Raw genomic sequence first — 57671 nt, 5'->3', positions numbered from 1 at the left:
CAGCGCATCGTGGCCGACACGCGCCGGGCCATGGAGAACGACGCCGACATCGCGCTGGTGGACACGGGCGCGCTGAAGATGTGGATGGCCCGCCTGTACCCCACGTACCGGTCGAACACCTGCGTGATCGACAATTCGCTCTCCACGATGGCGTGGACGCTGCCCGGCGCGGTGGCGGCCTCGCTGGAGAACCCGGGTCGCCCGGTGCTCGCGGTGATGGGCGACGGCTCGTTCATGATGAACGTGCAGGAGATCGAGACGGCGGTGCGCGTGGGCGCGCGCATCGTGATCCTCGTGTGGGTGGACGAGGCCTACGGTCTGATCAAATGGAAGATGGACATCCACGACGGCAGTCACGAGTACGTGGACTTCAACAACCCGGATGTGGTGGAGCTCGGCCGCAGCTTCGGCGCGAAGGGCCACGAGATCACCTCGGCGGACGAACTGTATCCGACGCTGCGCGCGGCCCTGCGCTCCGGCTCCGGCATCGACATCATCGCCTGCCCGGTCGACTATTCGGAGAACATGAAGCTCATCGAAAAGCTCGGCGAGGTCGACTTCACGGCCTGACCGACACGGCCGGGGTCCGGCCGTGGGTCTCCCCTACGACCGGACTCCGCGGTATTCACGCATCAATCGCTCGAGGAAGCCCGGCCCCCTCTTGCCGAGGTATCCGGCGATGCCCGTCACCGGGGTCTGCCGCAGGAAGATCATCATGGCCGAGTGCTCATCGGTGGGGACGAGGGACCGTCCCGTCTCGGCCATGGCCTCGCCCAACACCCGGTCGAGCACCGGCCCGCCGACCGGATCGTCCCGCCATTCACCGTATGTCGACCATTCGTCGAGTGCGGCGGCGACGCCGTCGTCCTCGATCTCGACCGGGATCCGTGCGACGATGTCACGCGAGGAGACGCCCACTTCGATCCCATAGACGCCACCCTCCACCTTCCAGCCGCCGGCCGGAACCGACCAGTAGGCGAAGGCCCGGGAATCCAGATCGATGCCGATCTCCCGCGATTCGCCGGCCGCCAGCCTCACCTTGGCGAATCCCCTGAGCTCGTGCACCGGACGACGCACCGAGGAGGGGCCCGGCGTCACGTAGATCTGCACGGTTTCGGCGCCGTCACGATCGGAGACGTTGGTCACCGTCATGCTCACCCTCACCGATCGCGGGCCGGTCCGTTCGACACGGACCCGGTCGATGCCGAACGAGGCGTAGGACAGGCCGAATCCGAACGGGTAGGCCACCGGACGGTCGAAGGTGTCGTAGTAGCGGTAGCCGACGAAGATGTCCTCGCCGTAATCCGACTGGCGGTTCTCCCCCGGCCAGATGGTCATGCTCGGATCGTCCTCGATACGCAACGGAATCGTCTGGCTGAGCCGGCCGCCGGGGTTCACGTCGCCGTAGAGCACGTCGGCGGTCGCCGCACCGCCGGCCTGACCGAGCAGCCAGCCTTCGAGGATCGCGGCGGCCTTGTCGCGCCACGGGTCCATGGCCACCGCGGAGCCGTTGGACAGCACCACGACGATGTTCGGGTTGACTGCGGCGACGGCCTCGAGCACGGCGATCTGCTTGGCGGGCAGGGCGAAGTCGGTGCGGTCCCGGCCTTCGATCTCCGCCTGTTCGGGCAGTCCCATGCATAGGACGACGGTTTGCGCATCCCGTGCCGCGGCCACCGCCTGCTCGGCGAGCGCGGGATCCTGCGCATCGTCGTCGAGGGTGAATCCGGGAGCGAACGTCATGGCCGAGCCGCGGGAGCGCATGGCGTCGAGCAGACTGGTGACCCGGTTCGGCGTCAGATGGCTGGATCCGCCGCCCTGATATCGCGGTGTGCGGGCGAATTCGCCGATCACGGCGATGTCGGCGTCGGGGGCGAGCGGCAGGATGCCGTGATCGTTCTTCAGCAGCACGATGGATTCGGCGGCCGCCTCCCGCGCCAGCGCGTCATGGGCGTCCACGTCGTACCGGTATCCGTCGATCGCCATGGCCGGCCCCGTCCGGTCCACCAGATCGATGATGCCCTGGGCCATACGGTCGAGCTGCGCCGGGTCGAGCCGGCCGGCGTTCACGGCCTCGACGATCTCGCCGTCGGTGCCGGTGGGCGGCATTTCGAGGTTCTGCCCGGCGGCCAGCGCCGCTACGCGGTCATGGCAGGCGCCCCAGTCGCTCATGACGATGCCGTCGTAGCCCCATTCCCCGCGCAGCAGGTCGGTGAGCAGCCACCGGTTCTGCGAGGAGAACACGCCGTTGATCCGGTTGTATGAGCACATCACCGTCCACGGCCGGCCCTTGGTGACGATGTGTTCGAAGGCCGGCAGGTAGATCTCCCGCAGTGCGCGCTCGGAGACGTTGGCGCTGACCCTGAGACGATCGGTCTCCTGATTGTTCACGGCGAAGTGCTTGAGCGAGGTGCCCACGCCCTTCGACTGCACGCCCTCGACGATGCCGATGGCCTCATGGCCGGCGAGGTACGGGTCCTCGCTCCAGTATTCGAAGCAGCGTCCGCCCAGCGGGTTGCGCTTGATGTTGACGCCGGGGCCGAGCAGCACGGCCACCTTCTCCTGGATGCATTCCTCGCCGAGCGCCTCGCCCACCCGGCGCACCAGATCGGGGTCCCATGCGCTGGACAGTCCCGCGGCGGGCGGAAAGCAGGTCGCCGGCACGGATTCGCTGATGTCGCCCGACCGTGAGGCCACGGCCTTGCGCAGTCCGTGCGGTCCGTCGGTGATCATGCATTCGGGGATGTTCCGCTCCTCGATCCCCTGCATGTGCCAGGGATCGGCGCCGGAGGTGAGTGAGGCCCGCTCCTCGAGCGTCAGATCCCGTACGGCAGGCATATCGCTTCCGTCGATGTTCGTCATCATATACTCCTTGTCGTTTCGTCGTCCGTCATCCGTCATGGATTGAGGCCGCGCCGTCTCATGCCTCGGGCCTGCCGGCTCATGCCGCCGTATGCCAGACCCATTCGCCGTGGCCCACGACGATCGGTTCCGCCGCCTCGTCGCCGCCCGGCAGCCATACCTGCGCGGTGACGCCTACCGGAATGCCGACCCGCAGTTCGATGCCCTCGTCGCTGCGTCGCCATTCCACGGCGATCCTGCCGTACGGGCAGTCGTGGCGGGCCGAGGCGTAGTCCAGCCCTTCGAAGCAGTGCGGCGCCACCCGGATCCGTTGGTATCCGGGCGCCGCGGGGGCCAGTCCGGCGATGTCCCGGTGCATCCAGTCGGCGACCGCGCCAAGCGAATAGTGGTTGAAGGAGGTCATCTCCCCCGGGTTGATCGAACCGTCCGGCAGCATGGAGTCCCAGCGCTCCCAGATCGTGGTGGCTCCCATGGTCACCGGATACAGCCACGAGGGGCATTCGGTCTGGTTGAGCAGTCGCCAGGCCAGCTGCGGATATCCGGCGTCGGTCAGCGCATCGCAGATCAGCGGGGTACCGATGAATCCGGTGGCCACGTGGAATCCGCTGTCCTCCACGAGTTCCGCCAGCCGGCGTCCGGCTCCCTCGCGCTGTCGGGGATCGACGAGGATGCCCCACTGCAAGGCGAGCGCGTACACTGTCTGCGCGTCGGAGAGGATATGCCCGTCGTCGTCCACATAGGCGTCGACGAACGCCTGCCGCACCTGTTCGGCGAGCGTGCCGTAGCGTTCGGCGGTGGCAATGTCGCCGGTGACCTGGGCTGCGTCGGCCACGATCCGGGCGCATCGGGCGAAGCAGCCGGTGGCCACCACGTCGGGGTTCGCCTTGGCCTTGCCCGGCTCGTCCGGCGGGGCGGTCGGGTCGAGCCAGTCGCCGAACTGGAATCCGCCCTGCCACAGATGGTTGCTTCCGGCGAGCGCGTCCATGCGGTCCACCCACGCGGCCATGCTGGGCAGCTGCCGCTTCAGGATGCCGTCGTCGCCGGTGCGCAGGTAGAGGTTCCACGGCACCACCGTCGCGGCGTCTCCCCATGCGCAGGCCGCCGGGTCATGCTCATGGAAGGTGGGGTTGGGGATGACGTGGGGTACGCCGCCGTCCTCGTACTGTTCGGCGGCGAGGTCGGCGAGCCAGCCGGTCAGCAGTCCCGAAACATCGAACAGGTAGAGCGCGGTGGGACCGAACACCTGGATGTCGCCGGTCCATCCCAGTCGCTCGTCACGCTGCGGGCAGTCGGTGGGGATGTCGATGAAGTTGGATCGGGTGCCCCACACCACGTTCTCGTGCAGCCTGCTGAGCCTCTCGTCCGAGCAGTCGAACCATCCGGTGCGTTCCAGGGCGGTGCCGACCGTCACGAATTCGAGGTCGCTGACCGTCAGATCGTCGACGCCGGTCACCTCCGCGTACCGGAACCCATGCAGGGTGAACATCGGTTCGAGCGTGCGCTCGTCGGGCCCGTCGAGCACGTAGGTGTCGGTGGCCTTGGCGGCGCGAAGCGGGCGGGTGCCCAGTTCGCCGTGTTCCAGCACCTCGGCGTGGCGCACGGTCACCGTGTGGCCGGGGGCGTGTCCGCGGACGCGGAGTCGTACCCAGCCGACGGCGTTCTGACCGAAGTCGATCAGGATCTTGCCCGAGGGGGATCGCCAGATGCGTCGGGCCGGCAGGGTGCCGACCGGACGGATGGCCGGGCCGTCGGGGGCAACCAGCCGCTCGGTGCCGGACTCCACGACGGTCACGGGCACCGTAGGCGCTGTTTCGGGATCGGTCGGACGGTAGTCGATGGTCGTGCCGTTGTACAGGTCGTCGGCGAGGATTCCGCTGTTGCGCGCACGCCACCGGTCGTCGGTCGCTACCACGGTCCGCGTGCCGTCGGCCGCGGTGATCTCCAGCTGCGCGCACAGGGCCAGCCGATCGCCGTAATGGGCCCGCTGGTAGCCCCATTTGAGGTATCCGCGGTACCAGCCGTTGCCGAGCAGGGAGGTGACCGTGTTTTCGCCGGGGACGATCAGGTCGGTGACGTCGAAGGTGCGGTATCGCAGACGATGCGGATAGGAGGTCCAGTCCGGATCCAGCACGCTGTCGCCCACCGGCCGGCCGTTGATGGCCGCATGGAACACGCCGTGGGCGGTGACGTAGAGTCTGGCGGAGACGATCGGCCCGTCGACGTGGAAGTCATGCAGCAGTTCGGGGACGGGACTGTCGAGGCCGCCGATGCCGTCAGGACTGACGAATGCGGCCGACCAGTCCTCCGGTTCGAGCAGTCCGGCCTCCACCGTGGCGGGTTCGCTCCAGCGGCTCCATTCGCCGCGGTCGTCCCGGACCCGCACCCGCACCGAAACCCATTCGCGCGAGGTCAGAGGCCCGTCGGGCCAGGGGGCCAGCACCTGCCGGTCCCCCTCGACGGTGAAGGATCGTGTCTGCGGGTCGGACGAGGGACGGACGATCTCCACCTGATACATGCCCTGACGGAAGGGGGCGTCCGACTGAATCCTCCACGACAGACGGGGCGAGGGGACGCCGATACCGAGGACGTCGCCAGGGGCGTGATGCTCGAAGGCGAGATCGTAGACGATGGTGGGGCTATTCATGGTCGTGTTCCTTCACCGGAGTCGGTTCGTCCGGCTCGGTCTGCTGAACCGTCTGGGGCGTCTGGGGCTGATCGGTCTGGGACTGCTCCTCCTGGACCATCTCCGCCTCGACGGCCTTGCGGCGGGTCTCGTTGTCGGCACGGATCACGGCGATCTCACGGTCGAGCTTGTAGAAGCACAGGATCACGGCGACCAGCGCGAACATCACCAGCGGCACGAGCGTGTACAGCAGGCGGATCATGTCAAGGCCGGACTGGGGCACGGTCTGCGTGTCGTTCGCGGTGTCGTAGTGGGCCAGACCCAGCAGCACGCCGAGCAGGCCGGCACCGAGGCCGGAGCCGATCTTGGCGGCGAAGCTGTTGATGGCGCTCAGCGTGCCCTCCATGCGGGGCATGCCCTTCCACTCGTTGTAGTCGGCGCAGTCGATGATCAGCAGCGCCACCACCATGGCGATCGGCGAGGAGCCGATGGAGGCGAGCACGCCGCCGGCGATCAGCATCGGCACGTTGTCGTAGGCGAACCAGTTGATGCCGTAGCCGATGCAGCTGATGAACAGGAAGCCGATCATGAGCTTCGTGGTGGAGGTGCGGCGGATGATGGCCGGGTAGAGGAAGGCCAGCGGGATGCCGACGATCATGGCGGCCATCAGCGCGCTCATGGCGGACAGGTCGCCGACGACGTGCTTGAAGTAGTACACCTGCACGCCCATGTTGGTGATCACGTTGAACACGAAGGTCGAGAAGGCGACGATGTAGATGTAGCCGTTGTGGCGCAGGACGCGCAGCACGTCATGGAAGCTGGTCTTCTCGCCGTGGGTCTGCACGTCGGCGTCGGTGACCTCCTTGATGAAGACGAAGCGCAGGATGCCGATCACGGCCAGCGGCAGGGCGAACATGCCCACCAGCGAGCTCCAGCCCTGCGGGGACGTGGCGAACTTCGCCATCAGCGTCGGGAACGCGATGTTGAACGCCACCGCCGGGATCATGAGCAGCGTGCCGCCCCAGGTGTTGATGGCCGTGTAGTCCTCCTTGCGCGGGAACGCGCGCACCATGTACACCAGATTGCCACAGTTGAGGAAGGTGTTGAACAGGGAGTTGACCATCGTGTACATCACGAAGATCCAGCCCACCTTCACCGGCAGGGCGAAGCTTTCCGGCGTGGAGTACATCAGCCAGGTGAACAGCCACACGCCGATGATGCACCACTCATACGGGCGGCCGCGACCCCACCGGGTGTTGGTCCGGTCGACCACGTAGCCGCCGATGAGGTCGATCGCCCCGTCGAACAGCTTGCTCACCATGAGGATCGTGCCGACGATGGCCGCCGGCATGTGCAGGGTGTCGGTGCAATAGATGGTCAGGAAGCCAAGAATCAGCGTGGCGACGGTGTACGACACGCCTCTCGACTGCCAGACCAGCATCTTGCCGAAGCTGATGGTGCGCTTGCCCTCCTGAGGGGGCTTGGATCCCTTGCCTCCCTTGCCGGCGCGGACGTCGGAAGCGTCCTTCTTCGTTGCAGAGCCGGCATCGTTGCCGACCACGGACTCCGTCGTTGCAGTTGCCATGGTTGTTCTCCTGTTTCTCCTAGATTATCGGGTCGTTTGTCGTTTGCCATCGGCGTCGTTCGTTGTTGCCGCCGTACGGGCCGGCCGATCACGCGTCGACGGTGACTCGCGCGCGGCACAGGTTGAGGATCTGACCGAATCGATCGTCGGGGTCGCCGCGGCGGTTCGCCGCCACGCGGACGACCGGGAAGTACGTGCCGGGACGGTCATAGACATGCTCGGTCTCGGCGACGCCGCGCTCGCCGTCGTCCCCGATCTCAGCGAAGGCGCCGCGCTCGCCGTAGCCTTCGCCTTCGCCGAAGTTCCATGCCACGGTGACGACCTTGCCAGTGCCGTGAGGCACCCGCGCCTCGGCGACGAGCCTCACCGGCTCCCCGACCCGCGCATGCACGGCCTCGAGCCCGTCGGCCAGCAGGGTCACCGTCGGCTGCAGACCCTTGCGTTCGTTGGGATCGGCCGGAGTGAGCATCTGCCCGCCGTCGATGACGTATCGGGTCGAAGAGTTGGGTTCCACGCCGCGTTCCACCCAAGCGGCGAGGTCCAGCAGGGCCTGGTACAGCGTGCCGAGATAGGTGACCAGCCGGGTGTCGTCGAGCACTTCTTCGCCATCGTCGTGGATGGCGTGGTCGGTTACGTAGACGCGGAACCGGTCGTCGAACTCGTCGCCCGCCCATTCGCGCACCTTGTTCACGTACCAGTCGGCCTGTGCGGGGAAGGCGCTTTCGTCCATCTGCGACAGGCAGACGATCATCCTGCCGTTGAACCGGCCGTTCTGCAGGGAACCGCATCCGGATTGCGCGAATCCCGGACCGTAGTTCTTGCGGCGGCGCGGATACAGCGGTTCGCCGTGCTCGTCGCGGAAGACGTCCCACTGCTTCGGCGCGTCCTGTCCCGGCCTCGGCACCTGATGGCGGTGGTAGGTCTGGATGGCGATGTAGTCGGAGTTGTCGATGCGCACCGTATCGCCGGGGCGGATCGCGGCGAGCCGTTCGGCCATGTCGGTAATGCCAAATCCTGGGCCGAGCGTGACGACGTTGCCGTCGTGGCTTTCCAGCGGCACTTCGAAGCCTTCCGAGGCGCCGGAGGTCACCTTCAGCGTGGCGAAGTACACATAGGGGTCGCCGCCGGGTAACGATTCGAGTTCGATCCACGGCTTGGAGTCCATGCCGTTGGTGCCGTTCATGCGCTCGAACGAGGAGTTCGCGCCGGTGTCATGCGTGTCGATGCCCTCCGTGTCCCGGCCGGGCACGTGCACGCGGACCACGCGGGTGTCGTATCGGATGCGGTCGCGGGCGGCCGAACCGTTCGGATCGTAGCCGAGGTACCCGGGCTTGGTCCAGAAGTCGTTGAAGTATGAGGCGTCGTCGGAGTCGACCAGCGGACGGACCACGGGCAGCGAGCCGTCGTCGAGCAGGTCGTTGAGCGACCATGCCCGCAGTGGGAAGCCGAAATCGGTGATCTCGTGCAGGAAGCCGGCCTCCTCGTCGTTCAGCCCACGGTACGGGTCCCCGCTGCCGCCCGGCTCCAGGGCGTCGTTGATCGAGTCCAGGCAATGCCGCAGCACGCGCTTGCCGTGGGATCGGATGGTCTGGGTGTTGGGGATCGAGGTGGGAGTGCCGATGATGTAGGGCACGGCGCCGTCCCATGTGGCGGTGTTCTGCACGCAGGCGATCGCCTTGTATCCGCCGCCGGATCCGCCGTACACGTAGCCGTACGGCCGGTGCGGGCCGTACATCTCGGCGGCCACCTTCCGCGAGAACTCCGCGGCACAGGCGCTTTCCCGGTACATCATGGTCGGGTCGGGGAACGAGGCGAACGGCGTGGTGAAGCCCATGTTCGTCTCCACGAAGTAGGCGCCGTGGGTAAGTGCGAAGGTGATGCGGTCCATGAGGCCCCGCAGGGGGTCGGAGGCATCCTCGTGGTTCTGCATCGGCGCCACAAAGTGGAAGAACCGGCCTTCGTAATGTTCCGGCTCCGGCATGAAGAACGAGAACCGGGCGTCGGTGCCGCGGAATCCTCCGTGGACGTACCGGCAGCGGATGCCCTCGCGATCGCGCCATTCGTCGATGTCGATGTAGGGGTCGGTGTACTGCGTGTCCGAGGCCGGGTCGTACGAGGCCTTGAATATGGCGTTCATGGTTGGTGATTCTCCTTTGAATCCTGTTGAATCCTATGAAACGGGATGTGGAAGCGTGGATGTGCGGGGACCGGAGCGGCTAGCGCGCGGTCGCGATGATTGCCTGCCCCTCCTTTCCAAGCATGGGGATGGTGACCTTGCCGCGGACTCCTTCGAGCACGGTGGTGCGGGTCATGTCCCAGGCGTCGATCACTTCGACGTCGTACGAGCGGGTGTCGGGTAGGTCGATTTCGGTATGGGCGCAGCACTGGCGGGAGAGGTACCACACCAGCACGTCGTCGCCGCTGCGACCCTGAATCGGCCGCAGGTCGTGCACGAGGTCGAGGAACCGCTTCTCGTCGAGACGCATGATCACCTCAGCCATGGTGCCCTTGGCGTTTTCGGGGATCTCGCCGCTTTGGTGCATGGCGAGCAGTTCGTCCACCGGCATGCCGAACGCGCCGCCGATCGCGGGCTCCAGATCGTTCGGCAGCGATTCCATGATCTTGCGCAGGAAGGCGATGCGCGCAGGGCTTTCGCCGTGCAGCTCGCCGCCTCGGGCCCACCACAGCACGTCGTCGGGATCCTCGAACGTCTCGCCGTGGGTGCAGTAGCCGCCGAGCGTGAACGCGATCCAGAACCGGTCGACCAGTTCGAAGGAGGAAAGATTGCCCCAGTCGTACATGATGTTGCCCTCGTAGCCCACCTCGTCGAAGATCACGGGCTTGCCGTGCCGTTCGATGAGGTCGCGGACCAGTCTGGTGTGCCCGTTCTGCACCGAGCAGTGCGTGGTGTCCGGCTCGTCGAAGTCCCAGTAGTTGACGAAGTTGTGGTTGCTCAGCGGATGATGGTACGGGTCGTGTTCGCCGATGAACTCGGCGAAGTCGTACCACCAGCGGCCGTCGAACTTGGTCATGAGGTCGTATTCGTTGGCCAGGGACCACCAGACGTTGGGCAGGGCGGCGAGCCGTCGCGTCGCGTAGTCGAGGTAGGTCAGGCACTCCTCGTGGGTCATTTCGGCGAAGCCCCATCGGTCGTACGGATGGAACAGGATGATGTCGGCCTCGATGCCCATCCGCCGCAGCTGACCGATGCGGCGTTCCAGCTCGTCCCAGTAGCGGTAGCAGGGACGGTGGGGGTCGAACCGGCCGTCGGTCTTCTCGAAGGGGAACCATTCGGGGTCGGCGGTGTTGGCGAAGTAGTGCTTGGGGAACACGCACAGACGCACCTTGTTGAACGGGGACGACGACAGGGTCTTGATCGTGCGGTCGATGAGCTCCTCGCTCTGGTGGACCAGCGCGTAGACGGTGGTGCCGAACGGACGGTACGGCGTGCCGTCGTCGTAGCGGAACCGCGTGCCGGCCGGAACCACCATGCCGTGCAGGAAGCTGAGATCGGCATGCCAGCGTGTTTCGGTTCCGGTCTCGACGTCGACGGTGCCGTTTGCGGCGTCGGCGACCGGGGCGGGCAGGCATTCCTCCCGGCCCTCGGCGTCGAACAGGCCGCTCACCCGCCAGCGGTACGTTCCCGGACGGCGAGGCAGGAACCTGACCTTGTACACGCCGTCGCCGGCGTGGAATCCTTCGACTCGGATCGTTTCGCCGGCGACGGTGAACGTGGCCGAAAGGTCCACGGCGACCTCGTCGCCGACGGGCCGCTCGCCTTGGAAGGTCAGTTCGAACGTGGTGTAGCACTGCATGGGATTCTCCTCGGCATGGGAACGTGGGGCGGACGGCATCAGCACTCATCGTCGATCGCTGTTCTACATGCCGTTCATCACGATATTTGTATAACGTTCTACACCATAGCCCCTTTTCGTCACTCATGTCAACAACCACTGCCATTGCAAGGATTTCACGGCGTGTCAGACACCACCAACAGCCCAATTCCCCTCACACATGGGCGATTTTCCGCATTCGGTGTATGGTGTTTTCCATACCGGGACGGTTCCGCATAGGCACGCGACCGGTCCCATACAGACGATTCCGATTGCCGACATGACCTATGTCGGTATGCCATACACAATCAGGGGGTGTCATGAACGGCAAGCCGACCATCAAGGATGTCGCGGCCAAGGCCGGGGTCTCCGTCTCCGCGGTTTCCAAGGTGCTCCGCGACGCCTACGGCGTGAGCGACGAGATGCGAGACAAGGTCAACGCCGCTGTGAAGGAGCTTGACTACCGGCCCCGCACTGCGGCCCGCTCGATGAGGGGGCGATCCTACTCCATCGGCGTGGTGATGCCCGGCATCGCCTCCTCGTTCCCCACGCAGATCGCCGAGGAGATCAACGACTTCTTCAAGCCCACGCCGTACCAGCCGATCATCACCGTCGGCAGCGGCATGGCGAAGGAGCAGATCGAGGCGGCCGAGGCGCTGATCGACCGGCAGATCGACGGCATCATCCTCATCTCCCCTTGGATGGACATCGCCTGGGTCGAGCGGCTCGCCACGCGCATCCCCACCGTGCTGGTGGCCCGCAACGGCATCGGCCGGCACTACGATTCGGTGACCGACAACGCCTTCGAGGGGGCGCTGGCCATGGTCAGCCATCTGGTCGAACTCGGCCACCGCAGCATCGCCTACACTTCCATGGGCGACGGCGGACTGAAACGCCCCTACGTGCTGTCACACACCAGCCGTCAGGACGGCTACGAATACGCCATGAAGATGCACGGGCTCAAGCCGCGGACGGTGATCTCCGCCTACACCGAGGACGGCGGATACCGGGCCGGATGCGAGCTGCTGGACGGCGACGAGCCGCCCACCGCCATCTTCGCCGGATCCGACATCGCCGCCTTCGGCGTCATGCGCGCCGCCTACGAGCGAGGACTGCGCATCCCCGAGGATCTCACCGTCACCGGCTACGACAACGTGTTCGCCTCCGGACTGCACGGCGTGGATCTGACCACGGTGGACCAGTCGAGCAATCGAATGGGCCGGACCGCGGCGCAGCTGCTGCTGGAGCGCATCGAGGGGCGGACCGAGGTCGTGTGCCGCATCGAATCGCCCAAGCTGGTGGTCCGCGGCTCCTCGGCACCGCCGGCGAAGCGACGGTAGGCGCCTCGCGGCCGGGCCCCATGGACGAACATGCCGTCACAGGCCATGCGGATTGACAATGCCAACGTCGGTGCGTTATCGTTGCTGGCTGTAGAATGTTCTACAAAAAAATTCGCTGCGGGACCGCCATCGATGACCATCCCGCGTTCTCTTCGCGCAAGGACCATCCCATGAGCCAAGCATCATCATCGTTCAGTCCCGCCGACCAGCTCGCCGAAGCCCGTTGGATCACCGTCTCCGACGACCTGCCGGCCGGCGTCCGTCCCGCCTATGACTTCCGCACCGTCTTCGACGTCACAGGCGCCGCGTCCGAGGCGTGGATCACCGTGACCGCGCACGGCATCTACGAGGTGTTCGTTAACGGCGAGCGCGTCGGCGACGAGGAGCTGACGCCCGGATTCACCAGCTACGCCAGAACGCTGTACGTGCAGCAATACGATGTCGCCGATCTGCTGCGGGACGGCGGCAACGAACTACGGATCCGAGTCAGTGACGGCTGGTACCGCGGCCGATGCGGCTACTCGCGCTTCGCTGACAGCTTCGGCACGCAGATCGCCGTCATCGCGTCACTGGCCTTCGTCGACGGATCCGGTTCCCGGTCCGTCGTCACCGACGGTTCCTGGCAGGTCGCCGTCGGCGAGGTGACGCGTGCCGATCTCATGGACGGACAGACCACCGACTTCACCCGCATCGGTGCCGAACGCTGGGAACCGGTCGGGATCAGCACGGATCCGCTCACGCGGGATCGGAGCCGGTTCCGCGTGAGTTCCGCGCCGCCCGTCCGCCGATGCGAACGGTACGAACCGGTCTCCATCACCCGTCTGCCCGGCGGCCGGCAGATCGTGGATTTCGGACAGAACATCAGCGGATGGGTCCGTCTCTCCCGACTGGGCCCCTGGGGTACACGCCTCACCATCACCCACGGGGAGGCGCTGGATGATTCCGGCGACCTGACCACCGATCATCTCCGCGCGCTGGTGGGGCCCGAAATGACGCCGCTGAACGCCGGACAGGTCGATCATGTGATCTCCCGGGGAGCGCCCGGCGACATGTTCGAACCCCGGCACACCACGCACGGATTCCGATACGCGGCCGTGGACGGACTGGACGAGGACCTGAGGTCCGGAGACATCACCGCGATCCAGGTTCGTACCGACCTTAACCATATCGGCGACTTCGAGTGCGGCGACGAGGAGGTCAACGCCCTGCACCGCATCGCCGTGGCCAGCTGGAGGGCGAACTCCTGCGCCGTGCCGACCGACTGCCCGCAGCGCGAACGATCGGGGTACACGGGCGACATCCAGATCTTCGCTCATACGGCGGCGTTCCTCGACGACGTCGACATGTTCCTCCGGTCATGGCTGACCTCCCTCGCCGACGACCAGCTGTCCGACGGCCGCGTGACGAATGTGGCGCCGAACTGCGGCAACGATCCGAACGGCGATCCGGAGGACGTCATCCACGGCGCCGGCGGCTGGGGCGACGCCGCCACGGTGGTGCCGTGGGAGCTGTACCGGGCGTACGGCGACGTGGACGCGCTCAGGGAATGCTATCCGATGATGAAGCGCTGGGTGGAGTTCCAGGAGCGTGCCGCCGCGGGCGCACGGCATCCGGAGCGCATCGCCGCCAGACCGGTGCCGGCGCCGCACGAACGCTACATCTGGGATACCGGATGGCAGTGGGGCGAATGGCTGGAGCCGGACATGGTCTTCGACCCGGCCGTCGTGGGATTCTGGGAGCAGGGCATCGTGGCCACGGCGTACTTCGCCCGCAGCGCCGGGATTCTCGCCCGCAGCGCGCATGTGCTCGGGATGGCCGATGACGAACGCCGTTTCTCGACGCTGGCGGAACACGTCCGGCAGGCATGGCGGGCCGAATTCATGCACGACGACGGCACGCTGACCCGTGACACGCAGGCCAGCTACGTGCGAGCGCTGCGATTCGGCCTGATCCCCGAGGATCTGCGTCCCGCCGCCGCGGCCCGTCTCGCCCGTCTCGTGGAAGACAACGACGGCAGACTGGCCACCGGATTCCTGTCCACCGGCATGCTGCTGCCGACGCTCGTCGACTACGGCTACGTCGATCTGGCATACCGGCTGCTGCTCGGCCATGGCGAACCGGGGTGGATGGTCATGCTCGACCGCGGCGCCACCACCGTCTGGGAGAACTGGCACGGTCTGAACGAGCACGGTCATCCGACCGATTCGCTCAACCACTACTCCAAGGGCGCGGTCATCACGTTCCTGCACGAATACGTCGCCGGACTGAAGGCCACCACGCCCGGCTACCGGAGCCTGACCATACGGCCGTACGTGTATCCGCCGTTCGGCCACGCCAAGGCCACGTTGGACAGTCCCCACGGGCGCCTCGAGTCGGGCTGGCGGATCGACGGCGACACGGTGATCATCGAGGTCCGCATCCCCGAAGGCATCGACGCCACGGTGATCCTGCCCAACGGCGAGGAACACCGGACCGAAGCCGGCTCGCACGCATGGTCCTGCGCGCTGTAGGCGGCCGGGCAATCCAACGACATCAACCCGGGCAACCCCTCAACCCGGAATCCAATAACTCCACCAATCCCAAGGAACCATCATGAACGACTATCTCAATCCCGAACTGTCCCCGAGCCGGCGTGCCGACGCTCTGCTCGCCCGCCTGAGCCTCGAGGAGAAGATGGCCCAGGTCAGCTGCTACTTCGTCCCGGACTTCACCATGGACCCGGCCGACCTGCCGAGGACCGACACCGACTACGCATACGGGACCGGCCAGATCAGCTGTCTGGCCATGCGCGACCTGAAGACGCTGGATCAGGTGACGACCATGCAGCGGGCCATCCAGCAGCGGTTCATGGAGCTCAGTCCCCATCGCATCCCGGCCATCTTCCACATGGAGGGCCTGTGCGGCGCCTACGCGCCCGGAGCGACCAGCTTCCCGTCCGGCATCGCCCGTGGCGCCTCGTGGGATCCGCAGCTCGAGCGCCGCATCGCCTCCGCCGTCGGCCGGCAGGAGCGGGCCATCGGCATCAGCCAGACCTTCGCCCCCGTGCTGGACATCTCCCGCGACTCGCGCATGGGTCGTCAGGGCGAAACCTACGGCGAGGACCCCACTCTGACGGCGGCGATGGGATCGGCGTTCACCGACGGCGTGCAGTCCAGCCGCCCGGACGGTCTGACCACGGAGGCCGTGGCCAAGCACTTCACGGGCTTCCATGCGGCGCTCGGCGGCATCCACGGCGCGAACGTGGAGCTGAGCGACCTCGAACTGCGCGAACAGTACGCCAAGCCGTTCCAGGCGGCCATCAGCGAGGCGCATCTGCGTGGCATCATGCCCTGCTACGCCTCGATCCGCAACGAACCCGCGTCGGGATCCAAGCGACTGCTGACCGACCTGTTGCGCAACGAAATGGGATTCGATGGTCTCGTCGTCTCCGACTACGGCGCGATCACCAACATCCACACGGTGCAGAAGGTCACGGAAAGTCTGGCCGAGGCCGGACTGCGGGCCATGGAGGCAGGCATGGACCAGGAGCTGCACATCCGCTCCGCGTTCAACGACGAACTGGCCGAATGGTTCCGTAGCGGCAAGGCGGATATCGCCATACTCGACCGCGCGGTGCATCGCGTGCTGGAGGCCAAGTTCCGCATGGGCCTGTTCGAGCACCCCTTCGCCCTGCAGGGCGAGGAGCTGCTGCGCGAGTTCTTCCATGACGACGACGCCGACGTCACACTGCGGGCTGCACTGGAGTCGATGACCCTGCTGAAGAACGACGGTACGCTGCCCATCGCCTCCGAAACGCGCACGATCGCCGTCATCGGCCCCCATGCCGAAAACGCGCGGTATCTGTTCGGCGGATACACGCATCTGTCGATGGCCGAAGGCGCTCTGGCAGCCATGACCTCCATGGCCGGCATCACCACCGCCGACGATTCCGGTGCCGGCACGTTCGATACCCTTCCCGGAACCCCGATCCAGAGGCCGGAGGGCGCCCAGTTCGACGCGATCCTGCACCGGCTGCAGCCGAAGGCCACCACGCTCGCGGACGAACTGCGCCATCTGCTGCCCGGCGTCACCGTCATCACCGCGCACGGCTACGATCATTCCGGCACCGACGAATCCGGATTCGATGAGGCACTGCGGGTGGCCGCGCAGGCCGATCTGGTCATCGCCACGGTCGGCGGCAAGCACGCCACCTCGTCGATCGCGTCGATGGGCGAGGGCGTGGACGCCACGAACATCAACCTCTCCCCCGCACAGGAACGGTTCATCGAACTGCTCGGCGAAACCGGCAAGCCCATGGTACTGGTGCACATGAATGGCCGTGCGATCTCCAGCGACGCGGCCGACCGACATGCCAACGCGATCCTCGAGGCCTGGAACCCCGCCGAATCCGGATTCGAGGCCATCGCACGCACGCTGACGGGCGACTACAATCCGGCCGGTCGTCTGCCGGTCACCGTACCGTACACCGCCGGGCAGATCCCGCTGTACTACAACCATCCGAACGGATCCGCCTGGCATCAGGGCGACAGCGTCGGATTCCCCGAATACGTGGACTCCCCGCATACGCCGCGATACGCCTTCGGCCACGGTCTGTCATATTCGACGTTCGCCTATGAGGACCTGACCATCGACAACAACACCGACGTGCGGGCCGGGGACGTCGTGACGATCTCGGTCACGGTGGCGAACGTCTCCGACCGCGACGGCGAGGAGGTCGTGCAGCTCTATGTGCGCGATCGGTACGCCAGCATGACACGGCCGGTGATGGAGCTGGCCGGCTTCCGCCGTCTGCCCATCGCCGCCGGAGAGCGCCGCAAGGTCACGTTCGAACTGAAGACCAGTCAGCTGGCCTTCCTCACCGTCGACCGGCAATGGAAGATCGAGCACGGTGCGATCGACGTGATGGTGGGAGGATCGTCGCAGAGTCCGGAACTCACCGGCAGCTTCGACATCCACGGCGATGCGATCATCGGCGGACGGACCCGAGGCTTCTACGCCGGATCGCGGGTGGATTGATCACAGGTCGTCGGCAGACCGAACAGATCGTTTCGCATATGGCACGAATATGAGTGAAGGGTGGTGCTCCCCTATCGGGAACACCACCCTTCACTCATATGTATCGGCGTTCGTCATGCCTGCCGATGTCGTGATGCCTTACCGGTACCGGCGATATCTTCGGATCACTCCGGATCACTCTTCGGAAGCCGAAGTTTCGCCTTCGCCGCTTTCGGCGGCTGCGGACACCGGCTCGGGCTGGGCGTCGGCGTGTTCGGCGTCGTCGCCCTCCTTGGTCGGCTCGGCCGGTTCGGCGTCGATGATCGGCTTGCCCTTGAAGGTGAACTCGCCGAGGATGCCCTCGCCTTCCGCGTCCACCATCACGGCCTCGTTGTCACCGAGTTCGCCGAGCAGGATCTTCTCGGAGATCGCGTCCTCGATGTCGCGCTGGATCACACGACGCAGCGGACGGGCGCCGAGCAGCGGGTCGAAGCCCTTCTGCGCGAGCAGATCCTTGGCCTTGTCGGTCAGCTCCAGCGACATGTGACGCTCGAACAGACGATCGTTGAGCCTGCTGACGTCGAGGTCGACGATCTGACGCACCTGCGGCTCGGTCAGCTGCTTGAACACGATGATGTCGTCCAGACGGTTGAGGAACTCCGGACGGAACTGCTGCTTGAGCTCCGAGCTGACCTGATCCTTCATGCGCTGGTAGCTGGACTCGGTGTTCGCGCCCAGCGAGAAGCCGGTGTTCGCGGACTTGGCGATGTCCTTGGAACCGAGGTTGGTGGTCAGGATGATGATGGTGTTCTTGAAGTCCACCTTGCGTCCCTGACCGTCGGTCACATGGCCGTCGTCGAGCACCTGCAGCAGCGTGTTGAAGATGTCGGGGTGAGCCTTCTCGATCTCATCGAACAGCACCACGGAGAACGGCTTGCGGCGCACCTTCTCGGTGAGTTCGCCGCCCTCCTCGTAGCCGACGTATCCCGGAGGGGCGCCGAACAGACGCGAGGACTGGTATTTCTCCGAGAATTCGGACATGTCCACGCGGATCAGCGCATCCTCGTCGTCGAACAGGAACTCGGCCAGCGCCTTGGCTAGCTCGGTCTTACCCACGCCGGTGGGGCCGGCGAAGATGAACGAACCCGCGGGGCGCTTCGGATCCTTGAGTCCCACACGCGCACGGCGGATCGAACGGGACAGCGCGGAGACCGCGTCGTCCTGACCGATGATGCGCTTGTGCAGCTCCTTCTCCATGTTGAGCAGCTTCTTGGATTCGGCCTGCGTGAGCTTGAACACGGGGATGCCGGTGGAGGAGCTGATCACCTGGGCGATCACGTCCTCGTCCACCACCATCGACACGTCGGACTCGCCCTCGCGCCAGGACTGCTCCTTCTCCTTGCGCTCGGACTCCAGCTTCTCCTGACGGTCGCGCAGCTCGGCGGCCTTCTCAAAGTCCTGGTCCTTGATGGCCTTGTCCTTGTCGGCGCTCACCTTGGCCACCTTGGCGTCGAGCTGCTTGAGCTCGGGCGGGGCGGTCAGGCGCTTGATGCGCAGACGGGCGCCGGCCTCATCGACCAGATCGATCGCCTTGTCCGGCAGGTTGCGGTCCTGGATGTAGCGCGCGGACAGCTCGGCGGCGGCCTGCAGCGCGCCGTCGGTGATCGTCACGTGGTGATGGTTCTCGTAGCGCTCGCGCAGACCCTTGAGGATCTCGATGGTCTCGGCGATCGTGGGCTCGTGCACCTGGATCGGCTGGAAACGACGCTCGAGGGCCGCGTCCTTCTCGATGTACTTGCGGTACTCCTCGGTGGTGGTGGCACCGATGGTCTGGAGCTCGCCACGGGCCAGCATCGGCTTGAGCATGTCGGAGGCGCCCAGCGCGCCGTCCGCGGAGCCCGCGCCGACGATGGTGTGGATCTCGTCAATGAACAGCACGATGTCGCCGCGGGTCTTGATCTCCTTGAGCACCTTCTTCAGACGCTCCTCGAAGTCGCCACGGTAACGCGAGCCGGCCACCATGGAACCCAGATCCAGCGAGTAGACCTGCTTGCCCTTCAGCGTCTCCGGCACGTCGCCGGCGTTGATCTTCTGGGCGAGACCCTCCACGACGGCGGTCTTGCCGACGCCGGGTTCGCCGATCAGCACCGGGTTGTTCTTGGTACGACGGGACAGTACGACCATCACGCGCTCGATCTCCTGGGATCGGCCGATCACCGGGTCGAGCTTGCCTTCGGCCGCCTCGGCCGTCAGATTGCGGCCGAACTGGTCGAGGATGGCGGAACCGGTCTGGCTGTTCTTGTTCTGCACGCCACCGGCGTTGGCGAGATCGCCCTTGCCTTCCTCGCCACCGTTCTGGCCGCCGCGGATCAGATCGATCACCGCGGTGCGCAGATCACCCAGATCGACGTCCATCTTGATGAGCACCTGCGTGCCCACGCCTTCGCCCTCGCGAATCAGACCGAGCAGGATGTGCTCGGTGCCGATGTAGCTGTGGCCCAGCTGCAGAGCCTCGCGCAGGCTCAGCTCCAGCACCTGCTTGGCGTGCGGAGTGAAGGGGATGTGCCCATTCGGAGCCGCATTGCCCTTGCCGATCATCTCCTCGACCTGCTTACGGGTGGGGTCGAGCTCGACGCCCTTGGAAGCCAGAGCCTTGGCGGCCACGCCCTCGCCCTCACGAATCAGGCCAAGCAGCAGATGCTCCGTACCGATGTAATTGTGCTGCAGCGCCCTCGCCTCTTCCTGGGCGAGTACGATGACGCGGCGGGCACGGTCGGTAAACCGTTCGAACATGCTTTGTCCTCCCTAATAAAACTCTGTATTACTCTACCGATCCGCGGTGACGAACATTCCCCGCCGCCCGCATATTGCGCTGTGAACTTAACCACAGTCGCCTCAACCCCGGCCTTCGCGCCGGTTTCCGCGATGTCCTCCACGGCCGGACCGGCACCGTCGACTATGCTGGGAGGCAACTGCAAGGGACTTTGGTCAGGAGGTCATCATGACTGAATCTACGGAACATGTTGCGGGCAATGGCGCCGGCACCTATCCGGGTGACATCGTCGTCGGCGTGGACGGCTCGGACGAATCCTTCGCCGCGCTCAAGTGGGCGCTGGCCGAGGCCGGGCGGAGCGGCCAGAAGGTCAATGTGGTGTTCGCATGGACGCATTCGTGGGACATGGGCGACGAGCCGAGCAGCGAGGAGGCGTGGACCCGGATGCGAGGCGACATCTCCCGGTCGCTGCGCGAATGGGTGGAGCAGGCCTCGGAAGGGGTTGACTTCGACCCGGCGAATCTCAAGCTCACGTCGGTGAAGGCGTCCGGATCGACCGCGTTGCTGCGGATGAGCGACAGTGCCCAGCAGATCGTAGTGGGCAGGCGTTCGCTCGGCAGGGTGGCGCGCTGGCTGCTCGGATCGGTGTCGTCCTCGCTGGCCGAGGAGGCCAAGGTTCCGGTGACGGTGGTACGCCCCGGCAACGATCCCGCCACGGCGAGCGTGGAAAGCGACATCGCCGCGGCACTGAACCCCGACTCCCCCGACCCGGCGGCCACGACCGTCAGCACCCCCGACGACGAACACCGACTTCCCGTGGTGGTGGGTATCGACGGATCGAAGGGCTCCCGCCGCGCGTTGGACTTCGCGATTGGCGCGGCCGTGACGAACGACCGACCGCTGCAGGTGCTGTTCTGCTGGCAGATGAAGGATCTCGGTCAGCTGCCCGGCTACGAGACCACGGTGCCGTCGGTCAAGGAGGGACAGGCCCACGCCGAGCAGGTGGTCCGCGACGCGGTGGCCGCGGCGGATATCCCCGCCGGTCTTGACGTGCAGGCCCATGCCTTCCATATCCCCGCCGGCAAGGGCATGATCAGTGCCTCCCGGTACGCCAACCGGGTCATCATCGGATCTCGCGGGCTCTCCGGATTCGACGCGCATTTCCTCGGATCGGTGTCCCGGCAGGTCGTGGACGGCGCCGAATGCACGGTCACCGTGGTGCACTGAGATGCTGAACGACAGGTGAGCGGATGGAGTGACAGGCGAGTGGATGCGCTTGTCACCTCATCCGACAGGCTTTGCCGGCCACCTTCCCCTCGAGGGGAAGGCAGAAATGAACCGCGTCACAAGCTCGCCTGTCGGCTCGCCTGAGCCCTGCGAACGCCTCCGCGTCCGCGTAACGGGCTCAGCCTAAGGGGAAGGCAGGTTCCTTCAGGCTTCCCCCTTTGGGGGAAGCTGGCAGCCGTAGGCTGACTGATGAGGGTCAGAGAATTCTTTACTCAGTCGGCTCAGCCGGAGTGTCCTCGGACGCCGACTCGTCGCTGTCGTCCGACTCGTTGTCGGCCGAATCGGTACCGTCCGACTCATCGTCCTCATCGTCGACTGCATCGGCGCTGTCCGAATCCTCCTCAGACTCGGCAGACTCGGCGTCGTCCGTATCCGTATCGGTCGAATCCGCATGATCCGAATCGGTATCGTCGTCATCGTCCGCGTCGTCCGACTCGGTCGGCTCCTCCACGGCGGTCAGGTCGACGGTGTTCTCGATCGTCGGCTCGTCCTTCGTCTCCTCGGCGTCGGCCGATTCCGCATCGAGTTCGTCGTCGACCACGGTGTTGCGGTCGATGTCCTCCTCGGTGGCCTCATCGGCGTCGTCGTCGGCCGATTCGAGGGCCTCGATCTGTCCGCGCTCCTCGCGCGGAGCCTGCGCCACGATGTCGATGTGCAGGTCGTCGAACGCCGGCTTCGACTGCACCCACAGGCGGCTCGGCTCGGGCGGGGCCATTTCGGAATGCTGGCCGCAGCCGTGGTCTCGCGAGACCACGCGGCCGTCGTCGGGGCTCCACTTGTTGGCGCACACGCCGAAGAGCAGGTTGAGTTCGCCCTTCAGCGGCACGAAGAATCCGCAGTTCTCGCAGGCCAGACCGTCCGCGGTCTTGGTGGACAGGGACTTCGGCCCGTGGGGGCCCGCGTACCAGCGCTGGGCCGCCTGCGCGCGGCCGAGCGGGGTGAGCACGCGACGGCGGGACAGCTCGTACTCGTGGACGATCTCCATCGTCTCCTCGGCCTCGTCGCGGCGGATCTGCTCCTCCGGAGAGATCTCGGTATCGTCCGCGGTCTGGCCATCCGCGGCCTGATCATCCGCGGATTCGCCGGACGTTGCCGAATCAGCAGACGTTGCCGAATCAGCGGAAGTCTCCGCCTCACCGTCTGAGGCACCTTCCGCGGTCTCTCCAGCTTCGGCCTTGCCAGCCGCCGCACCGGCCTTCGCATCCTCGGATCCCTCGGTCCTCTCCGGATTCACCGGCCCGGTCGGGCGGAATCCGTCCTCCAGACGCTCATCGTCCTTTTCGGTGCCGATGGCGTCGGTGACGGCCAGATCGCTCGGTTCCAGACGATCCTTCCACGGCACCCACTTGGGCGGCAGCAGGGAGTTCTCGCCGGGGATCAGCGACGACTCGTTCACCGTCCACGTATCCAGCTCGGCGTCGTGGTACAGGGTCACCGACCACTGCCAGCCTTCGTAGCCGACGACGTTGGCGGCGAACCGGAAGTCGCTGACGCCGTCCTCCAGCTCGGTGACTCCCAGGAATTCGCCGACCTGGGATGCCTCGTCCGCCACCTCGAAGGCCACGGCCTGGGCGATGGATCGGGGATCCGGAGTGGTTGAGGTCATGGAACAGTCCTTATCGCTTGATCGCTTGTTTCGCTGCTTGTTTCGACTTGTTTCGCTGTCGAGCCGTCAGTCCTGCACGTCGAAGTTGTCGGCCACCGCGCGCAGCAGCGTGGCGAGCTTCTTGGAGTCGGCGTTCGAGGGGTACCGGTGGCGGCGCAGCGTGCCGCCCGCGGAATCGAGCAGCTTGATCAGGTCCTCCACGATGGCGGCCATGTCGTCCGGCTTGGGTCGGGCGGCCTTGACCATCGAGAGCATGGGCCCGACCAGCGTCACGCCCATGGCCTGCGGGCCCTTGCGCCCGTCGACCACGGAGAACTCGACCTTGGTCCCCTTGCGAGGCGCGGTGCCCTGCGGCAGTGCGGTCGAGGGGAGGAACACGTCCTGCCCGTTGTCGGCGGTGATGAAACCATAGCCTTTTTTCGCGTCGAACCAACGAACCTTACCACTGGGCATATCAATCACACCTCACTACTGATCAACTCGCACATCGCTACACGTACCGGCCTGGGGCTTATGGCCGTAAAGCCAACCAACCATTGTACCTTACGCCTTCGTCGAGGGGGCGCCGTGGGGCGTGGCAGCCGTCGGCGCGGGCGTGTGGTCCACCGGAATGATCACGGTGAACGTCAGTCCGCCGCCGAACGTGTCGCCGGCGCAGATGAGGCCGTGATGCGCCTTGACCGCGGACTGGGCGATGGCCATGCCCAGACCCGTGCCGCCCTTCTGACGGGCGCGGGAGGGGTCGGCGGTGTAGAAGCGTTCGAAGATCATCGAACGCGCCTGCGCCGGCATGCCGGGACCGTGATCGATGACCTGCACCACCGCGAAGTCACGGCCGGAACCGGTGGAGGCGGCGACCTGCGCGGCCTGCACGAAGTGGTCGAGGGAGACGTCGGTGGAGGCCATGGTGCCCAGATCCACGCCGGGCAGGGAGGCCCGGATCACCGAGACGCCCATTTCCACCGGGGAGTCGGACGGCGTGTAGCGGTGGATGTTGCCGACGATGTTCGTGATGACCTGCCGCAGTCGGGCCGGGTCGCCCTTGATCGTGACGTCCGGCACGCCGCCTGGGACGAACCGCACGCCGGAGGGTTCGGCCGGTTCGGGCCGCTGGCCCTTGGCCGGCATGAGGGGCGCGTCCCCGCCGGTGATCGACACGCCGCCGCAGGTGATCGTGCGGGCGGGATCGAGGGCGTGCAGATCCTCCGAGGATTCGGCGAGGATCTCGCTCAAGTGCGCTTTCTGGTTGATGTCCACGCCGCGGCCTTCGTCCATGCGGGCCAGCGACAGCAGGTCCTCGACGAGCGCGGCCATGCGGGTGCTGGACTTCTCGATGTGGTCGATGGCCTGATCGGCCCGTTCCAGCGCCCCGGGGTAGTCGCGCTGCATCTTGTACAGTTCCGCGTAGCCGTGAATGGCGGCCAGCGGCGTGCGCAGCTCATGGCTGGCGTCGGAGACGAAGCGCTTCATCTTGTTGGTGGTGGACTCCTGCTCGCGGAAGCTGCGTTCGATGCGCGAGAGCATGGTGTTCAGGGATGCGGACAGCGATCCCACCTCGGTGTTCTCCGGTGCGCTGGGCACACGCTGGGAGAGGTCGCCGGCCGCGATCTTGGCCGCCGTCTTCTCGATGCGTTTGAGCGGCAGCAGCGTCCGGTCGATGGCGATGGTGGCCATGATCGTGGCGAACACCGCGGTCGCCGCCGCCACCACGAGGAAGTATTTGCTGATAATCTGCAGCGTATCGTTCATGTCGTGCAGAGACAGGCCGATGAACGCGACGCCGTGGCTGGGGCCGGAGATCACGTTGCCGTCCGAGTCCCTCACCGCGCTCATGGTCCAGGGCACGGCGATCACCCGCCAGGGCGCCATCGCCGTGTTCACCGAACTGCGGCTCGCGTTGGAGCCTTCGATCTGCACGTTGGCGGTGGTGGTGAACGGTTCGCCGATCTTCACGTCGCCGAGCGTGCCCGAAGCCGGCAGGCTCGGCGTGGAGACCACGTTGTCGGGCAGGACGGGCACCACGGGGGTGGACTGGATGTGGTAGCCGTCGTCGCGGATCTGCACGTAGTAGTCGATGAGGCCCAGCGAATCGGTGTGGTCGGACTGCTGGAGCGTGGAGATGTTGTTGAGCACCAGCTTCGCCTGACGCTGCAGCTGGGTGTCGGTCTTGTCCACGATGTAGGCACCGACCAGCTGACGCACCGCGAAGGCGATCACGCCGTAGCTGCACAGCAGCAGGATCAGGATGATCGCCACCACCTTGGTGGACAGCGACACGGCGTCCAGCCACCTGAGCAGCGAGTTCTCGCGACGGCCGCTGGCGGTTCCGGACGGCGGACAGGATCTCTTCCCGTCCTTCCTGCCCTTGCCCGCCGCCTTGCCGGATCGCTTGTCCGGCTTCGGTCCGGACTGTTTGCGAACCACGGGATCAGGCTCCCGGAGCGGACTTCGGCGCGCGGATCATGTAGCCGATGCCGCGCTTGGTCTGGATCAGCGGATCGACCTTCCGTTCCTCGCCGTCCTCGTCGGTGTACTTGATGCCGTCCACCTTCTTGCGCAGGTAGGAGATGTACGATTCCACGATCGCGGCGTCGCCGCCCCAGTCGTACTGCCAGACGTGGTCGAGGATCTGCGCCTTGGAGAGCACACGGCCCTCGTTGTCCATGAGGTAGCGCAGCAGCTTGTATTCGGTGGGGCTCAGCTCGATCACCTGACCGTGGCGGGTCACATCATGCGAATCCTCGTTGATCTCCAGATCGGCCACGCGGATGATCGGATCATCCTCGGTCTGCTCGCGGGTGCGGCGCAGGATCGCGCGGATGCGGGCCACGACCTCCTCGAGGCTGAACGGCTTGGTCACGTAGTCGTCGCCGCCGACGGTCAGGCCCATCACCTTGTCCTGGGTGTCGTCCCTGGCGGTGAGGAACAGCACGGGGGCGTCGATGCCCTCCTGCCGGATGCGACGGGTCACGGTGAATCCGTCGATGTCAGGCAGCATGACATCAAGCACGATGAGGTCGGGATTGCATTTCTCGATGACTTCGATGGCCTCCGATCCCGATGCGGCGGTATTGACTTCGAAACCGGAGAAGTGCAGCGAGGCCACCAGGAGCTCCCTGATGGAGGGCTCGTCGTCAACGACGACAATCGATGCTTCAATGGATTTGCTCATAGGTCAACCTTCGCGCGTTGTGCTGGGTGTTTCCTGAATGTCGGCTGAATCATCCGTAATCATCCGCTGCGACCGCATCCGCGGCCGGCTACTTCGCGGGCGGGGCCGGAGGCATGAAGATGGAGCGGCCCTCGTTGCCGGAGCCGGACTTCGGCAAGCCGTCGGCATCATGATCGTCGGCACTGTGGTCGTCGGCACTGTGGTCGGCGGCGGAATGATCGTCAGTGGCATGATCGTCGGCGGCGGCGCCGTCCTCGGCCTTGTCGCCATCTTCGGCCTTGTCGCCGTCATTGCCGGCCGAGTCGTCATTGCCGGCCGATCCGTTCCCGTCGTCCTGCTTGCGGGCGCGACGACGCTGGCGACGGGCCAGCTGACGGTCGGCGTGGGCGTGCTGGCCGCGACCCTTGATCAGGCGGAACGCCACGGCCGCGACGGCCAGCAGCACGAGGCAGCCGACGAAGATCCACACGCCGAGGCTGGTGACCGACGACGAGGTGGACGTCTTCTTCAGGGTCTTGATCTGGTCCATCATCGCGATGGCGGAGCCGGACCAGTCCGGGGTGTCGTTTTCCGTCAGCGGGGAGAGCGCGGCCGAGGAGAGTTCGTCCACGGTCTTCTGGCTGCTGAGCCATTCGTCGGAGTTCGAGGAGACCGCCACGACGAGATTGCCCTGTTCCGACGCGACGGCCAGCATCACCGTATTGGGGTCGGGGTCGGTGGACTTGAGCACCCTGGCGGCCCATTTCTGCGGGTCCTCCCCCTCGATGAAGTTCGGGATGAACAGCAGCTTGACCCGCACGCCGGTTTCGGACTTGGTCGTCTTGATGGCGTCCATGACCTTGCCGAGGTTGTCGCCGAGCAGGTTCTCGGTGTCGGTGATGTCCTCGGTGATCGTCATCTTCTCGGTGGCCGAGGATCCCGACGAGGGGCTCGCCGAGGAGCCTGCCGAAGCGCTCGAGCTGGCCGACGGCGTGGATTTCGGGTCGGCGGCCCATGCGGCCTGCGGCGACGCCATGCAGGCAAGAATCAGGCACAGCACGGTGAACAACGACGCGATCATCCCCAATCGCGTGTTCGCCAGTGAAGTTATCCACATCGACGGGCCCTTCGGGGCACGTTCGACCACATGTTCCGTACGCGTTGCTTCCAATGATGAGCTGATCATAGTCTCAACTCTAACGGCTCGACGGCATATCGGGCCGTAGCCCGGCAAAATCTGCCACACAGCGAAAGGACACAGCCATGCCACAGTTTCAAGTCGATTCGGAACAGATTCAGTCGTCATCCGCCGCGGTTTCGGCCTCGGTAAGCCAGATCCGGCAGGCGGTGAACGGCATGTACGCCAACCTCAACCAGCTGCAGAGCGTCTGGCGGGGAGGCGCGGCCTCGCAGTTCGCCTCCGTGGCGGCCCAGTGGCGCGCGGCCCAGCAGCAGATGGAGGCCTCGCTGGAATCCATCCAGAACGCGCTCTCGCAGGCGTCCATGGTCTATTCGGATGCCGAGACGCAGGCGTCGCGCCTCTTCGCCAGCTAGCCCGGACGGACCGGACAGGTCGAACGGACCGGACGGACCGGATAGACCATCCCCGGGAAGATTCCCCGGAAACGACGAAACGCCCCGATCCGCGTATGCATGGCGGATCGGGGCGTCTGCGTATTCGAACTGATCGAGGTATCGGACCGATCGGACCGGAATCTCAGATCACGGCCCGATCAGGGTAAGCCCGACTGGCTTGGGTGCGGATCCCTTCGGATCAGTAGCCCATGTCGGCGCCGGCGGCCGGAGCGGCCGGAGCCGGTTCCGGCTTGTTGGCCACCACGGCTTCGGTGGTGAGGAACAGGCCGGCGATGGAGGCGGCGTTCTGCAGAGCGGAACGGGTCACCTTCACCGGGTCGGCGACGCCGGCGGCCAGCAGGTCCTCGTACTCGTTGGTGGCGGCGTTCAGGCCCTGACCGTCAGGCAGGGAGCGAACCTTGTTGATCACCACGTCACCGGAGAGGCCGGCGTTCTCGGCGATCTGCTTGATCGGGGCCTCGATGGCGCGGAAGACGATGGCGGCACCGGTGGCCTCGTCGCCTTCGAGCTTGACGTCGCTCTCGGCCTTGGCGGCGGCCTGGATCAGGGCCACGCCACCACCGGGCAGCAGGCCTTCCTCAATGGCGGCCTTGGCGTTGCGCACGGCGTCCTCGATGCGGTGCTTGCGCTCCTTGGCCTCGACCTCGGTGGCGGCACCGACCTTGATGACGGCCACGCCGCCGGCCAGCTTGGCCAGACGCTCCTGCAGCTTCTCACGATCGTAATCGGAGTCGGTGGCTTCGATCTCGGCGCGGATCTGGGCGACGCGGGCGGCCACGTCCTCCTTGGAGCCGGCACCGGAGACGATGGTGGTCTCGTCCTTGGAGACGATGACCTTGGCGGCGGAGCCGAGCACGGTGGCGTCGATGGAGTCGAGCTTGAGGCCCAGCTCATCGGAGACCACCTGGGCACCGGTCAGGATGGCCATATCCTGCAGCATGGCCTTGCGGCGGTCGCCGAAGCCCGGAGCCTTGACGGCGCAGGAGTTGAAGGTGCCACGGATCTTGTTCAGGATCAGGGTCGGCAGAGCCTCGCCGTCAACGTCCTCGGCGATGATCAGCAGCGGCTTGCCGGACTTCATCACCAGATCGGCGATGTGGATGACGTCCTGCTGGGAGGAGACCTTGCCGGAGGTCAGGAGGATGTACGGGTTCTCCAGCACGGCGGTCTGGTCGTCGGCGTTGGTGACGAAGTACGGGGCGATGTAGCCCTTGTCGAAGCGCATGCCCTCGGTGAACTCCAGATCCAGACCGAAGCGGTTGTTGTCCTCGACGGTCACGACGCCGTCCTGGCCGACCTTGTCCAGAGCCTCGGCGATCTTCTCGCCGACCTCGGGATCGGCGGCGGAGATCGTGGCGGTGGCGGCGATCTGGTCCTTGGTCTCGACGTCCTTGGCGGCGGCGACGAGTTCCTTGACGATGGCGTCGGTGGCCTTCTCGATGCCGCGACGCAGGGCGATCGGGTTGGAGCCGGCGACCACGTTCTTCAGGCCTTCGTGGACCACGGACTGGGCCAGCACGGTGGCGGTGGTGGTGCCATCACCGGCGACGTCGTCGGTCTTCTTGGCGACTTCCTTGACCAGCTCGGCGCCGATGCGCTCGAACGGATCCTCGAGTTCGATCTCCTTGGCGATGGACACACCGTCGTTGGTGATGGTCGGGGCGCCGTAGGTCTTATCGAGCACGACGTTGCGGCCCTTCGGACCCAGCGTGACCTTCACGGTGTTGGCCAGCTTGTCCAGACCGGCCAGCATGCCGGAGCGGGCTTCCTCGTCGTAAGAAATAATCTTTGCCATGGTTGTTTTCCTCCAAATGGCTGGTGGTACGTATTCACCGTCCACGTGCGAGCGGGCCCGGCCGTCAGCTGCCCGGCGTTATCACTCTCACGCTTCGAGTGCTAATTGGCACATTAGCACTCTCGGGCGTCGAGTGCCAACATCGCGGCGTGAATACGCTCTGGGCAAGAGCGGGAATGGCAGGGGCGGGAACGCAGGAGGATACGAAAAGGCCCCGGCGCTGTATCACGCCGGGGCCATACCGAAACCGGGGTAAAAGAGTTACAACTTGGTCACCGTGGTGGCCTGCATTCCTTTAGGTCCCTTCTCGGCCTCGTATTCGACCTTGTCCCCTTCGTCCAGAGAACGATATCCCTGGGCGTTGATGGCCGAATAGTGAACAAAGACGTCTTCACCGCCATCCTCCGGAGTGATGAAACCATACCCTTTCGTAGCGTTGAAGAACTTTACAGTACCCGTTGCCATAACAACTTCCCTTATTTAAGTTATAGCGCCGCCACGTTCACTATGGACACATCCCCCGGAACATATGAACGTATCGACATGAACGCTGACGGCTCACGCACATCAGCGCACGCTAACGAGTCATTTTAAACGGTGCTATGACAACAAGTCCAGTCAAACGATATACCAGTGATATCAGAGGTGATACTCGTCCCGGCATACGGGCCGCCTCGTCCGACGTCGCGGACGTGACGTCACTGCATGAGGACGACGGCCACGGGCGTGCCCAGCGAGCTGACCTGCACCACCTGGGAAATGCCGAGCTTGGCGGCCACGTCCTGCGCGGTGGCCAGATCGGATTCGCTCTGGTACCACACGGTGCTGTTCTGCGGCAGGCTGCTGCGGTTGCGCGGATTGGACGGGGTCACCGACGTGTATCCGGCCTGTTGGAGCACCGCCACCTGCTGGGCGGCGTAGCCGGTGCGTCGGGTGCCGTTGTACACCACCACCGACGAGCTGCGGTTCACGTCGGCCGCAGGGGAAGAGGACTGCGACTGGCTGGGCGAGGCGCTGGCGGAGGCCGAATCGGACGCGGATGCGGAGGCCGACTGGCTGGCCGAGGCCGAGGCGCTCTGGCTTGCCGCCGGCGAGGATGCGGAGACGCTGGCCGATGCGGCGGCCGAGGACTTCGAGGCGGACTCGGAAGCCTTGGCGCTGGCCGTCTGCGTCTGGGTGGCCGATGAGGCCGATGACGAGGAGCCGGCGAACGTGCCGGAGGCCCAGAAGAAGATGATCAGTCCGCAGATCACGGCGACCGCGGCCACCACCAGATACGGCAGTGCGCGCGCACCGAAGCTGCGGGGGCCGCGGTGCAGTCCGACCGGACCCTGTGGCGGGTTATCGAACTCGTCGGTCGGATATGCCACGGGCTGCTTTTCGTTCATGGGAGCTCCTCACTTTCCACAGCCGAGTGTAGCCGCACAGGGGCACACGCCCAAAGCGCCCACGCGATTTGCACCCATTGTGTACACACCGGGGCCCACGCCGCCACCCCGGCCGATATCCGCTACGAGGACGCCGATACCCACTGACGATATCCGTGCGCACACCGATGCCCACTGCCGATACCCACTGTCGATATCCTCTGCCGATATCCACTGCGTACACGCCCGTACGCATGGCGCGGGTCGGCGATGACGTGCATCCCGTTTACAGTGGGGACCATGCCGATCAAGAATCTTGACGAACTGGTGGAGCCCGGCTGGGCCGAGGCGCTGAAGGACGTGGAGCCGCAGATCCACCACATGGGTGATTTCCTGCGCGCCGAACTGGCCGCCGGCCGGCACTATCTGCCCGCCAGCCACAACATCCTGCGCGCATTCACTATCCCCTTCGATTCGATCAGGGTGCTGATCGTGGGGCAGGACCCCTACCCCACCCCGGGCCATCCGGTGGGCCTGAGCTTCTCGGTGGATCCGCGGGTCAGCCCGCTTCCCGGATCATTGCGCAACATCTATACGGAGCTGATGGACGACATGCAGGTCCCCCAGCCGCCGAACGGCGATCTTACGCCGTGGACGAAACGCGGCGTGATGCTGCTCAACAGGTGCCTGACCGTGGAGGTGGGTCGTCCCGGCAGCCATCAGGGCAAGGGTTGGGAGCAGGTGACCGACGCCGCCATCGCCGCACTGGACGCCCGCACCGACGCCGACGGCAATCCGGTGCCGCTGGTCGCGATCCTGTGGGGTCGCAAGGCCCAGACGCTGGAACCGCTGCTGCGCCACGCGTTCATCATCAAGTCGCCGCATCCCAGCCCGCTGTCCGCCCGCTACGGATTCTTCGGCTCCAAGCCGTTCTCCAAGGCCAACGCCGCCCTGGAGCGGATGGGCGCGCAGCCGGTGGACTGGAGCCTGTAGCGAGCCTGTAGCCGGATTCCGCCGGACGGACGGCTTCACCGAACGGTCACCTGAGTCCGCCCGGGGCTGTCATGGGACACGTTACAGTGGAGACCATGGCTTTATTCCCCCCACGTCCTGTGCAACCGACCGACGCGATGGCGTCGATCCCCACCGCCGTACCCGTCAGCACCGCGTCAGTCAGCACGGTGAGCCGGGACGACATCCAGCGCGCCCACGAGCTCACCGACCGCATCCGGGCCCACTTCGCCCAGGGTCTGGTGGCGCAGAGCAAGCTGCGCGAATCGCTGATCGTCACGCTGGTGGCGGGCGGCCACATCCTGATCGAATCGGTGCCCGGCCTGGCCAAGACCACCGCCGCGCAGATTCTCGCCACCTCGGTCTCCGGCACGTTCAAGCGCATCCAGTGCACGCCGGACCTCATGCCCGCCGATCTGGTCGGCACGCAGATCTTCGATTTCGCCACGCAGAAGATGAGCACGCAGATCGGTCCGATCCACGCCAACTTCGTCCTGCTCGACGAGATCAACCGCTCCTCCGCCAAGACCCAGTCCGCGATGCTGGAGGCCATGGCCGAGGGCGCCACCACCATCGGCGGCGAGCGCGTGAGCCTGCCGAAGCCGTTCATGGTGATCGCCACGCAGAACCCGGTCGAGGAGGAGGGCACGTACAACCTGCCCGAGGCCCAGATGGACCGTTTCTTCATGAAGACGGTGATGACGTATCCGTCCGAGGCCGACGAGATCTCGATGCTGCAGCTGCTCACCAGCCGCGGAACCGACCAGCAGACCATGACGGTGGCGCCCAACGCCATCACGATCGGCGACGTGGAGTTCCTGCGCGCCAGTGCGCGCAAGGTGCATGTCTCGCAGCCGATCATGCGCTACGCGGTGCAGCTGGCGCAGACCAGCCGCGGCGGCGGCCCCCGTCCGATCAAGGGGCTCGCGAATCTGGTGCGGCTCGGCGCCAGCCCCCGCGCCTCGATCGCGCTGGTGCGCATCGGTCAGGCCAACGCGCTGCTGGCCGGCCGTGACTACGTGATTCCCGAGGACGTCAAGGCGTTCGCCCATGAGGTGCTGCGTCACCGCATCCTGCTCACCTTCGAGGCGCTGGCCGAGGGCGTGGGCGTCGATCAGGTGATCGATTCGATGATCGAGGCGGTTCCCGTACCATGATCGAGGCCGAGACCCCCACCGATTCGATCCGTCGCAAGATCGAATCCCTGGGAACCCGCCTTTCGCTGCCCACCGTGGTCCGCGCGCTGGGCATGCTGGAGGGCGAACATCCGTCGTCCCGCCGCGGCTCGGGATACGACTATCTCGACATCCGCCCGTACGAACCGGGCGAGGAGGCCCGTCTGATCGACTGGAAGGCGTCCGCCCGCAGCGCACGTCCGATGATCGTGGACAAGGAGCGCGAAAGCACCGGCAACATCTGGCTGATGATGGACGTGGGCCGGGAGATGAACGGCCTGTGCGCGAACGGCGAGCGGGCCGTGGACGTGGCGGCCAACGCGCTGCGCATGTTCGCGATGCTGTCCCTGCGCCGCAGCGACGACCTGTCGATCGTCACGGGGGATTCGGCGCATATCACGCGCGTGCCGTTCAACGGCGGCTTCGCCCGGTTCGAGCATGTCTTCGACGGTCTGCTGGACCGGGAGCTGAACCGTCCGCGGGACTTCGGCGCGCTGATCGACTATGCGAGCCGGATCCGCAACCGCCGGGCGATGGTGGTGCTGGCCACGGACGAGACGGCGTGGTCGAGCGACCAGCTCGCGGCGCTGCGTACGATCTGCCAGACCCATCCGCTGGTGGTGGTCAGCGTCTCCGTGCTCAACCCCTTCGAGCTGAGCGAACGCTTCGACCATGTGATCGACGCCCACAGCGGCCGCCGTCTGCCGGCGTTCATGCGCCGGGAGCGCACCGCCCGCGAAGTGGCCACGCACCGCGAGTTCGTCTCCACGGCGCTGGAGCATGAGCTGGCCCGGGCGCGGGCCACGATGATCCGTGGCGGGTCGAGCGATCAGATGTTCGGCGAATTCGTGTCGCTGGTCTCCTCCACGCTCGCGAGGGGATCCGCCATGCCGATCGGAGGTCTGCGATGATCATGACGACCGCAACGACCGCAACCCTGACGGCCACGGTCACGATGGCCGCCGACGACTTCCGTCCGCTCGCCGCCTCCGACGTCACCGGCTTCGTCGCCGCCGTGGCCGTGCTGGCGGCCCTTGCGGCGATCCTGCTGATCGTCGCGGGCGTGCTGTCCACGCCGAAACGCCGGACCGTCCCGGTCGCCGGAGCGCATAAGACCGGTTCCGGCAAGAACGAGTGGCTCCGCCTCATAGACGACGTCCGACGCCGGTATCACGCCGGAAAGATCACCGATGACGAGGCGTTCGACGAACTGGCCGCCGTGGCCCGACGCTTCGCCAGCGTCCGTCTGGGACGCGACGTGACCAATCACACGCTGGCCGAGCTCAGCCGTATGCCGCGATCCGGCAACACGGCGAAGGGCATCGATCTGCTGCGGCAGACCATCGCGGCCCTGTATCCGCCGCAGTTCGCCGACTCGCTGACCAACGTCCGGGTGCGCGAGGCCTCGGTGGACACCGCGGCCGGCTGGGTCGCCAATCTGGTGGAAAGGTGGCGGGCATGACGGACATGACGAATTGGATCACGTTCCGCTGGCCGTGGGCCTTCGTCGCCCTGGCCGTACTGGCGCTGATCGTCCTGCTGGTCCGGCGTGCGCTCGCCCGACATACGGCAAAACCCGAGACGGTGGCCCGACGACTCGAGGATCCCGACTCCGCGACCGTATGGAATCTGACACAGGACATGGCCACCGAGCACGCGCAGACCTTGTGGAAGCAATGGAAGACGCTCAACCGCGTGGCCGTCGGACTGCTCGCACTGTGCCTGATCATCGGATTCGCGCTGCTGGCCCGGCCCTCGCGCATCGACGCCGAGTCGAGCACCACGTCGACGAGGGACATCATCCTGTGCCTCGACGTCTCCGGCTCGACCCTGCCGTACGACCGCGAGGTGATCGCCACCTACCGCGAGCTGGTGAAGCACTTCCAGGGCGAGCGCATCGGCCTGAGCATCTTCAACTCCACGTCGCGCACGGTGTTCCCGCTGACCGACGACTATGATCTGGTCGAACGGCAGCTCGCCTACGCCGACAAGATCCTCACCGGCGTGATCAATCAGGACAGCATCGACAAGATGAGCGACAAGCAGTACCAGCAGGTCTCCGACTGGCTGGAGGGCACGCAGAACCGCACCGACGTCACCTCGCTGATCGGCGACGGTCTGGTCAGCTGCGCGGCCATGCTGCCGGAGTTCTCGACTGCCGGCACCAACAGCGGTTCCGGCACAGGCAACGACAGCGGATCGGCCCAGTCGACGCCGACGCGCAAGGCCTCGATCGTGCTGGCCACCGACAACGTGCTGTCCGGCACGCCGATCTACCGCCTCGATCAGGCGCTCGACCTGACCAGCCGATCCTCGATCACCGTGGACGGCCTGTATTCGGGGGCGAAGGAGACGAACGGCGAGGCGACCACGCAGCAGATGAAGACGCAGATCGAATCGCACGGCGGCATCTTCCTCACCCAGTCGTCCGGCTCCACGGTCGGGCAGCTGGTGCGGCAGATCGACTCCCAGCGCACGCGCACCAACGAAAGCGGCAACCAGTCGAATCTGGTGGACGCCCCGCAGTACTGGGTGCCCGCGCTGGTGGCGCTGTACATCGGCTTCCTGATCGTGGCCTGGAGGTTGCAGCGATGAACGGACTGACCCTTTCCTCCCTGACCCTGTCCCCGATGTTCGGGTGGATCGTCTCCCCCGTCCTCGCCATCGCCGTCGTGGCGCTGGCCGTCGCGGGCATGGTCCACGCCATGCGTCTGCGGCCCGACACCGATGCGACCGTGCTCGGATGGATCCGCCGCGTGCTCATCGCCGTGACGATCGCCATAATGCTGCTCACCCCCAGCACGGTGGTGCGTACGGAAAGCCGGGCGATCAACGCGACCGACGTGTTCATCGCCGTGGACGTCACCGGTTCGATGGCCGTGAAGGACGCCCACTATGGCAGCGGCGAGGCGATCACCCGTCTGGCCGCGGCAGGCAAGGTCGTCTCCGCCGTGACCGACCGGTATCCGGACGCGAGTTTCGCGGCCATCGGATTCGGCACGTCGGCCACGCTGGACGTGCCGCTCACCCCGGATGCGAGGGCGATCGACAACTGGGCCCGCACGCTGAGGGCGGAGCCGACGTCCACGTCGTCCGGCTCGAACCTCGACAAGGCCGTGGACGCGCTGCTGCCCGCGATGAAGACCGTCCGGCAGCAGCATCCCGACGACACGATCATCGTGGTCTACATCTCCGACGGCGAGCAGAACACCACCGAGACCCGGCGCACGTTCTCGTCGCTGCGCGCCTACGCCGACACCGGCATCAGCGTGGGTGTGGGCTCGACCGCGGGAGGCAACATCCCGAAGATCGGCGACGACGGCACGGTCAGCGAGGGGCAGTACGTCAACGATCCGTCCACCGGCAAGCCCGGCGTCTCGAAGATGGACGAGAAGAACCTCAAGGCCATCGCCGACGAGATGAGCGGCACCTACGTGCATGTGGACGTCGACCGGACCATCGGCGAGCAGGACATGCAGGCCGTGTCGAAGAACTTCCGCATGACGCAGACCCACAAGGCCCGGGAGCATACGGTTCCCGTGGTGTGGCCGCTGGCCATCGCGCTGTGCGTGCTGCTGGCATGGGAGGCATTGGACTGGATGGCGAAGTCGAGGAGGCTGCTGTGAGCAAGCGAAGCAACCGGCGTGGCGGCAGGGCTGACGTGCGGGCCACCGGCACCGCTGCGGGCAGGACCGCTGGTACGGGCAGGGCCACGGCCACCGACAGGACCGCTGGCACCGTCAGGACTGCCCGTGCCTCGATGAAGGTGCGGGTGGCGCTGATCGTGGCGGCCGTCGTGCTGCTGGCCGCCGCCGTGGTGGCCGGCATGAACTGGCGGGCATTGTCGGTGAACAACGCGGCCGTGGCGTCGCTGAACGCCTCGATCGCCGAATACGCCAAGGCGTCTCCCGACCTCGACAAGCTGAAGAACGCCCAGCAGGCCACCGACGCGCAGTTCCGCGACGCCCAGTCGCCGTCGTGGATGCTGATGCCGTCGGTGCGGTCCACGATCGGCGCCAACGCCGCCGAATCCAAGCGGCTGACCGACCGGATCAACGCCGACGCCAACGGTTCGAAGACCGACGGCTCCTCGGGCGAGCTCAAGTCCGGCAAGACCGGTTCGGCGAATGACTCGAAGTCCGATGCGCAGGACGATAAGAAGCTCGATCAGCTGCTCAACCAGAACGACGCCGGCAGCAAGGTCGATCCGAGCACCGTGCCGAGCGCCTCGCCCAGCAGCTCCCCCAGCAGCTCGACAGGTTCCGACAACAAGACGGTGAAACCCTGGTGATTCATCCACAACGGCACGTCTGAGGGCCCGGGTTATCCACAGGCGCTCGGCGTGTCGGCCACGTTCGACCACATGGGTCGGATTCGCGCCGATCGGATCGCCGATGGTGGTTCAATCGGCGCATGAACGTTTTCGCAGCATCCTCATCCGGGCCGGCCTGGGCCTCCCCGTCCGGCCCGATCCCCAGCACGCCGCTGTATCAGGCGGTTCACGGTGGCGTCTCCCACGGTGGCGACTCACCCAGTGCCGTCACCTCCCCCAATGTCGTCGCATCCGCGGGAATGGCAGGGGTGATGTCCTCCTGCCCCTGCGGCATGGTGCTCGCCGAATCACGGTCCATGCTCGCCTCGCTGTCCGCCTCGGCCGCGGCCATCGCCCGTGATGCGTCGGATGCGCTCCGTTCGGCCTCCTCGCTGACGTGGGAGGGCACCGCCGGCGACCTGTTCCGCCGGGACGTGGACCGTGCGGCCGTGCTGGCCACGGAAGCCGAGCGCGGAGCCCATGAGACGGCGGCGCTCATCGCCGGAGCGGGAGCCCTGTCATGAGCGGCCAGACCATGTCCGCGAGTGGTTCGGCTCAAGCCCCGGCTCAGGCCTCGGCTCAGGCTCACGTGCAATCCCGGATCTACGGCGGCGGCACGCCGACCACCGTCGATCTGGACCGGTTCTCCGCCGCGGCCTCGACGCTGAACGGCGCGGCGACGGCGCTCAGCCGTCTGTCGGCCGAATGGCGTGCCACGACGATCCGCCTGCAGCAGCTGAAGACCCGCGCCCCGTTCTGTCCCCGGCTCGGCGGCACGCCCCTCTCGCCGACCGCCGGGGTCGGGCTGGCGAGCGCCGGTCTGGCCGGTGCCGGACCGTTCGCCGCCACCGTCGTGCATGTCTCGCTTGACTATCCGCGGGTCAGCGCCCAGATCATCGCCCGCGCCGACGAGGCCGACCGACTCGCCGAACGGCTTACGTCGCTGGCCGATCGGATCATCCGGGCCTATTCGCTCTACTCTCAGGCCGAACATGCCGCGGCGCGGATTCTGGGCGAGACCCTGCAGACCGTGGCCGTGGCCAAGCCCGAGTGGGCCGCGGCCGGACTGGCGCTGCTCGCCTCCGGCAGCGTCGTCGCCGGTTCGGCCAAGGAGGGCCGGTTCAACCCGATCTATGCGATCACCGGCACCTGGTGGGCGCAGGAGGGACTGCTCGCCGGTCTCGGGGCGCGAATGACCGGGAAGACCGGACGGGCGGGGATCCTCAGGGGCGTATTGGCCACCGACGAGGTCAACGACGCCGCCGGCAGGATATCCGGCGTCTCCGCCCCGGCGAACAATCTGCTGTTCGGCGACCGGCTCGAGGTGAGGGAGATCCACCCGGCCAAGGGGATCGGCGGCACGGCGACGATCGCGGACACCCTGACCAACGTGCACGACATGCGGCTGAACAAGGTGGATTACGGGTCGATCGCCATCCAGCAATACCGGCGCGAGGACGGCAAGACCGCGTGGATGGTGACCGTCCCCGGCACGGACGGCCACCTCGATTCGCCGTTCAGCTGGCAGACCAACGTGGAGCTGATGAGTTCGGATGCCCGGCAGCGCATGGCCGCGGACAGTGCCCGCATGGTGGATGAGGCCATGCGGCAGGCCGGCATCAGGCCGAACGATCCGGTGGCCATCGTCGGTCATTCGCAGGGCGGGATCGTGGCGGCGGTCATCGCTTCGGACCGCAAGCAGCGGTACAACGTGCAGCACATCGTCACGGCCGGGTCGCCGGTCGCCAACCACCCGGTGGGCGGGACGTGGGTGACCAGCGTGGAGATGAACGACGAGCTGGTCTCGAACCTCGACGGCTCGCGCAACCCGGTCTCCCCCGGCTGGCTCACCGTCCGCGGCACCAGCCAGCCGATGGGCTCGGCTGCCGGCACGGCGGTGGAGAACACCGACGGGCGCAAGTTCATCACCCACGACATGAACTACATGAAGGCCGCGTGGAAGGACGCCCAGTCGCTGGGCTCTCCGGCGCTGAAAAGCCATGAGGAGCATTTCGGCCGGACCATCAACGGCACGCTCGTCTCCACCCGCTACTATCACGGCCGCATCTCGCGCACCGGACCGGACTCGCCACCGTAATACGGACCAGGCGGGCCGATCCCGCAGCCCGCCACGCTTACGGGTACACGGCTTCACGTATGGTGTTGTGCATGAAGTTGACTGACATCTCCCCCGCAATCGCCCTGAGCCCGCTGGACGGGCGCTACCACAAGCAGACCGCTGAACTCACCGAGTACATGAGCGAGCCGGCGCTGAACCGCGAACGCCTGCACGTCGAGGTCGAGTGGATGATCCTGCTGGCCAACGGCATGGGCAACGGTCCGATCGTCGGCGGCGTCAAGCCGTTCACCGACGAGGAGATCGAATACCTGCGCGCGATCCCCGAGAACTTCGGCGCCGAAGGCATCGCCCAGATGGCCGCGCACGAAGCCGTGACCCACCACGACGTCAAGGCCGTGGAATACTACATCGACGACCTGCTCGACAAGGCGCCCGAGACCCTCGGCGCCGACACCCAGCTGCCGCACATCAAGCAGCTCGTGCACTTCGCCTGCACCTCCGAGGACATCAACAACCTCTCCTACGCCCTGTGCATCAAGCAGGCCGTGGAGAACGTGTGGACCCCGGCCGCCGAGCAGATCGTGAACCACCTCGCCGAGAAGGCCGAGCAGTACAAGGACAAGGCCATGCTGAGCCTCACCCACGGCCAGCCCGCCACCCCCACCACGCTCGGCAAGGAGCTGTCGGTGTACGTGTACCGTCTGCGCCGCCAGCTCAAGAAGATCGCCGACCAGGAGTACCTGGGCAAGATCAACGGCGCCACCGGCACCTTCGGCGCCCATCTGGCCGCCTACCCGGACGTGGACTGGATCGCCGTGAGCCGCGAGTTCGTCGAAACCCGCATGGGCCTGACCTGGAACCCGCTGACCACGCAGATCGAAAGCCACGACTGGCAGGCCGAGCTCTACTCGACGATCAGCCATGTGAACCGCATCCTGCACAACCTGTGCGTGGACGTGTGGATGTACATCTCCCGCGGCGTGTTCGCCCAGGTGCCGGTCAAGGGCGCCACCGGCTCCTCCACCATGCCGCACAAGGTGAACCCGATCCGCTTCGAGAACGCCGAAGCCAACTTCGAGATCTCCTGCTCGCTGCTCGAGACCCTCGCCGCCACGCTGGTCGAAAGCCGCTGGCAGCGCGACCTGACCGACTCCACCACCCAGCGCAACATCGGCGTCGGCCTTGGCTACTCGCTGCTGGCGCTGAACAACCTCATGGGCGGTCTCAACTCCATCCACCCGAACGACATCGTCATCTCCCGCGAGCTCGACGAGAACTGGGAGGTGCTGGGCGAGCCGATCCAGACCGCCATGCGCGCCGCCGCCCTCGAGGGCCGCAAGGGCATGGACAAGCCGTACGAGAAGGTCAAGGAGCTCATGCGCGGCCACTCGATCTCCAAGCAGGACGTCGAAAGCTTCATCGCCACGCTCGACTTCGACGAGGCCACCGCCAAGCGCCTGACCGAGCTCACCCCGGCCACCTACACCGGCATCGCCAGCAAGCTGGTCGACTTCGACTGATGCCCGTCTTGGCCGATCACAACGCCGACAACGCCAAAGACGTCGCCATCCCGATCAACGCCGCCGCAGACGGCACGGGGGGCGACGTCTCCGTTTCTGACATCCCGCCGACCCGGGTCCACGACTTCTCCGATCTGGTGGGGGCGGTCGCCGCGGTCGTCATCGCTGTGCTGGTGATGCTCGCCTCCGTGTACCTCACCGGCATCTCCAGCGGCGTGGAATCCGACGTCCATCATGCGGGCAGCGCGGTGGGATGGCTGGTCGAACTGCCGCTGTCCCTGCTCCAGCAGGTCATCACCGTCCTCGTGGTCGTCTCCGTACTCGTGCAGCTGCTCGTGGGCCGCGAATGGATCCAGGCCATCATCTCGACCATCTCGATGTTCCTCGGCTACGGCACGGCCGGCATCCTCAGCATGATCGTCGCCGCCGTGGGCCCGCATCAGCTCGTCCTCGCGCTCGACTCCACCGCCGTGCTGGGATCCGGCCCCCTGCTGCCCGACATCTTCGCCGGACTCGCCGCATTCCTCACCGCCGCCGGCCCGCACCGGCTGCGCGGCACCGTCAAATGGGGCTGGAACACCATCGTGTTCCTCGCCGCCCTGCTGGTGATCATCTCGGTCTACCCGATCGCCGGCGTCGTGGTGGCCATGGCCGCCGGACGCCTGATCGGTCTGGTGATCCGCTTCGCCATGGGCACGCAGAACAAGGGCGCGTGGGGCATGCAGCTGGTGCAGGCGCTCGCCTCCATCGGCCTCGACGTCGTCGCCCTCACCCGTCAGGAAGGCATCCACGGCCCGGCGAACGACAAGCGTCCGGTGCTTACCGACGATCTGGCCCCGTTCTCCCGCATCTACACGGCCGAAACGCGCGACGGGGAGCGCTACATCGTCTCCGTGCGCGACGAGCAGACCCGTACCGTCGGCTACCTGTCACAGCTGTGGCAGTGGCTGCGCATGGCCGGCGGCGTCGACCTGCGCACCGACCGGTCGATGAGCTCCACCACGCACCACCACGTCGATCTGCTGCTCACCCTGCGCAACATCGGTCTGGAGACCCCGGACGTCTACGGACGCGCGGAAAGCGGCGAATCCTCCATCGTCGTGTTCGCTGGTCCGGCCGCATACGAGCCGGTCGACTGGAACGACGTGAGCGATGCCGACCTGACCGACGTGATGCGCTACCTGCGCACCGCCAACGACCGCGGCGTGACCCACCGGGCCATCACCCCCGCCTCGTTCGCCCGGTCCGCCTCCGGGCACCTCGTGCTGGCCGGATGGCAGAACGGCGACGATGCGAGTACCGCGGCGAACGTGGCGATCGACCGCATCCAGCTGCTCACCGCGCTGAGCTGCCGGATGAGCGTGGCCCGCGTGATCGCCTGCGCCGAACGCTGCTGGGGTCGGGACACGTTGGTCTCGCTCGTGCCGTTCGTGCAGAACGTAGCCATACCGCGGGAGACGAAGTTCGATGACTTCTGGTCGCGGCAGACCATGCGCGAACTGCGCGCCGGACTGACCGCGCTGGCCCCCGCCGAGGAGACCGAAGCCCTGCCGCAGGTCTCGCTCTCCCGGTTCAGCCTCAAATCGGTGCTGATGATCGCCCTGCTGATCGTGGCCGTGGTCGTGGTGTTCACCCAGCTCAACATGCACGAGGTGATCAACGCCGTCTCCAAGGCGAACCCGTGGATGGCCGCGCTCGGCTACCTGTTCGGCCTGCTCTCGTGGGTCGGATCCGCGGTGGCGCTGTACGTGTACGTCGATCCGGACAAGCGTCATCCCGCCGGCATTCTGGCCGTGCAGGCGGCGTCCGGTTTCACCACCATCTCCATGCCGGCCGGCGTGGGCCCCGCCGTGGTGACCCTGCAGTTCCTGCGCAAAAGCGGCTACCGCAATTCCGCGGCGACGGCCGTGACCAGCGCGATCATCGTGATCCAGGCGCTGGCCATCACCTCCCTGCTGCTGGTGATCGGCATCTTCACCGGACGCAACACGCTGTCCGGCATGATCCCCACCAACACGCTGGTCACGGTGATCGGTCTGGCCGCCGCGGTGATCTCGCTGATCATGATCATCCCGCCGACCCGGCGTCTGGTGATCGACAAGGCGCTGCCGGTGGTGCTCACCTACGCCCGCCAGCTCATCGACCTGCTCTCGCAGCCGCGCCGGCTCGTCATCGCCACGGCCGGATGGCTGTTCCAGACCGCGATGCTGGGCATGAGCTTCTGGGCGTCGCTGATGGCGTTCGGACAGGTCACCAACCCGCTGGAGACCGTGTTCATCTACGTGCTCACCAACACGATCGCCGCGGCCGTGCCCACGCCGGGCGGTCTGGGCGCGATCGAGGCGGCATTGACCCTGGGCTTCACGTCGGTGGGCATCCCCTCCGCGGTGGCGCTTTCGTCCACGCTGCTGTTCCGACTGCTCACCTACTGGCTGCGACTGCCGATCGGCGGTCTGGCCATGAAGTGGATGACCGCGCACGATCTGCTGTAGTGCGGTATGCGGCGGCGTGCGCTGTGCTACGCTATCGCCTGCTGTGATACGCTATGGCGGTTCGCTTTTCTCTCCGGAGAGCGGACCGCCATGGAAAATCGCGCGGAAAAACGTGTGAGAAGCGTCAAAAACGCTGATTTTTCGCCGTTTAATCCCCTAAACACCATTCGGATACGTTACAATCGGTGGTGTTCCAAGGTTTGCCCCGCTTTGCAGAGGGGCGGGCCACTGATAAGAAGGAAACTAAGCATTATGGCATACAACAAGTCTGACCTGGTGTCCAAGATCGCTCAGAAGTCCAACCTGACCAAGGCCCAGTCCGAAGCCGCTGTCAACGCCTTCCAGGAAGTGCTCGTCGAGTCCCTGAAGTCCGGCGAAGGCCTGAAGCTCACCGGCGTGTTCTCCGCCGAGCGCGTGAAGCGTGCCGCCCGCACCGGTCGCAACCCCCGCACCGGCGAAACCATCAAGATCCCCGCGGGCTACGGCGTGAAGCTCTCCGCCGGCTCCCTGCTGAAGAAGGCCGTCGCCGAGTGATCTTGACCTCCGCGTCATCGATGATCGACGCGTGAGCCGCATCGCCCGCCTGCATGCTGATCGCTGATTCGATTGATTGATCGGTTGATTGGCGGCCTGCGCACCAAGACTTGTAAGCCCCCTGCCGGATATCCCGCAGGGGGCTTTACCGTATGCGGCGGGCGGCTGCGTCCGGTGTTGATGGATTGGAGCGTCAAAAGGCCGGTTTCGCGCTGCGCTCCATCGAAATACGCCGATAGTTGATGGATTCGAGCGTCCAAAGGCCGGTTTCCTGCTACGCTCCATCACGATCCGCCGATATTTGATGGATCGGAACGCAAAAACGCCGATATGCAGCCCAATCCATCGAAATCCGATGACCGCGATTTTCAGATCGTTGAAATCATGCGGTTTCTCGATCCCGTGGCGGAGCCGGCCGATGGATCGGACCGCAAAAAGCCCGGTTTCGCGACGCAATCCATCAAGATTCACCGATATCCGATGGATCGGACCGCAAAAACGCCGATATGCAGCCCAATCCATCGTGCTGGTGGAAGAACGAGACTTCGGAATCCCCTAAGCTTCCCCTTAGGCTGAGTCCGGTAAAAAATAGGCGGTCCGATGAGGTGAATGAACGTCGGTTGGGATGGGCGGCGTCCGACACACTCAAGGCCGTTCGGCCCCGGAGCCAGCAAGCCGGCTCCTACCCTACGGTCGGACGCCGCCCATCCTAACCTCTAGCTCAGCGATCAATAAGGGATTGATCATCGGTCACATACGCCGCAGGAACGAGAGCAGCTATGATCTCAAACACGACTCCGCTCGTCGCCATACGAGATGATAAGGCGCGGTCATCAGGCCGTTCCGTTCTTGCGATTGAAGTCGGCAGCTAGAAGCTGACCGATGAGGTGGACGGAACTGCCATAAGAGCAAGCTCAATCACCCCGGCTGGCATAGCCGACAGCCCCTCCAGCGGGGGCAGGGTCAGACTCCCGTCGGAGGGACAGTCCGTTGGGCCGTTCGTAGCAGTACGCCCCTTACGGACGTACGCCGCACAACACGTCGAGGAGCTGGATACGAGCTGCATCACGCTCCCGCCGGCGGGAGCTGTCAGGCGGTAGCCTGACTGAGGGTGGTCGAACGACGCCACATTAACCATCTATCCAGACAGGCCATGTTTGACCGCCCCCAGTCGGATATGTCGACCGTCCCCGACGCATCATGCAACGCATGACCTTGATGACCATGCCCTTCGTTCGTTTATCAATTCGTCTTTCGTCTGCGAGCGTCTCTACAATCCGTTTCACTGCAAAATCCGTCGGGGGGGGGGTGACAGCATAGGGGGTGTTGTCTGACTGTTTGCACGGCATGGCTCGTTTGGATCGACAGTGACGCTGCCTTCGGCGAGGATGCCGAAGAAGACGGTCCGGCAGCATCCCATGACGATGAGACCGTGGATTCACCTTACGGAATCAACCCGTGGATTCGGCCTGCGTCATGGGCATCGAAGAGGAACATCCTGAAAGGAAGGTTCGACCATGAGTACAGGAACCCCTGCACATCCAAGCAAGCTATGGAAACTGGGTATCGGCGCGGTCGCTTCGATAGCAATACTGCTGCCGATGGGAGCCGTGGCCAACGCCGCGGAAGAGGGCGCTGCGGCATCTTCCACTGTCCCGACGTCATCAGCCCCGGCCTCAATATACGAAGCCGACACCAACGGCGATGCTTCGGCAGCCAGCGGCAATATCGCCATCAACGCCACGAATTTCCCGGACGGTAACTTCCGCAAGTATGTGTCCTCGGTCATCGACAGGAATCATGATGGCATGCTCAGCGTTGCCGAGCGAAATCGCGTCACTCAGATTGGAGATTTCGGCACTAATGGAATTGCTCCAGAGAATTATCTGACCAATCCTGTTACCTCGGTGAAAGGCATACAGTTCTTCCCCAATCTCACGACTCTAGCTCTCACGATTCAAGGACGCCTCACCTCTCTGGACGTGACGCATAACCAAAAACTGGAGGGACTATATCTTGGCTCGGGAAGCCGATTGACTTCACTTAATGTGTCACACAACCCGAAACTACGAAGGTTGGTTGTCACTGATAACGCGTTATCCAGACTTGATGTGTCTCGGAATACCGCACTGGACACCCTTTCCGTAGATAATAACCGGTTGACAGGGTTGGATGTGTCTCGGAATATCGCGCTGACATCACTCTCGGCATCGGGTAATCGGTTGACTTCGCTGGATGTGTCGCACAACACGCGACTACGGCTTTTGGGTGTTACTGGTAACACGCTATCCAAGCTGAATGTGTCTCGGAATACCGCACTCACGGATCTCTCCGCATCGCAGAATCGGTTGACCGGGTTGGACGTGTCGCACAATTTGAAGCTGGAAAATCTTGAGATCAGGGCTAACAGGCTGACGACTATCGATCTTTCCAAGAACACTAAGCTGCAACTGATGGACGCCTATGGGAACGAGCTGCACGCGCTTGACGTCAGCAACACTCAGCTTACTGGTTTTTCTCAGCTGATTTCGTCTACTGCGGGGAACAATCGTCTGCTTGCCTATCGCGTATCTACCCACCGTCAGGACGTGCGTATTGATACACAGCGCGCGTACCCCGTGGATGGACGTTCGCTGAATCTCAGGCAGCTGATCCCGTGGTTCGATGTGTCGAAGGTGTCGAACGTCAGGGGCGGTACGATCTCCCGCAGCGGCGTGATCGCCCCCGCTGCCGGGGCGAAGGCCGGTGCCGTGGTGACATATGACTACGCGGCCGGCAAGGCGGGTACGTTGCATGCCAGTGTGAGCTTCACCATGAAGGGCGCGCCCGCGCCGGTGGTGTACCGTACGGTGTCGTTCAATTCGAATGGTGGTTCGAAGGTCGCCTCCCAGAAGGTCGCGAACGGCGGCAAGGTCAAGCAGCCGAAGAATCCGACCCGTAGCGGCTACGCGTTCGCGGGCTGGTACTACGGCAACGCGAAGTGGGACTTCAACCGCGGGGTGACGGCGAACATCACGCTGACGGCCAAGTGGACGAAGAACGCGACCCCGTCGAAGCCGTCCGAGCCGTCGAAGCCTCAGGTGAAGCAGGTGCCCGTGTACCGCGTGTACAACCGTCGTTCGGGTCTGCATCATTACACGACGAACAAGGCGGAGAAGGACATGCTCGTGCGTCTCGGCTGGAGGGACGAGAGCCGCAAGGCCGCCTCGTTCATCACCGTGAGCAAGGACACTCCCGGCGCGAAGCCCGTGTACCGCGAGTACAACCGCAGGACCGGCAACCACAACTGGACGCTGAACAAGGCGGAGCACGACATGCTCGTGCGCCTCGGATGGAAGAACGAGGGCGTCGCCTGGTACTCGCCGTCCAGCGGCAAGAACGTGTACCGCCTGTACAACCGCAACAGTGGTGAGCACGTGTACACGATGAGCTACGGCGAGTACGTCGCCGTGCAGCGCGCCGGCTGGCGCGGCGAGGGCGTCGCGTGGACATCGCTGTGATGACACACCTTGCCTTCCCCTTGAGGGGAAGGTGACCGGCTTGTCCGGTCGGATGAGGTGACGGACGGGGCGCGACTTGGTTTGTTGCCTCGCCTGCATGCCCTCATCAGTCTCGCTGCGCTCGACAGCTTCCCCCAGAGGGGGAAGCCTAGGTGCTTCGCCTGCTCCGCTGCCACGAAGGCGCACTTCGCATAAGATGTCGGGGGCTGGCTGTCGTAGGCAGACTGGGGGGTGGTCGAGTTGCCATGCGTTGGGACTTGACCACCCTCAGTCCGGCGCAGCCGGACAGCTCCCGACGTATTGTGCGACGCATGGCCCTTAGCGGCCATGCTGCTATGGACAGTCCACCGGACTGTCCATCCAGCGGGAGCAGGGGCTGAATCACGACTTCGCTTGCCACCTCATCAGTCAGCCTCCGGCTGCCAGCTTCCCCTCAAGGGGAAGCCCACGTCTTTCGGACCCTCGCTTGTCAGCTCATCCGGCCGGCATCCGCCGGCCACCTTCCCCTCACAGGGGAAGGCTGGTTTAAACGCTTCAGCCCCTCAGCCTTCACTCGTATCCGCCTGCCTATAGCGCTTTGAGGACGGTGGTGTAGGCGGGGGTGGGGGTGGAGCTGAAGGGGTCAAGGAGTTCGGCTTCGAGGCGCACCGGGCTGGTGACGGCCACATGGGTCCAATCGCACGACCACTGGTAGTCGCCCTCCAGCACCCGCCGCACGAATTCGCCGCGCAATGCCGCGCGCGTGTTCGCGGGAGCGTGTTCGACGGCATGCCGCACACCGGCCTCGTCGATCATCGTCTGCATCATGCCGGCCCGCACCAGACGCTCGTATACCGTGCCGTTGACGATGTCGTGGTAGTCCATGTCGATCTGCCGCAGTCGCGCATCATCCACGGACGGGTCACGCCGCCGCAGCGCCTCGATCAGCTGCAGTTTGGCCGCCCAGTCCACCCAGGAGGCCAGCTTTCGCCACTCCCCGGATTCCACGGCGTCCAACGCCTCGGCCCACAACGTCAGCGCCCGGGAAACGTCCTGCCGCGACAGTCCAGCCGGATATGCCACGGCCTCCCCTGCTTCGGTCTCAGCCGCACCAGCCGACCGCAAACCCTCAGCCGACTCCGAACCGGGCAACCCCGCATCCGCAAACAGCTCATCATGCTCGGCCACGAACGCGCTGACCAACGCGAGATACCGCCGCTGCACGTCCAGCGCACAGCTCGTCTCCCCCGAAGCCAGCGCGAACCGCGCCCGTCCGGTGCGGTCCCGGCTCACGGTGCGAATCGCCTCGCTCGGGTCGGCGAGCGCGAATTCCTCGAATCCGGAGGGCGCTCCGGCCCGGTAGGCCTCCTCGATCGCGCACAGTACGAGGTGCGTGACGGCGAGCTTCATCCATGTGGCGGTCTGCGACCGGTTGGAGTCGCCGACGATCACATGCAGACGACGGAACAGGTCGGAGTCGGCGTGCGGCTCGTCGCGCGTGTTGACCATGGGCCGCGAGCGCGTGGTGGAGCTGGAGATCGCGTCGTCGAGGAAATCGGCGCGCTGGGTGATCTCGAAGCCGTCGGGCACGCCGTCCTCGCCGGTGAACCGTCCGGCGCCGGTGAACAGCACGCGGGTGACGAGGAACGGGATCAGTTCGGTTTCGATGGCGCTGAGCGGCACCTGCCGTCGCAGCAGATAGTTTTCGTGGCAGCCGAAGGAGTGGCCGGCGGAGTCCACGTTGTTCTTGAACAGATGGACGTGGGTGCCCTCCCCCGTCGATTCGCGCAGTCGGGCCTGCGCTTCAAGCCCCAAACGCCGCATCACATGCTCTCCGGCGAGGTCCTGCGCCAGTGCATCCATGGGGTTCACGGCCTCGGCGGTGGCGTATTCGGGGTGGCTGCCCACGTCGAGGTACAGGCGGGATCCGTTGACGAGGTAGGTGTTCGTGGATCGGGAGCGTGACACCACCGGCCGGAACATGGTCATCGCCACCTGACCCGGGTCCACGGGGTGCTTGGCCCCGGTGACGGAGACCCCGTATTCGGTTTCCACGCCGAAGATGCGGGCGAATCCGTCGGCGTGTTCGGCGCCGACGTGGGCTGTCGGGCGGCCGGCGGCGCTTCCGTTCAGCGTGTTGCTGCTGTCACGCAGTTGCGGCACGGCTCACTCGCCGCCCTTCTGCACGAAGCTGGAGACGTATTCCTCGGCGTTGGTCTCCAACGTCGATTCGATGTCGTCCAGCAGCGAGTCGAGGCCGGACGCCTGTTCGGCCAGTCCGCTTTCCTTGCGCTCGACCGTCTGCTCGTCGTGCTGGCCGGCGGTCTGGGCCGAGGCCGAGGTCTGCTGTGATTCGAATTCCTGTGGCATGATGTTCCTTTCGTCTGTTGCCGGCCGCTACTGCAGGTACTGCTTGAGGTCGTCGATGATCAATCCGTTGGTGGCGACGATGTCGTTGTTGGCGCCCCAGTCGATGTCGCTGCCGTCCCAGCGGCCGATCTGTCCCTGAGCCTCCCACACTACGACGGCGCCGGCGGATACGCCCGGAACGTCCCACGAATGCAGCGAGGGTTCGAAGTAGGCGTCGTAGCTGCCGTCGGCCACCTTGCACAGGTCCATGGAGACCGGTCCCACGCGCTTGACGTCGGCGGGCTTGCCGGCCAGCGAGGCCACGGTGTGCAGGGCGCGCTTCGACTCCTCGGGGAAGTACGACATGCCGAAGCTCACCACGGCCCCCTTGAGCGTGGGCGTGGTGGAGGGCATGATCTTCTCGCGCTTCTTGCCCTGTTCGGTGGAGCGGATGCGGATCGCCCCGGCACCTTCCGCGGCCAGGTAGGTGCGGCGCAGCGCCGGCGCATGCACGACGCCGAGGATCGGCTTGCTACGCCCCTCCTCGTCCACGCGCATCAGCGAGACGGTCACCGTCCATTCGTGCATGTCGCGTACGAAGTTGATCGCGCCGTCGATGTGCCCGATGCACCAGTACAGGCCGCCGGGCTTCACGTCGGAGCCGACCTCCTCCCAGCATTCGTGCGGTTCGATGGCGTTGATGCGTTCGTGGCAGTAGCGCACCAGCCGCTCGTCGATCTCCGACGAGAACTTGTGGTGCTTGCTCGCCGCATCCAGTTCGGTGGTGAAATCATGGGGCTTGAGCTGATCCTGCAGTGCATGCAGGCCGGCCTGTTCGGCCACATCGGCCACTTTCACGGCCAGTTCGCGCAAATCCATGCGTTCGTCCTTCCCTTGGTTGCCCTGTCGGGTTGCCTTTGTTGCCTTGTCGTTACCGTTGTTGTCGTTGGTCGTTCAGCCCAGCGCGGCGAGGAACTGGTCCACGTCGGCCGCCGAGTCGAGCGCCGCCCGGCAGGCCTTGGCGTCGTGGCCGCGCGGGTCGGCGATGTCGATGTCGTGCAGCGCACCGTCCGAGCCGCGCACGGTGATGCTGCGCCACGAGACCGCCACCACGTCGGCGGGGAAATGCTTCACTATAGCGGATCGCAGCCATGCCCGCGTGTCCTCGGGCGGTTCGGTCGACGCCGCGGCAAGCTGCCGGTCGTCGTCCAGCGTGACGGCGTTCGCCCGCACGGCCCGGAAGATCGACTGCTTCGGCTCCAGCGAGGCCCAGGCGATGTCCATGGCGCGCAGCCGCGGGTCGGACCATCCGGTTCCCCGGCGACGGCGCAGCTTCTCCATCAGCTGCCATTTGAGCAGCCATTCGATCCGCCCGGCCGCACTGGCCATGGCCAGTCGCTCGTCGTCGTCGGCGTGGGCCAGCCGCGCCAGATCCTCGAGGGCGGTTCCCCACATGGCCATGATCCGCTTGGTCGGCTCGTCGGGCCACAGCGGCTCGCCCATGATGTCGGTGCCGTGGACGGCCGCCGCCATGCGGTAGACGGCGGAACGCAGCCGCACCTGAATCTGCCATGCGGTCACGCCGGTCGGATCCCCGGACTCAGCCGCACCCGCCGGCACCCCGGACACAGCCTCGGTCGCCTCCCCGGAATCCACCGGCAGCACGGCCTTCAGACTCAGATCATGCGACACCGTGTGGATCGCGGCCACCGGGTCGGCCAGCTCGATCCCGCCGAGCAGGTCACGCACCGATTCTCCGCGGCGCACCGCCTCCTCGGCCAGCCACGCGACCATGCTGGTCGTGCCGAGCTTGAGGGCGTCGGGCACGTCCATGCAGTTCGCGTCGCCGACGATCACATGCAGACGGCGGTAGTCGTCGGTGCTGTGCGATTCGTCGCGGGTGTTGACGATCGGCCGGTCGAACGTGGTCTGCAGGCCCACCTTCGCATGCATGTAGTCGGCCCGCTGCGACAGCTGGAATCCCTCGCCCTCGCTGTGCTCGCCCAGCCCCACGCGGCCGGATCCGCAGTAGATCTGCCGGGTGACGAAGTGCAGCATCATCAGGTATTCCAGATCGTCGAACGGCACCGACCGGCTGATCTGGTAGCTTTCGTGGGAGCCCCAGCTGGCACCCTTGCCGTCCACGTTGTTGCGGTACAGTTCGATGCGCCGGCCGTCCGCGGACGAGGCCCTGCGCGCCGCGGCGAGCATCAGCAGGTCGCCGGCGTGGTCGTAGCGCACCGCCTCGAACGGGTCGAGCGTCTCCGGCGCGGAATACTCCGGGTGCGCGTGGTCGACGTAGATGCGCCCGCCGTTGGGTGCCACGGCGTTGGTCAGCTGCAGCTGCGGCGAGTCGGTGAGCATCTCGGGCCGGGCCGAGGCGCGTTCCAGACGGTATCCGCGCGCGTCGTTGACCGGGTCCTCGCCCCGGTAGTCCCATCGGATGTGGTCGGTGACGGGGTCGGACGCCCCGGCGATCACGTCGAAGCTCAGCCGCACCGGGTTGGCTCGCGGATCGGCCTTGTCGACCACCGCGTATTCGGTTTCGGTGCCCATCGGGCGCAATACGGACATGTCAGTTCCTCCGATCGTCGGTTCGATCAGTCGGTTTCGCGGGGATCAGCTCCACCGCACGGTTGACGTCGATGCCGTTGAGGCGCGTCCACTGCTGCGGGTTGGCGCCGGTGATGGCATCCACCGCCTCGCGGTACTCCTCCTCGACGGCCCGGCCCAGCAGGCGGGCGTCGAGCCGCGCCTCGGTTCCGGAGACGATCGACTGCTTGACGGCGGCGGTCTTGGCCCGGTCCACGATGTTGCGCAGCATGGCGCCGGAGATCAGCCCGCCGAAGTAGACGCTCGTCCAGTCTCCCCGCTCGTCGCGGATGTCGCAGACGTGACGGGTGTCGTCGCGGCGGAAGATCTCGCCGACCATCACGTCGATCAGCGCGTCGGCGGTCATCCCGTCGGCCAACGGCAGATCGTCGGTGAGGTAATGCCGCAGGATGTCGGCGGCCTGGTCGCGGCCGGGCCGGTCGATGCGGATCTTCACGTCCAGACGGCCGGGACGGAGCACGGCCGGGTCGATCATGTCCACGCGGTTGGAAGCGCCGATCACGATCACGTTGCCCAGCGATTCGATGCCGTCGAGTTCGGCGAGGAACTGCGGCACGATCGTGGTCTCCACGTCGGAGGACACGCCGGAGCCGCGGGTGCGCAGCAGCGAGTCCATTTCGTCGATGAACACGATCACCGGTTTGCCGCCTTCTGCCCGTTTGCGGGCCCGATCGAAGATGGAGCGGATGATGCGTTCGGATTCGCCGACGAACTTGCTCAGGATCTCCGGGCCCTTGACCGAAAGGAACACGCCGTTGGTCTTTGCCGATCCGGCGGCCTTTGCCGATCCGGCGGTCCCGTCCGATCCGGATCCGGCGGCCAGCGCGTGGGCCACGGCCTTGGCGATCAGCGTCTTGCCGTTGCCGGGCGGGCCGTAGAGCAGGACGCCGCGCGGGGGCTTGAGATTGTAGCGGGCGAACAGGTCGCGGTGCAGGAACGGCAGTTCCACCGCGTCGCGGATCTGATCGATCTGGGCGGAAAGGCCGCCGATGTCGTCGAAATCGACGTCGGGCACCTCCTCCAGCACCAGATCCTCCTCGTCCTCCTTGGGCAGTGCCTCCACGGCCAGGATGCCGGCGGATTCGACCATCACGCGGTCGCCGCGGTCGAATTGCCGGTTCGCGAGCGCCGAGGCCCGTTCCACCACCGACGTCTGGCCGGACTGGTCGGCCACCAGCAGACGGCCGGTGGGCAGGGACTGCACCACGTCGCGCACGGTGCCGGTGATCGGCAGGTCGCGCGCGGAGACGACCACCATGTTCTCGTTGAGCAGGACGGTCTGGCCGCAGGCGAGCCGGTCCGGGTTCACCAGCGAGGAGACCGGCACGACCATGCGGCGCGATCCCATCAGCACCTCGGCGGCGGCGTGCCGCACGCCGTCCTCGTCCACATGGGAGGAGTCCATCCGCATGAAGATCGCGAAGTTCGCGGGAGGCTGGCCGAGCGACGCCATCTGCGACTTCGCCTGACGCAGCTCCTTGCCGGCCCGGTTGAGCGCCGCGGCGAGCGCATGGTTCTTGGATTGCAGCACGTCGGCGTGGCGGGCCATCTCCTCGTACTTATGCTCCCAGTCGACCGGACCGGTCGTATCATTCTTCGTTACGACGTCCTTCGTCTCGTGTTCCATCCCGCCCTCGGGTCGTTCACTCACCGTCAACCTCGTCAACCTCGCTTTCGGCGGACCGCCGTCCGCCCTTGCCGTCCACCACCAGATTACGCACCCATCGGCCGATGAGCAGCACCGCCAGTACCACGACCACGCCGATGATCACGTCCTCGAAGACGCCGAGCGCGCCGAGGATCGAACACCAGTTCTCCCCCAGCGCGTATCCCGCGCCGATCAGGATCGTGTTCCATACGGCCGATCCCAGCAGCGTCCAGCCGGTGAACCGCTTGAAATCCATGGCGTTGAATCCGGCGGGGATGGAGATCAGGGACCGGACCACGGGGATCACGCGGCCGATGAGCACCGACCAGGTGCCGAACCGGGCGAACCAGCGGTCGGCCTTGTTCAGGTCGTCGCGGCTCACCCCGGGGATGTGGTCGGCGATGACCATCAGACGGTCCAGTCCGATCCACCGTGACACGCCGTAGAGCGTCCACGCGCCCACCAGCGATCCCACGGTGGCCCAGATCACCGCCTCGATGACGGAGAGCCGGCCGGTGGAGGCGGTGAATCCGGCCAATGGCAGGATGACCTCGCTCGGAATCGGCGGAAATACGGACTCCAGCGCGATGGCGGCGCCGACGCCGAATCCCCCGAGCTGGCTCATCAGGGCCACCAGCCAGTCGGTGATCGCGCCGATCAGCCCCGATTCCCCCGTTTCGCACACCGGGGTGGCGGCTGCCATTGCCGTGTAAGTAACGATTGACATAGTGCAAATTGTCCCAGCGCTTTCCGACAATAAGAAGAATGTGTGCACAATCTTTCCCAGCCTCCCACGAAGAGACGTCTCAGTCCGAGCTGCGATCCCAGCAGTTCGTCATGCCTTCGTTGACGATGCCGAAGCTGGTGACCGGTGAATCCTCGATCACCAGACTGATCGTGATGGATGTGGATTCCACGCTGATCGATGAGGAGGTCATCGACATGCTCGGTGAGGCCGCCGGCATCGGCGAGCAGGTGAGCGAGATCACCGAGCAGGCGATGCGCGGCGAACTGGACTTCCATGAGGCCCTGACCAAGCGCGTCTCCCTGCTTGCCGGCATGGACGCCTCCGTGCTCAACGACATCTACCACCAGACCCATTTCACCAAGGGCGCGCTGGAGCTCGTCCGGGTCGCGCACGAACGCGGCTGGAAGGTGGGCGTGGTCTCCGGCGGATTCCATGAGATCGCCGACCTGCTGGTGCGCGACGCCGGCATCGACTACTGTCTGGCCAACTCCCTGGAGATCCGCGACGGCAAGCTCACCGGTCGGCTCTCCGGCGACATCGTCACCAAGGAAAGCAAGCTGGAGGCGCTGCGTAGCTGGGCCGACGCGATCGGCATCCCGATGGCGCTCACCGTGGCCATCGGCGACGGGGCGAACGACATCCCGATGATTCAGGCCGCCGGCATCGGCATCGCGTTCTGCGCCAAGCCGATGACCCAGAAGGCCGCGCCGTACGTGCTCAACGAACGTGATCTGATGAAGGCATTTGACATCATCGACGCCACGCATTAGCGTGTCCTGAGTGCTTGGCAAAGATCGAAGTACGTGGCGGAGGGCCCTGCATCGACGGTTCGGCTCGATCACCGCACCGCGCAACTCCCCTTCCAGAAAACGCCCGTTAAGCGAACGCATCGTCTCCCACCCGGGACGACTGTCGATCGCCTACTTCGGCGTCATGCTGATTCTGGTCACCATGCTGCTGTCCCTGCCGGTCGCGGCCCGTTCCGGTGAGGCGACCAGCTTCCACACCGCGTTCTTCACCGCGGCCTCCGCGCTGTCGACCTGCGGCATCGCGATCGTGAGCACCAACGCCTACTGGACGATGTTCGGGCAGGTGGTGATCCTGCTGGCCATCCAGTTCGGCGGCCTCGGCGTGATGACCTTCGCCTCGCTGCTGTCGATGTCGATCACCCGGCGCATCCGCGTCTCGCAGAAGATCCGCACGGCCAACGAGCTGGGCGCCGAGAAACTCAACGAGGTGCGCTCCGTCATCGCGGTCGTGCTGATCTGCACGTTCTCGGTGGAGATCATCGCGTTCATCCTGCTGCTCACCCCGCTGATGCGGCAGAACCCCTACAATGTCGGCCACGCGCTGTTCGAGGCGCTGTTCTTCGCCGTCACCTCGTACAACAACACCGGCTTCACGCCCGACACCGCCGGCCTGTACATCCACGACTGGGGCATCGGCATCCCGATCATGCTGTCCGCGTTCATCGGCACGCTGGGCTTCCCGGTGATCCTCAACGTGTTCCGTTGCGCCTGCAAACGCAAGGGGCCGCGGTCCTGGAGCCTGCACAGCAAGCTCACGATCGTCACCACGATGTGCCTCGTGTGCCTGTCGCTGATCTGGTTCTGCACCATGGAATGGAACAACACCGAGCTGTTCCCCTCCGACGATCTCGCCTCGAAGATCCGCCATGCGCTGGTGGCCGCGGTGATGCCCCGTTCCGCCGGATTCGACATCTCCTGGATGCCACATGTGAGCGAGCAGACCAAGCTGTTCATGACGCTGATCATGTTCATCGGCGGCGGCAGCGCCTCCACCGCCGGCGGCATCCGCGTCACCACGTTCGCCGTACTGCTGATCGTCTGCCGTGGCGCGCTGGTGGGCCGCAGGGACGATTCGATCTTCGGCAAGCGCCTGCACACCCAGACCGTGATCCAGGCGATCACGATCACCGGCATCTGCACCGGACTGGTGTACGTCTCGTCGCTGGCCCTGCTGTGCATCACGAACCGTTCGCTCACCGACGTGATGTTCGAGGTGTGCTCGGCGTTCGGTCTGGGCGGCTACACGCTCGGCGTGGCCGACCCGAACAATCCCGGCACGCTGTACATCCTCGCCGCGCTGATGATCATCGGCCGTCTGGGACCGATGACCGTCGCGTATGCGATCTCCCGGCCCCAGCAGCCGCAGGCGTTCCGCTACCCCTCGGAGCATATTCTCGTCGGCTGATTCCTACCGGCTAAGCGGTTCGCACAGGTTCCTGATAGCCTACCGCCGTCGCAGACTACCGACGCCGCAGCAGCGCCATGAACATCTGGTCGGTGTCGTGCAGCTGCTCGAACAGCTGCACGTCGCCGGTCGCCGGCAGCGGCAGATCGGGGTTGATCCCGCGCAGCACCGCCGCGGCGTCCAGCCGTTCCACGTCCTGCCGGCCGGCGAGCGCCGCATCCACGATCGCTCGGGTTTCGGCGAGGGCCGGCGAGCAGGTGACGTAGGCGACCACGCCTCCGGATCGCACGGCGTTCAATGCACTGTCGAGCAGTCCGCGCTGGATGTCGGCCAGTGCGGTGAGATCCTCGGCCCGCTTGCGCCACCGGGCCTCGGGACGGCGACGCAGCGATCCCAAGCCGGAGCAGGGGGCGTCCACCAGAATGCGGTCGAACCGGCCGGGGAAGCGCTCCCCCAGTTCGCGTCCGTCGACTTCGAGCACCTCATCGACCGTGCCTTTGGCGAGCCCGGACACGTTCCGCCGCACCAGTTCGGCACGATGATGGCTCGGCTCGTTCGCGGTGAGCGTCGCGCCGCGTGAGGCGGCGAGCGCGCCCAGCAGCGCGGTCTTGCCGCCCGGTCCAGCGCACATGTCCAGCCAACGACGATCGTCAGTGGCATTCTCGGCGGCGGCGTTCTCGACG

42 protein-coding genes (2 of these 42 cut by a window edge) are annotated in these 57671 nt (G+C 65.8%); 21 read left to right on the top strand and 21 right to left on the bottom strand.

Features of this window, described 5'->3' with window-relative positions:
* A protein-coding gene (locus tag CSQ87_RS00410; RefSeq protein WP_100511880.1) for an acetolactate synthase large subunit crosses the window boundary here: on the top strand, positions 1-570 show its 3' end. Its footprint begins 1155 nt before the window's first position; only the last 570 of its 1725 coding nucleotides appear in the window; its start codon lies off the left edge, out of view; the stop codon is at positions 568-570.
* 33 nt (positions 571-603) lie between these two features.
* On the opposite strand, the gene CSQ87_RS00405 is transcribed toward CSQ87_RS00410, so the two are convergent.
* From CSQ87_RS00405 to CSQ87_RS00385, 5 genes are all read right to left on the bottom strand, one after another.
* Positions 604-2865: an exo-alpha-(1->6)-L-arabinopyranosidase gene (locus tag CSQ87_RS00405; protein ID WP_243388766.1), complete on the bottom strand. Its 2262-nt coding sequence runs from the start codon at positions 2863-2865 to the stop codon at positions 604-606.
* 76 nt (positions 2866-2941) lie between these two features.
* Positions 2942-5506: an alpha-L-rhamnosidase gene (locus CSQ87_RS00400; RefSeq protein WP_100511879.1), complete on the bottom strand. Its 2565-nt coding sequence runs from the start codon at positions 5504-5506 to the stop codon at positions 2942-2944.
* Positions 5499-7070 carry an MFS transporter gene (locus CSQ87_RS00395; RefSeq protein ID WP_207761060.1) on the bottom strand — a complete coding sequence of 524 codons (1572 nt, stop codon included), beginning with the start codon at positions 7068-7070 and terminating at the stop codon, positions 5499-5501. Before CSQ87_RS00395 ends, CSQ87_RS00400 begins: the two co-directional genes overlap by 8 nt.
* Before the next feature lie 88 nt (positions 7071-7158).
* Positions 7159-9207, bottom strand: a complete 2049-nt coding sequence (locus CSQ87_RS00390; RefSeq protein ID WP_100511878.1) for a hypothetical protein — start codon at positions 9205-9207, stop codon at positions 7159-7161.
* 79 nt (positions 9208-9286) lie between these two features.
* A complete protein-coding gene (locus CSQ87_RS00385; protein WP_165776664.1) occupies positions 9287-10885 on the bottom strand; it encodes a DUF5060 domain-containing protein in 1599 nt (532 codons plus the stop codon).
* A 338-nt stretch (positions 10886-11223) separates the two neighbouring features.
* On the opposite strand from CSQ87_RS00385, the gene CSQ87_RS00380 reads away from it, so the two are divergent.
* The 3 genes from CSQ87_RS00380 (at position 11224) to CSQ87_RS00370 (ending at position 17259) form a co-directional block, all read left to right on the top strand.
* The gene (locus CSQ87_RS00380) at positions 11224-12243 is read left to right on the top strand and encodes a LacI family DNA-binding transcriptional regulator (RefSeq protein WP_100511876.1); all 1020 of its coding nucleotides are present in this window, start codon (positions 11224-11226) and stop codon (positions 12241-12243) included.
* A gap of 170 nt (positions 12244-12413) precedes the next feature.
* Entirely contained in the window at positions 12414-14753 is a 2340-nt protein-coding gene (locus CSQ87_RS00375) for an alpha-L-rhamnosidase (protein ID WP_100511875.1), read from the top strand.
* 82 nt (positions 14754-14835) lie between these two features.
* Positions 14836-17259, top strand: coding sequence for a glycoside hydrolase family 3 N-terminal domain-containing protein (locus tag CSQ87_RS00370; RefSeq protein WP_100511874.1), 2424 nt, complete (start codon positions 14836-14838; stop codon positions 17257-17259).
* A gap of 174 nt (positions 17260-17433) precedes the next feature.
* On the opposite strand, the gene CSQ87_RS00365 is transcribed toward CSQ87_RS00370, so the two are convergent.
* Positions 17434-20031 (bottom strand): ATP-dependent Clp protease ATP-binding subunit, encoded by a 2598-nt coding sequence (locus tag CSQ87_RS00365; protein ID WP_100511873.1) that lies wholly within the window; start codon positions 20029-20031, stop codon positions 17434-17436.
* 208 nt (positions 20032-20239) lie between these two features.
* On the opposite strand from CSQ87_RS00365, the gene CSQ87_RS00360 reads away from it, so the two are divergent.
* Entirely contained in the window at positions 20240-21238 is a 999-nt protein-coding gene (locus CSQ87_RS00360; RefSeq protein WP_100511872.1) for a universal stress protein, read from the top strand.
* A 268-nt stretch (positions 21239-21506) separates the two neighbouring features.
* Here the strand turns inward: CSQ87_RS00360 and CSQ87_RS00355 are convergent, their stop codons facing one another.
* The 5 genes from CSQ87_RS00355 to CSQ87_RS00335 all read right to left on the bottom strand — a co-directional run bounded on the left by CSQ87_RS00355 (position 21507) and on the right by CSQ87_RS00335 (position 27202).
* Positions 21507-22904 carry a DUF3027 domain-containing protein gene (locus CSQ87_RS00355; RefSeq protein ID WP_100511871.1) on the bottom strand — a complete coding sequence of 466 codons (1398 nt, stop codon included), beginning with the start codon at positions 22902-22904 and terminating at the stop codon, positions 21507-21509.
* Between the two features lie 66 nt (positions 22905-22970).
* Positions 22971-23357, bottom strand: coding sequence for a cold-shock protein (locus CSQ87_RS00350; RefSeq protein WP_100511870.1), 387 nt, complete (start codon positions 23355-23357; stop codon positions 22971-22973).
* Positions 23358-23447: 90 nt separating this feature from the next.
* Positions 23448-25328: a sensor histidine kinase gene (locus tag CSQ87_RS00345; RefSeq protein ID WP_100511869.1), complete on the bottom strand. Its 1881-nt coding sequence runs from the start codon at positions 25326-25328 to the stop codon at positions 23448-23450.
* Between the two features lie 4 nt (positions 25329-25332).
* Entirely contained in the window at positions 25333-26076 is a 744-nt protein-coding gene (locus CSQ87_RS00340; RefSeq protein ID WP_100511868.1) for a response regulator transcription factor, read from the bottom strand.
* Positions 26077-26164: 88 nt separating this feature from the next.
* On the bottom strand, positions 26165-27202 hold the full coding sequence (locus CSQ87_RS00335; RefSeq protein ID WP_133122306.1) for a TPM domain-containing protein: 1038 nt from the start codon (positions 27200-27202) through the stop codon (positions 26165-26167).
* Positions 27203-27318: 116 nt separating this feature from the next.
* Between CSQ87_RS00335 and CSQ87_RS00330 the strand changes: the two genes are divergently transcribed.
* Positions 27319-27609: a WXG100 family type VII secretion target gene (locus CSQ87_RS00330; RefSeq protein ID WP_100511866.1), complete on the top strand. Its 291-nt coding sequence runs from the start codon at positions 27319-27321 to the stop codon at positions 27607-27609.
* A 220-nt stretch (positions 27610-27829) separates the two neighbouring features.
* On the opposite strand, the gene groL is transcribed toward CSQ87_RS00330, so the two are convergent.
* The 3 genes from groL to CSQ87_RS00315 all read right to left on the bottom strand — a co-directional run bounded on the left by groL (position 27830) and on the right by CSQ87_RS00315 (position 30834).
* Complete coding sequence (groL, locus tag CSQ87_RS00325) at positions 27830-29446, bottom strand: chaperonin GroEL (protein WP_100511865.1); 1617 nt, start codon at positions 29444-29446, stop codon at positions 27830-27832.
* A 261-nt stretch (positions 29447-29707) separates the two neighbouring features.
* Entirely contained in the window at positions 29708-29911 is a 204-nt protein-coding gene (locus tag CSQ87_RS00320) for a cold-shock protein (RefSeq protein WP_100511864.1), read from the bottom strand.
* 233 nt (positions 29912-30144) lie between these two features.
* Positions 30145-30834 carry a LytR C-terminal domain-containing protein gene (locus CSQ87_RS00315; protein WP_100511863.1) on the bottom strand — a complete coding sequence of 230 codons (690 nt, stop codon included), beginning with the start codon at positions 30832-30834 and terminating at the stop codon, positions 30145-30147.
* Between the two features lie 279 nt (positions 30835-31113).
* On the opposite strand from CSQ87_RS00315, the gene CSQ87_RS00310 reads away from it, so the two are divergent.
* The 13 genes from CSQ87_RS00310 (at position 31114) to CSQ87_RS10835 (ending at position 47437) form a co-directional block, all read left to right on the top strand.
* A complete protein-coding gene (locus CSQ87_RS00310) occupies positions 31114-31806 on the top strand; it encodes a uracil-DNA glycosylase (protein ID WP_165776663.1) in 693 nt (230 codons plus the stop codon).
* Positions 31807-31901: 95 nt separating this feature from the next.
* Positions 31902-32981 (top strand): AAA family ATPase, encoded by a 1080-nt coding sequence (locus tag CSQ87_RS00305; RefSeq protein ID WP_100511861.1) that lies wholly within the window; start codon positions 31902-31904, stop codon positions 32979-32981.
* A complete protein-coding gene (locus CSQ87_RS00300; RefSeq protein WP_100511860.1) occupies positions 32978-33910 on the top strand; it encodes a DUF58 domain-containing protein in 933 nt (310 codons plus the stop codon). The genes CSQ87_RS00305 and CSQ87_RS00300 overlap by 4 nt, the downstream gene beginning before the upstream one ends.
* Before the next feature lie 2 nt (positions 33911-33912).
* Entirely contained in the window at positions 33913-34461 is a 549-nt protein-coding gene (locus CSQ87_RS00295; protein WP_133122305.1) for a hypothetical protein, read from the top strand.
* Positions 34462-34466: 5 nt separating this feature from the next.
* Complete coding sequence (locus tag CSQ87_RS00290; protein WP_100512189.1) at positions 34467-35594, top strand: vWA domain-containing protein; 1128 nt, start codon at positions 34467-34469, stop codon at positions 35592-35594.
* On the top strand, positions 35591-36625 hold the full coding sequence (locus CSQ87_RS00285) for a vWA domain-containing protein (RefSeq protein ID WP_100511858.1): 1035 nt from the start codon (positions 35591-35593) through the stop codon (positions 36623-36625). The genes CSQ87_RS00290 and CSQ87_RS00285 overlap by 4 nt, the downstream gene beginning before the upstream one ends.
* Entirely contained in the window at positions 36622-37290 is a 669-nt protein-coding gene (locus CSQ87_RS00280; protein ID WP_165776662.1) for a DUF6466 family protein, read from the top strand. Before CSQ87_RS00285 ends, CSQ87_RS00280 begins: the two co-directional genes overlap by 4 nt.
* 122 nt (positions 37291-37412) lie before the next feature.
* Positions 37413-37835: a hypothetical protein gene (locus CSQ87_RS10730; RefSeq protein ID WP_133122304.1), complete on the top strand. Its 423-nt coding sequence runs from the start codon at positions 37413-37415 to the stop codon at positions 37833-37835.
* Positions 37832-39409, top strand: a complete 1578-nt coding sequence (locus CSQ87_RS00270) for a PGAP1-like alpha/beta domain-containing protein (RefSeq protein ID WP_100511855.1) — start codon at positions 37832-37834, stop codon at positions 39407-39409. Before CSQ87_RS10730 ends, CSQ87_RS00270 begins: the two co-directional genes overlap by 4 nt.
* Positions 39410-39480: 71 nt before the next feature.
* Positions 39481-40911 (top strand): adenylosuccinate lyase, encoded by a 1431-nt coding sequence (gene purB, locus CSQ87_RS00265; protein ID WP_100511854.1) that lies wholly within the window; start codon positions 39481-39483, stop codon positions 40909-40911.
* A gap of 8 nt (positions 40912-40919) precedes the next feature.
* Positions 40920-43403, top strand: coding sequence for a lysylphosphatidylglycerol synthase transmembrane domain-containing protein (locus CSQ87_RS00260; protein ID WP_243388765.1), 2484 nt, complete (start codon positions 40920-40922; stop codon positions 43401-43403).
* A gap of 252 nt (positions 43404-43655) precedes the next feature.
* Positions 43656-43937 (top strand): HU family DNA-binding protein, encoded by a 282-nt coding sequence (locus CSQ87_RS00255; protein WP_093959424.1) that lies wholly within the window; start codon positions 43656-43658, stop codon positions 43935-43937.
* Positions 43938-46390: 2453 nt separating this feature from the next.
* The gene (locus tag CSQ87_RS10835) at positions 46391-47437 is read left to right on the top strand and encodes an InlB B-repeat-containing protein (protein ID WP_165776661.1); all 1047 of its coding nucleotides are present in this window, start codon (positions 46391-46393) and stop codon (positions 47435-47437) included.
* Positions 47438-48004: 567 nt separating this feature from the next.
* Here the strand turns inward: CSQ87_RS10835 and CSQ87_RS00245 are convergent.
* From CSQ87_RS00245 to CSQ87_RS00220, 6 genes are all read right to left on the bottom strand, one after another.
* Complete coding sequence (locus tag CSQ87_RS00245) at positions 48005-49579, bottom strand: proteasome accessory factor PafA2 family protein (protein WP_423734755.1); 1575 nt, start codon at positions 49577-49579, stop codon at positions 48005-48007.
* A 3-nt stretch (positions 49580-49582) separates the two neighbouring features.
* Entirely contained in the window at positions 49583-49786 is a 204-nt protein-coding gene (locus tag CSQ87_RS00240; RefSeq protein WP_100511851.1) for a ubiquitin-like protein Pup, read from the bottom strand.
* Positions 49787-49813: 27 nt separating this feature from the next.
* Positions 49814-50644, bottom strand: coding sequence for an inositol monophosphatase family protein (locus CSQ87_RS00235; protein ID WP_100511850.1), 831 nt, complete (start codon positions 50642-50644; stop codon positions 49814-49816).
* A gap of 75 nt (positions 50645-50719) precedes the next feature.
* Positions 50720-52339 (bottom strand): proteasome accessory factor PafA2 family protein, encoded by a 1620-nt coding sequence (locus CSQ87_RS00230; RefSeq protein WP_100511849.1) that lies wholly within the window; start codon positions 52337-52339, stop codon positions 50720-50722.
* Position 52340: 1 nt separating this feature from the next.
* A complete protein-coding gene (arc, locus tag CSQ87_RS00225) occupies positions 52341-53927 on the bottom strand; it encodes a proteasome ATPase (RefSeq protein WP_207761071.1) in 1587 nt (528 codons plus the stop codon).
* A 94-nt stretch (positions 53928-54021) separates the two neighbouring features.
* A complete protein-coding gene (locus tag CSQ87_RS00220) occupies positions 54022-54753 on the bottom strand; it encodes a DedA family protein (protein ID WP_100511847.1) in 732 nt (243 codons plus the stop codon).
* Between the two features lie 110 nt (positions 54754-54863).
* On the opposite strand from CSQ87_RS00220, the gene serB reads away from it, so the two are divergent.
* Positions 54864-55544: a phosphoserine phosphatase SerB gene (serB, locus tag CSQ87_RS00215; RefSeq protein WP_100511846.1), complete on the top strand. Its 681-nt coding sequence runs from the start codon at positions 54864-54866 to the stop codon at positions 55542-55544.
* A 10-nt stretch (positions 55545-55554) separates the two neighbouring features.
* The gene (locus CSQ87_RS00210) at positions 55555-56988 is read left to right on the top strand and encodes a TrkH family potassium uptake protein (protein ID WP_133122303.1); all 1434 of its coding nucleotides are present in this window, start codon (positions 55555-55557) and stop codon (positions 56986-56988) included.
* Between the two features lie 55 nt (positions 56989-57043).
* Here CSQ87_RS00210 and CSQ87_RS00205 read toward each other — a convergent pair whose 3' ends face one another.
* Positions 57044-57671, bottom strand: the end of a protein-coding gene (locus tag CSQ87_RS00205) for an RsmB/NOP family class I SAM-dependent RNA methyltransferase (protein WP_243388764.1). It continues 923 nt past the right edge of the window; only the last 628 of its 1551 coding nucleotides appear in the window; the start codon falls outside the window, past its right edge — the gene reads right to left on this strand; its stop codon occupies positions 57044-57046.

Origin of the sequence: Bifidobacterium simiarum (assembly GCF_002802905.1) — a bacterium.
Classification (GTDB): domain Bacteria; phylum Actinomycetota; class Actinomycetes; order Actinomycetales; family Bifidobacteriaceae; genus Galliscardovia; species Galliscardovia simiarum.
This window is presented reverse-complemented; position numbering and strand designations above follow the sequence as displayed.

Bases quoted from the DNA above. Each gene is read 5' to 3' on its own strand.
- CSQ87_RS00405 (WP_243388766.1), bottom strand. From the start codon at position 2,865: ATGATGACGAACATCGACGGAAGCGATATGCCTGCCGTACGGGATCTG.
- CSQ87_RS00400 (WP_100511879.1), bottom strand. From the start codon at position 5,506: ATGAATAGCCCCACCATCGTCTACGATCTCGCCTTCGAGCATCACGCC.
- CSQ87_RS00395 (WP_207761060.1), bottom strand. From the start codon at position 7,070: ATGGCAACTGCAACGACGGAGTCCGTGGTCGGCAACGATGCCGGCTCT.
- CSQ87_RS00390 (WP_100511878.1), bottom strand. From the start codon at position 9,207: ATGAACGCCATATTCAAGGCCTCGTACGACCCGGCCTCGGACACGCAG.
- CSQ87_RS00385 (WP_165776664.1), bottom strand. From the start codon at position 10,885: ATGCAGTGCTACACCACGTTCGAACTGACCTTCCAAGGCGAGCGGCCC.
- CSQ87_RS00380 (WP_100511876.1), top strand. From the start codon at position 11,224: ATGAACGGCAAGCCGACCATCAAGGATGTCGCGGCCAAGGCCGGGGTC.
- CSQ87_RS00375 (WP_100511875.1), top strand. From the start codon at position 12,414: ATGAGCCAAGCATCATCATCGTTCAGTCCCGCCGACCAGCTCGCCGAA.
- CSQ87_RS00370 (WP_100511874.1), top strand. From the start codon at position 14,836: ATGAACGACTATCTCAATCCCGAACTGTCCCCGAGCCGGCGTGCCGAC.
- CSQ87_RS00365 (WP_100511873.1), bottom strand. From the start codon at position 20,031: ATGTTCGAACGGTTTACCGACCGTGCCCGCCGCGTCATCGTACTCGCC.
- CSQ87_RS00360 (WP_100511872.1), top strand. From the start codon at position 20,240: ATGACTGAATCTACGGAACATGTTGCGGGCAATGGCGCCGGCACCTAT.
- CSQ87_RS00355 (WP_100511871.1), bottom strand. From the start codon at position 22,904: ATGACCTCAACCACTCCGGATCCCCGATCCATCGCCCAGGCCGTGGCC.
- CSQ87_RS00350 (WP_100511870.1), bottom strand. From the start codon at position 23,357: ATGCCCAGTGGTAAGGTTCGTTGGTTCGACGCGAAAAAAGGCTATGGT.
- CSQ87_RS00340 (WP_100511868.1), bottom strand. From the start codon at position 26,076: ATGAGCAAATCCATTGAAGCATCGATTGTCGTCGTTGACGACGAGCCC.
- CSQ87_RS00330 (WP_100511866.1), top strand. From the start codon at position 27,319: ATGCCACAGTTTCAAGTCGATTCGGAACAGATTCAGTCGTCATCCGCC.
- groL (WP_100511865.1), bottom strand. From the start codon at position 29,446: ATGGCAAAGATTATTTCTTACGACGAGGAAGCCCGCTCCGGCATGCTG.
- CSQ87_RS00320 (WP_100511864.1), bottom strand. From the start codon at position 29,911: ATGGCAACGGGTACTGTAAAGTTCTTCAACGCTACGAAAGGGTATGGT.
- CSQ87_RS00315 (WP_100511863.1), bottom strand. From the start codon at position 30,834: ATGAACGAAAAGCAGCCCGTGGCATATCCGACCGACGAGTTCGATAAC.
- CSQ87_RS00310 (WP_165776663.1), top strand. From the start codon at position 31,114: ATGCCGATCAAGAATCTTGACGAACTGGTGGAGCCCGGCTGGGCCGAG.
- CSQ87_RS00305 (WP_100511861.1), top strand. From the start codon at position 31,902: ATGGCTTTATTCCCCCCACGTCCTGTGCAACCGACCGACGCGATGGCG.
- CSQ87_RS00300 (WP_100511860.1), top strand. From the start codon at position 32,978: ATGATCGAGGCCGAGACCCCCACCGATTCGATCCGTCGCAAGATCGAA.
- CSQ87_RS00295 (WP_133122305.1), top strand. From the start codon at position 33,913: ATGACGACCGCAACGACCGCAACCCTGACGGCCACGGTCACGATGGCC.
- CSQ87_RS00290 (WP_100512189.1), top strand. From the start codon at position 34,467: ATGACGAATTGGATCACGTTCCGCTGGCCGTGGGCCTTCGTCGCCCTG.
- CSQ87_RS00285 (WP_100511858.1), top strand. From the start codon at position 35,591: ATGAACGGACTGACCCTTTCCTCCCTGACCCTGTCCCCGATGTTCGGG.
- CSQ87_RS10730 (WP_133122304.1), top strand. From the start codon at position 37,413: ATGAACGTTTTCGCAGCATCCTCATCCGGGCCGGCCTGGGCCTCCCCG.
- CSQ87_RS00270 (WP_100511855.1), top strand. From the start codon at position 37,832: ATGAGCGGCCAGACCATGTCCGCGAGTGGTTCGGCTCAAGCCCCGGCT.
- purB (WP_100511854.1), top strand. From the start codon at position 39,481: ATGAAGTTGACTGACATCTCCCCCGCAATCGCCCTGAGCCCGCTGGAC.
- CSQ87_RS00255 (WP_093959424.1), top strand. From the start codon at position 43,656: ATGGCATACAACAAGTCTGACCTGGTGTCCAAGATCGCTCAGAAGTCC.
- CSQ87_RS10835 (WP_165776661.1), top strand. From the start codon at position 46,391: ATGGACGCCTATGGGAACGAGCTGCACGCGCTTGACGTCAGCAACACT.
- CSQ87_RS00240 (WP_100511851.1), bottom strand. From the start codon at position 49,786: ATGCCACAGGAATTCGAATCACAGCAGACCTCGGCCTCGGCCCAGACC.
- CSQ87_RS00235 (WP_100511850.1), bottom strand. From the start codon at position 50,644: ATGGATTTGCGCGAACTGGCCGTGAAAGTGGCCGATGTGGCCGAACAG.
- CSQ87_RS00230 (WP_100511849.1), bottom strand. From the start codon at position 52,339: ATGTCCGTATTGCGCCCGATGGGCACCGAAACCGAATACGCGGTGGTC.
- arc (WP_207761071.1), bottom strand. From the start codon at position 53,927: ATGGCCCGCCACGCCGACGTGCTGCAATCCAAGAACCATGCGCTCGCC.
- CSQ87_RS00220 (WP_100511847.1), bottom strand. From the start codon at position 54,753: ATGTCAATCGTTACTTACACGGCAATGGCAGCCGCCACCCCGGTGTGC.
- serB (WP_100511846.1), top strand. From the start codon at position 54,864: ATGCCTTCGTTGACGATGCCGAAGCTGGTGACCGGTGAATCCTCGATC.